We start from the raw sequence: 55,212 nt of genomic DNA on the forward strand, positions 1-55,212 counted from the left end.
TGCCCGCAGCAGCTTGACGCTCCAGGGCAGGCCGTCGCGGCAGGGCGTGCACCAGCCACACGACTCGCGGGCGAAGAACTCCTCCATGTTGCGCAGCAGGGAGACCATGCTGATGGAGTCATCCACCGCCATGGCGAGGCCAGTCCCCATCCGGGTGCCGACCTTGCCGATACCGGCGGTATACATCTGGGCATCGAGGTGTTCCGGCAGCAGGAAGCCGGTTCCCGCGCCGCCCGGTTGCCAGGCTTTCAGGCGATAGCCGCTCTTCATCCCGCCGGCGTAATTTTCAAACAGCTCGCGGGCGGTGATGCCAAAGGGCAGCTCCCAGACGCCCGGGTTGTTCACCTTGCCGGAGAAGCCCATCAGCTTGGTGCCGTGATCTTCCGAGCCCGGCAGCGCCAGAGCGTGATACCAGGCGACCCCGTTGCCGATGATGGCGGGGACGTTGCAGAGGGTTTCGACGTTGTTGACGCAGGTGGGTTTGCCCCAGACGCCGGAAACGGCGGGGAAGGGGGGCTTGGCGCGCGGGTTGGCGCGGCGCCCTTCCAGCGAATTGATCAGCGCCGTCTCTTCACCACAGATGTAGCGACCGGCGCCGGTGTGGACGAACAGCTCGAAGTCAAAACCGGAGCCCAGAATGTTCTTGCCCAGTAGGCCGGCGGCCTTGGCCTCTTCCACCGCACGGCGCAGGTGGATGGCAGCATCCACATACTCGCCGCGCAGGAAGATATAGCCGCGATAGGCCTTGAGCGCCCGGGCACTGATGATCATCCCCTCGATCAGCAGATGGGGCAGTTGCTCCATCAGCAGGCGATCTTTCCAGGTGTTGGGTTCCATCTCGTCGGCGTTGCAGAGCAGGTAACGGATGTTCATGCTCTCGTCTTTGGGCATCAGCCCCCACTTCACGCCAGTGGGGAAGCCCGCGCCGCCACGCCCCTTGAGACCGGCATCCTTGACGGTGCTGACGATCTCGTCCGGGCTCATCTGGCCGAGCGCCTTGCGGGCTGCGTCATAGCCCTGTTTGGCCTGATACTCCTCCAGCCACACCGGCTGGCCGTCATCACGTAGCCGCCAGGTGAGCGGGTGGGTCTCGGCGGTGCGTGCCGTGCGGTTGGCGGTGCCAAGAGAGGCGAGGATCTTGTTCTGCGGCAGGCTCATGGGTAAGCCTCCAGGGTTTTCAGCAAGGTCACCGGATCGAGGCCGCCATAGGTATCGTCATCGATCATGATGGCTGGCCCCTTGTCGCAGTTGCCAAGGCAGCAGACCGGCAGCAGGGTGAAGCGGCCATCCGGGGTGGTTTGACCGGGGCCGAGCTTCATCACCTCCTTGAGACCGGCCAGCAGATCTTCATGGCCATTGATGTAGCAGACCATGCTGTCGCAGACGCGGATGATGTGACGCCCTACTGGCTGGCGGAAGATCTGGCTGTAGAAGGTGGCGACCCCCTCCACGTCGCTGGCGGGAATGCCGAGCTCGGCCGCGATGGCGTGAATGGCGCCGTCGGGTACCCAGCCTCTGGCCTGCTGCACGATCTTGAGCGCTTCGATGCTGGCGGCGCGGGGATCTTCGTAGTGGTGTTTCTCGTGTTCGATGGCATCGCGTTCAGCCTGGCTCAGAACGAAGTCGTCCTGTTTGCTGCTGCATGCCCCTTGCCCCTGTGGGGTCTGATTATTGTGACACTGACATTGCTGGCTCATGACTTGACCTTTGGTGGCTTGTCCTTTTACTGCTCGTCCGGCGATCCCGATTCCCGGCCATGGCCGGGAGGGCGGATCACTTAACGGTCCACATCCGACATAACAAAATCGATACTGCCCAGATAGACGATGAGGTCCGACACCATGCTGCCCTTGATCACCGAGGGGATCTGCTGCAGGTGAGCAAAGCTCGGGGTGCGGATCCGGGTCCGGTAGCTCATGGTGGAGCCATCGCTGGTCAGGTAGTAACTGTTGACGCCCTTGGTCGCCTCAATCATCTGGAACGATTCGGCAGCGGGCATCACCGGGCCCCACGACACTTGCAGGAAGTGGTTGATCAGGGTCTCGATGTGCTGCAGGGTGCGCTCTTTGGGCGGCGGGGTGGTGAGGGGGTGATCCGCCTTGAAGGGGCCCTCCGGCATGTTCTTCATGCACTGCTCGATGATCGACATGCTCTGGCGGATCTCCTCGATCCGCACGGTGGCTCTGTCGTAGGCATCGCCATTGCTGCCGACCGGCACTTCAAAGTCGAACTGATCGTAACCGGAGTAGGGGCGCCACTTGCGCACGTCGAAGTTGAGGCCGGTGGCGCGCAATCCGGCCCCCGTGGTGCCCCAGGACAACGCCTGCTCGGTGGTGTAGGCAGAGACGCCTATGGTGCGACCGCGAAGAATGCTGTTGCGCATCGCCGCTTTTTCGTAATCTATCAGCCGCTTGGGCAGCCAGCTTAGCAGGTTGTCCTGCACCAGCCGCTGCCATCCCTTCGGCAGGTCGTGGGCCACACCGCCGATACGGAACCAGGCCGGGTGCATGCGGGCACCGGTGATCGCTTCGATGATGGTGTAGATCTTCTGCCGGTCGGTGAAGGTGAAGAAAACCGGGGTCATGGCCCCCACGTCCTGGATATAGGTCCCGAGGAACAAGAGGTGGCTCTGGATGCGGAACAGTTCCGCCATCATCACCCGGATCATGTCGACCCGCTGCGGCACCTTGATGCCGGCCAGCTTCTCGACCGCCAGCACATAGGGGAGGTTGTTCATCACCCCGCCCAGATACTCGACCCGGTCGGTATAGGGGATGTAACTGTGCCAGGATTGGCGCTCGCCCATCTTCTCGGCACCACGATGGTGGTAGCCGATGTCGGGCACGCAGTTGCGGATCTCCTCGCCATCGAGCTGCAACACCAAGCGGAAGGCGCCGTGGGCAGAGGGGTGGTTGGGGCCGAGGTTGAGGAACATGTAGTCCTCGTTCTCGTTGCCGCGGGCCAGGCCCCACTCTTCCGGTTTGAACAGCAGGTTCTCCTGCTCCATGTCCTGTTTGGCGGCATCGAGCATGAAGGGATCGAATTCGGTAGCGCGCGCCGGGTAATCCTTGCGCAGCGGGTGACCCTGCCAGCTCTTGGGCATCATGATGCGGGTCAGATGGGGGTGGCCATCGAAGGTGATGCCCATCAGATCCCATACTTCCCGCTCGTACCAGTTGGCATTGGGGAAGTGGTTGGTGATGGTGGGCAGATGCAGGTCACTTTCGGCCAACGCCACTTTCAACATCACATCGGCGTTACGGTCGATGGAGATGAGGTGATAGAAGACGGTGAAATCGCTCTGGGGCAGACCGTCGCGATGGCTGCGCAGCCGCTCATCGGTGGCGCTGAGATCAAACAGCATCACGAACGGGGAGGGCACTTTGCGCAAAAAGCCCATCACATCCTGCAGCAGTTCACGGGGGAGCCAGACCACCGGCACGCCGGTGCGTGTGGTCTGCACGGTGAAGTGCTCGGCCCCGAAGTGGGCAAACAGTTCGCCAATGACTTTGGCATCCTTGTGGTCGCTGGGCTGCCACTGGGCCATGGCGTAATTGCTGGGAAAATCACGAGTCAGTTTCATGGTCAGATCTCATCCGGCGTGCGCAGGTTGGTCACATTGATCCGTTCGCCGCGCTTGCGCTCTTTTTCGGCCTGCATCTGGGGACGGTAGATCCCCTGATCGCCCACTACCCAGGAGAGGGGGCGGCGCTCTTTGCCGATGGAGTCCTGCAGCAGCATCAGGGCTTGCAAAAAGGCTTCGGGACGGGGCGGGCAACCCGGAATGTAGACGTCGACCGGCAGGAACTTGTCCACCCCCTGCACCACGGAATAGATGTCATACATGCCGCCTGAGTTGGCACAGGCCCCCATGGAGATCACCCACTTGGGTTCGAGCAACTGTTCATACAGGCGCTGGATGACTGGCGCCATCTTGATGAAGGGGGTCCCTGCAATCACCATGAAATCGGCCTGACGGGGCGAAGCGCGGATAACTTCGGCGCCGAAGCGGGCCACATCGTGGGGGGAGGTGAAGGCGGTACACATCTCCACGTAGCAGCAGGAGATGCCGAAGTTGTAAGGCCAGAGGGAGTTTTTGCGGCCCCAGTTGACAGTGTCTTGCAGCACCTCTTCGAGACGGCCCATCATGATGCCGCGCGTCGCTTCTTGCGCCAGTGGGTCATCGACGGTCTGGCGCTGCTCCTGGGGGTAGCGCTCAACGGGTGCATCCGGGTCAATCCGGGTCAGGGTGTACTTCATGGTGCAACCTCAAGGAAAGGGTCTGTGGTTCAATCACTGTTTTTGTTGTTCAGCTGCGGTTTGCGCGGTGACCAGTCCAGTGCGCCGATGCGCCAGAGGTAGATCAGGCCGATAAGCAGCAGTCCGATGAAAATGGTGGCTTCAATAAAGCCGACCCAGCCACTCTCCCGCACGGAGACAGACCAGGCAAACAGGTAGAGCGCCTCGACGTCGAAGATGACGAAGAACATGGCGACCAGATAGAACTTGGCGGAAAAACGCAGGCGGGCACTGCCGACCGAGTCGACACCAGATTCAAATGGCTTGTTCTTGGTGCGGCCGTAGGCACGACCGCCCAGCAGGGCGGCGAGGCCTATCATTACCAGACAGATGGTGATGGCACCGATGACATAAATGGCAAAAGCCCAATGTTGAGCAGAAATATCAGCAAACATAGAGGTTTTTCCTAACCAAATTAATCAAGTGACTTAACAATAATGTTACGCATTATGACACTTTCGCACTGATTTACATGTCATTTTTACGGGTTAATTATTAATCGGTTAATCGGTAATTAAATTTTGTTAAGAAGCGCACTTTTTTGTTGGTTATGGTGGGCGAGAAAAGCCTGGAAAGCGCAGAGAGTTGCTCCTCGCCATCACCTGAAAGGGGTATGTCGCGTGCGGAGCAGGATCAGATCGGTATCGCGGGCAGGGGGCACAGGCGGGAGAAGAGCGTGATGGCGGGTGAGGTAGGGGGGGCGGCAAGAGCAATAAAAAGAGAGGCTTTCAAGCCTCTCCTGTCATCGCGTTCCGGTTTCGAGCGTGGGGCGGTCAGGGTTTATTGGCGACCAGCAAGACCTGATCCGGGTAGGCGCCAATGGAGCGAAGACCGATATCTCCCGAGGTGATATCCAGATACGCCCGCTGACCAGTGGCGGAAGTTACCGTGCTGCTCATCAGATAGACATAGCCCTCATTGACCTCTTTACCGCCCCCCGCCATGGCGCGCGGGAAAATGGCTTCATTGAGAGAGGGCTTGTAGCAGGCATGCTCGACCAGGGTCGCCAGCTCCTTGATGTCAGGCAGGCGCCACTGGCTGATACCGCCGAAGTGATAGAGAGCATGGCTGCTGTCACTGCGGATCCGCTCCGCCACTTGCAGCCCCTGCTGCCAGTAGTAAACGGTCGGTTCCCCCAGGCAACTGCTGCCACTCCATGTCTGCCCCAGTTTGCAGCGCATCCAGGTGAGGCCGGTGTGTTGATCCGTGACGGTGCCGTTGCCATGGTCAAGAAAACGGGCAGAGGGGGCGGTGCGATCCATGGTGTCATCGCAAATGGCAGCACCGTGGGCTAGGGGGGCCAGCAGTGCCAGCATGGCGAACGAAAAGCGATAAAGGCTCATGATATTCCTCGGATTATTGGGGAGTGGCGACCAGTCGTACCTGCATCAGCTCGATATAGTCATCTTGCTGCACCAGCGCGGGATAGGTGGTGCCTGCATCTTCCCCCAGGAGTAGGGCTGTGCGTTTGCTGATGGGACCACCGGAGAAGCGCTGAGCTGTGTTGCTGGTGGCGCTCCAGTAGTAGCCATGGTAGGTGTCATCTTCCGAGGGGGCGATATCCGGGAAGTAACGGGTATCCACGATGATGCGCTGACCCAGCGGATCCTTGGCCAGGCTACCGTAGTGCATCAGTGACATCAGTTCACCCATGGTGGGCAGCCGCCACTGGCTGATGCCGCAGCGCTGCTCGCCATTGAGCCACTGCTGATACGCGCGGGTGGTCAGCATGGTGGTCAGCGCCTGTGCCCGGGCGAGGGCCGCCAGATCTCCTTCGGCGGTGAGCTGTTCGATCCTCTTATGAATATGCTGGTAGGCCGCTTGCTGCTCGCCTGCGGTCGCCTTGAACTGCTCATCCTCATAGGCAAAGGGTCTGCTTTTCCAGTCAGGACTCAAGGGATCATCCGATTTGACCTCCCACACCAGACCGGTATTGAGATCCTTGACGCACTGCCAGCTCGGCGCGTTGTCGGGGAGAACCTGACCACGATCATCGAGTTTGCGATAGGCAAGCTGGGTACGAGTGCGATTCCAGCTGGCATCTTGTCCCGGATAGTCGTCGGGCTCCTGTTCCAGCAGCGGGTCGTTGCCATCGCTGAAGGTGGTGACGCCGGTGACGGTCAGCAGGTTGCGTGGCTGCTGCTGCACCAGCAGGGTCAGCAGCTCGCTTTGGGTCTCTTCGGCAAACTGGCCGTTGCGCTGCCACTCCTGAGCCAATTGCGCCAGCATCAGGCTGATGGCGCGATAGCTGGTGGTGAGCAACTGGGTCTCCTTGGCGGTGGCAAGGCGTGTGCGGGCCTGTTGCTGCAAGCTGATCGCCACCTGTTGCAGTGCTTGATCAAACTGGCCGAGATCTGCGAGGGCCGCGCGGTCGCTGCCCGGTTGCAGCGGCGCGAGATCGGCCAGCAGCTGGGTCAGTGCGCGATCGGCGGCCACCCCTTCGGCAATGCGGCTCTGCAACAGGGTGCTGAGCAGGGTTGGTTGCAGCCGTTGTGGATCCCCTTTGGCTGCCGGATGTGCCAGCAGCAGGCCTCCGCTCCTCGGTACGAACAGCAGGGGCGAGTTGACGATGTTGGCCGAACGGCTGACCAGGGCCACCGCTCCTTCGCCGCTGACGGCAGGGTCGGCAGGATCACATTGCCAGTTCTGATCCAGATCGGCGCACAGGGTACCGGCGGTTGGCAGGGCGACATCGACCCGGTAGTCCGGGATCGCCAGTGGTGCGTTATCTTCCCCGCCGCCACAGGCGCTGAGCAGGGCTGAGAGGGTTGCAATAACCAGTACGGATGGTTTCACTTCACATTCCTTGATTCGGTCACAGGTTCACGGGGGCGGTAACCCCCGTGGTACAGGATTCAACGGCGCGGGGTGCTCCGGCGCCAGAGGCGGGGCCAGAGGGCCAGCAACAGCAGCAGGGGGGAAGCCGTGCCACCACCTCCTTCATCCTGCTCAAGGGGAATGATGCCGGTGTTGGGCAGGGCTTCATCCTTGTCGCAGCGGGCGCCGACTTGCTGGGCTACCCGCCAGTTGCGCAACTGACCGGTGTCACCGGCGCTGGTGTCGTTGATCTCCAGCAGCCAGCGGCCAGCGAGCGGCTCGCCGTGCAGCTTATCCAGCGATTCGAACGGTACCAGTTCACGGGGGAACTCCCCCTTGAGCCGGGTATGGCTGGCGTAGCCCTTGTTCCACAGGCTGATCCGGGTGCCGTAAGGGGAGGTGAGCCAGATCTCCAGCTGCTCCAGCTTGCTGTGCTCCAGATCGAGGGCGACCACGAATCCGCTGTCGATGCGGGCCTTGCTCTCGGGCAGGGTGAGAGTGAAGCGGGACAGGCCGTGCCGTTCATCGCTCACCGCATCCTTGATCTGGCCACCCTGGCCGATGGCCCGCTGCCAGAGCGGTTCACCGATCGGCAGTTGCAGGTCAAGGCGGGTCTGGCGCTCGGTGGGGCTGGGCAGGGTGAGCTGGAACTGCAGCGGCAAGGTGACTGCCTCGCCACAGGTCAGGTTGCTCGCCGCTTCCAGCGGCAGGGTCCAGCGGGCGGTGCCATCGGCGTTGAGCTCTCCTTGCCAGTGACCATCACCCATGAGCCCCTTGGTCGGGAGCAGGCTGGCGTCAGCCACGGTCAGGGGGCGGCCGCTCTGGTTGGTCAATTCGATGGCGAGGCTCTTTTTCTCCCCGGGCAGCAGGTAGCTGTCATCGGCAAGGCGGGCCGCGATGGGGGTGGGCAGCAGGGCGTGGTGGCGGAAGGCCTGCTCCAGCAGCTTGCCATAGCTGCGATCAGGATAGAGGCGGTTGGCGGTATCCACGGCGACCCGCGCCAGCTGGGGCATCCGCACCTGCGGGCCGAGGCCGAAGTGGGATTCAATCAGCAGGGTATCGAACTCGTCACGGGCTACCTCGCCATACTGTTCAACAGCCTGGCGCAGCGCGGTGAAGAGCGGAGTGCCCCACAGCTGGTCGCCGTTGCTGCCGTTGATGGTGAGGTGAGCCGGATAGAGGAAGCCCGGATGATAGCGCGCCCGCAGATCGTCGAGCTGACGGGGCGTCCGGCCGCTGATCCTGGCATCCCAGTTGAAGACCATGAAAGGCTCGAACTGGCGAGCCTCTGGACTACGCTGGCGCCAGCTGGCGGCCAGATAGTCGCTAAAGCCCTCGCCGATGGCGCCCCAGTCACCCTCGTCTCCCATGTCGGGCAGGATATGGTGCTGCACCGCATGGCCAAACTCGTGCCAGATCACCATGGGATCTTCCGCATCGGGCACCCCGATCCGGCCAATTTCCAACCGGCGCAGGAAGGGGTCATAGAGGGAGTTGTCCTGCTCCCCGGCATCGGTATCGATGGCCAGGGGGCCGCCCATCAGCGTCGGGTAGCCAAGGGATTCCACATGGCGCTGGGCCAGATCCAGATGGTAGTAGCCATTGATATCGAGGAAGGCGGGCTGCTGGTGATCCAGCTGGAAGCCATCGGCATCAGGGCTGCTAAAGGGGGCAGTTTCCGGCGCCGTGCCATCCACGACCCGGGCGCGTGGGCCGCTTAGCAGGTAGGTGTCATCCACCTTTTGTACCGTGAGCGGGACGGTGCGATAGGCCCCGTTGTCCAGCACCAAATCATGGCGCCAGAGCAGATTGTCATCTTGCAGCTGGGTGCGTGGGTCGAGGGCAAAGATGCGGGCTTGCACAGTGGCCGCATCCCCTGCCAGCGGGGCCGGTTCGACTCGGGTGCTGGCCTCTTGCAGCGTGCGTCCCAGCAGGGCGCTGCCATCGCAGGTGACAAACAGCTGCCAGTGGCTGCTCTTGCTGTTGCCCGGCTGACTTTCCACCGCCAGCAGACGCCAGGCCGGAGTCAGTGTGTCGCCATCCTGCCAGTACCAGGGCTGGGCCTCGTCACTGCCGGTGAATTGCCACACAGCGCCATCCAGCGTGGCGGTATAGGCATCCACCCCGGCGCGGCTTGCCTCATCACATGGCGTCGCCTGTGCCTGCATCAGCCGGGTATTGTGATAAAGGCGCCACGGGCGACCCTGCTCATCGAGACTGACGGCGGCCATCAGGCCGGCGATCGGTGCGCCATTGAGTTGCTGGCGATAATGCAGATAGTGGCCCAGCTTGCCTTGGCGCTGATAGGCCGGGGCATCACTCAGGGTGACGCCGAGTTGTTGTTCTAGCCAGAAGCGGGGATCGGCCGGGGCGTCCTGTTCGACAAAACGCAGTTCGGCGGCCTGAGTGGAAAAGCCAGCCAGCCCCAGCAAGAGGGCGGGCAACAGGGGTTTCATAGTGGTACTCCCAATCAGCGGCAGGGTCATTGGTTGATCCCCGCCAGATGCAACAAGAAGGCAAATTCACGAGCCCGATCGCCACCACCGGCGCGGTGGCCTCCCTTCAGTTCGGTCAGCAGCAGGTAGGGGCCGGAGCCCGTGCTGTGCTCCCGCAGGCGGGCCAGCCACTTGACCGGCTCCCAGTAGGGCACCTGGCTGTCGTGCAGGGCGGTAGTGACCAGCAGGGGCGGGTAGGGGGCGCGGTGCAGGTTGTCGTAGGGGCTGATGCGGCGCATCGCCTGATACTCTGCGGGCCTAGCCGGGTTGCCCCACTCCTGGTACTCCTGACGGGTCAAGGGGAGGGCGGGATCGCTCATGGTGCCGAGCATATCGACGAAGGGAACCTGCAACACGGCGCCGCTAAAGAGTGTCGGTTGCTGGTTGAGGGCCGCAGCAACCAGCGTGCCCCCCGCGCTGCCCCCCATGGCAAACAGGGGCAGAGGGGCTGAGTCGGGCGACCAGTGGCGCAGGGTGCTACCTGCGGCTATAAAGTCGCTGATGCCGTTCTGCTTGTGGATGCCCCGTCCATCGCGGGTCCACTGCTCCCCCAGCATGCCGCCGCCGCGCACATGGGCGATGGCGTAGACAAAGCCGCGATCCAGCAGGCTTAACAGCTCTTTCTGGTAGTAGGGGCGCATCGGTGTGCCATAGGCACCATAGCCGTAGAGCAGCACGGCGCGGGGGGCCAGATCCTTGCGCCACACCAGCGAGACGGGCACCCAGGTGCCATCGGCAGAAGTGATCCAGCGACGCTCGCTTTGATAGGGCAATGCCTTGTCGTCACCGGTGTGCTGGTCGTTGATCCACTGACCGCTGGTCAAATCCAGCCAGCGCTGGCCGGGGGGCTGGCTCAAACCCTGACTGCGCACCAGAATGCGGTCGCTGGCTGGGTCATGTTCTCCTTGCAGCCAGCCGGTACCGGCGCCACTGGCCAGCGGCAGGCGCTGGCGTTCATGGCCGTTGCGATCGAGCAAGGCGAGCCAATCCTCCCCCTGCTGGCGAAACTGCACCACCAGATGGCGATCAAACAGTCGCCACTTCTCGGGATCGCCGAGATCCTCCCCTTTGGCGGGCCACAGGCGTTGCCACTCACCGAGCGGTGTGTTGGCTGAGTAGAGGGCAAACGCCCCCTCCCGGTTGCTCTTGATCACCCAGCCGGATTGACTGTCCAGATAGTATTCCACTCCGCGCTGGCGGGGTTTGACCAGCTGCGGCTTGCCCGAGTCGAGCAGGTATTGCTCCGAGCTGTCGTGGTTGTTGCCCTGCAACACCAGATGCTGGCCATCCGTGGTGCGATAGAGGCTGAGCAGCCAGGCGGGATCCTGCTCCTCATAGAGAGTCTGCTCCTGGCCATCCTGCCAGCCGCGCAGCTGCCAGGGGCGCAGGGTGTAGCGCTCGTTGGCGATGGTGTAGAGGGTGCGACCATCTTGTGACCAAGCGAGATCAGCGCTGCGCTGCGCCAAACTGGCCAGCGCCTTGCCGCTCTGGAGATCGAGCAGGGTGACCTGATAGTCGAGATCGCCGCGCCTGTCTTCGGCGATGGCCAGCGTGCGGTTATCCGGGCTCAGGGCCCAGCCGCCCGCTTCGTAATAGCCCTCACCCGCTCTGGCGGGAAGCCGTTGTTGCACCTTGCCCCCGTGGCGTTGCCAGAGTGAGCCATCCGGGCGCAGCAGCCATGCCTGATCGCCGCGGACAAGCCAGTTCTCTGGCACAGATTCCCCCACCGGATGACGGGCAAACTCGGCGCGCAAGGTTGCTTCCAGCGGCTGCTGCGCGGCGAGCTGCAGCTCGCTCCAGCGATTTTGCTGCTTGAGCAGGGCGAGAATGGCCGGGTTGCTACGGCTCTCGTCCCGCAACCAGAAGTAGGGATCCTGGCGTACGGGATTGCCTGAAATCAGGTGCGATTGGGACGGGATCGGCGGTGGCAGGGCCTCTTGCGCCCACGCCAACGGGGCGGCCAACAGGGCCGCCATGATTACATGATGCTTCATCACATCCCCACGAAACGGTAGCTGAGGCTGGCTGACAGGTAGCGGCCGCTCTGGCTGTAGAGGGAGGTATCGCTGCCAGCCGGAAGTCCGGCCACATCCTGATAGCGGACGTAGCGGGTATCGAGCAGGTTGCCGATGGTGGCATTGACCTTGAGCGCCTCGGTGATCTGCCAGTCGCCGGTGAGGTCCAGGCTGAACCAGCCTGCGCTGCTCTGGCAGGCACCCTTGTAGCCAGTCTGCGCACTGGCGCACTGGGGCACCCTGGTCATGGCCGCTGCATAGTTGCCACTGAGCTCAACCCCCCAGTCGAGCTGTTGCCAGCGCAGGGTGGTGTTGCCTTCCAGCGGTGTCTGGGTACGCAACGGCTCGCCGCGGTGATCCTTGCCATCCATCCAGGCCAGATTGGTCGAAAGCTCCCACTCGTCGCTCAGCCAGAGGCTGGCGGCCAGCTCGGCGCCCCAGGTTTCTGCTTTGGCGACGTTGCGATACTGGCGCAGGAAGACACCGTCATCGAGGCGGAAACCGGTTTGGCGCCAGTCGATGAAGTTGTAGTAGCGGTTGTAGAAAACGGCTGGTTTGACGCTCCAGTTGTCACTTTGGCCATTCACTCCCCACTCCAGACTGTGGCTGGTCTCCTCCTTGAGGTTGGGGTTGGCAATGATCTCGAACGGCGGCATGGCAAAGTAGTGGGGAATGTTGCCGTAAACCTGATCGTAAGCGGGGGCGCGGAAGCCGTTGGCATAGCTGAGCCAGCTGCGCCATGTCTCGTTGAAGCGGTAACTGGCCGCCAGACTGGGGGAGATGTGGTCGCTGTGGTTCTCGGCCAGATTACTGTCCGGTGCGCGCAGGCGCTGGCGGTCAAAGCGCAGGGTCGGGGTAAACTGCCAGCTGCCCAGATCGATCACATCGCTCAGCCAGATGCCATCGCGGCGGGTCTCGGCCTTGCTGAAGGGGGCTTTCTGTCCCTGAGTGGTGATGCCATCTTCCAGGGTCAGATTGCTGACCGGCCGCTCGTGGTTGGCCTGCTCCAGCTCCACACCGTAGCTGAAGGTGTGATCCAGCGAGCCGGTGCTCAGCTTGCTCTGCAGCTCCAGCTCACTGCCAAGGCGCAGCTCCTCGAATGTGGAGAGGGTGCGCTGGCTGCGATATCTGGGATAGCCGCTCAGGGCATCGTTGCGCAGCAGCTGGCGCTGGTTGGCTTCGTTGCGTGACTGGTTGCCAAACAGGCTCCAGTTGAGGGTATCGACCATGCCCAGATCGCTGGCTTCCCAGCTGAACTTGCCGCCCTGGGTGCGCTGATCGCCATCTTCCTGAAAACCGACCACGTCCCAGCTGCCATCGGGTTGGGGCACCGCTTTGGGCCCCATCTGGCGTTTGGCGTGATCCTCGTAGTAGTCCAGCTCCAGCCGCAGAGCGTGATGGGCATTTAGGGGGAGGCGGCTGCTGGTGGAGGCACTCATGCCATCCAGATCCGCCGGAATGCGGTTCTCTTCAAAGTTGGCGGTTTCGTTGCCACGCCAGCCGGAGAGGCGCAACAGATGTTCGCTCTCCAGTGCCCGCATCGCGCCGGTCATGCTGAGCTTCTTCTTGTTGCTGTCGCCACCGTAGAGGGTCTTGGCCGCCAGATAGCTATCTTGCTGTTGCAGATAATCTTCCGGCTGCTTGGTATTCATCACCACGGTACCGCCGATGGCATCGGAGCCATGCAGGGAGGAGCCGGCCCCCTTGGCCACCTCAATCTGTTTGATGTCATCGAGATCGAAGTTGAAGCGACCCACCTTGTCATTGATGTTGTCGGCGCCAAAGCCGTCACTGACGCGCACCCCATCCTTGATCAGCAGGATACGGTTGCCACCGATGCCGCGCACGCTGATGTTTTGCGGTCGCCCGGCAGAGCCGGTGACCGAGACACCGGGGATCTTGCGAAACACATGAGTCAGCTCGCTGGCGACCTGACGGTCCAGCTCTTCCTGGGTGATGACGGTGATGGAGCCGGAGACATCGGAGAGTTTCTGTTGTACCCGTTGCCCGGTGACAATGATGGTGTCGTCGCTGCGAGCCTTCTCCACAGGGGGAAGATCGGCCGCGCCAGCGGAGGCACAAAGGAGTGCCGGCCATGCCTGAAGCAGTTTGTTCATAATGATAATTGTTTTTATTTAAGCCTGAGGGGCGGCATTATTGCAGAGGCCTGACCACTTGACAATAAATGGCAATCATTATCATTAAGATCTTATGGTGTTGATATTATTGAGTTATTTGTTTTTAAAAAAGAGGCTCCCGCGCGAAGCGGGAGCGGGGGGATCAGGGCTTGAGCAGTTGCAGCGACTCTTCTGCGGCCTTTCCTTGGGAGAGGGTGATATCGACCCGGCGGTTCGCCTGGCGATGTTCGGGGGTGTCATTGGCAAAGCGGGGTTGGGTGTCGGCAACACCCTGAGCGATGACTCGTCTGGCATCCAGCTGGGGGTTGGTCAGCATGGTCTGCACGATGGAAGAGGCGCGCAGCACCGAGAGCTCCCAGTTGTTGCGATAGAGCTCCACCGGCGCCTGGGAGTTGTCGGTATGACCGGTGACCACTACCTGCCCCGGGATATTGGCCAGAATGCCGGAGATCTTATGGACCAATGGAACGAACTGAGGCTGCAGGAACGCCGAATCGGCGGGAAACAGCGCCTTCTCGCCGATGCGGATCACCAACTGACTGCCGAGTTGCTCGACCTCCAGATCCTTCGATTCGATCTGAGCCTTGAGTTGCTGCTCCAGCTTCTGCTTGGTCACCTGCACCCACTCCTGCTCCTGGGTCTTGTGGGGCCAGGCTTCGGTGGCGCTCGGTTTTTCAGAGGCACCTATGGTCTCGTTGAAGGGGTCCGATGCCGCCATGGGGGCATCTTTCTCCAGCACAGTCTCCTCTTTCGGGCTGCTCGGCGTAGTTTTTGATTCTGGCTCGAGAATCCCTGTGCCCCCCTGCATCAAAGGTGAGCCGGCAGGCGGGGAGATGAGGCCGATTTTACCCAGCGACTCGATAAAGCCCTGGATAAGCACCCGGGTTTCGGACTGCTTGGCCATGGCAAAGGAGTAGAGCACCACAAACAGGGCGAACAGCAGGGTCATGAAGTCGGCATAGGAGACCAGCCAGCGTTCGTGGTTCTCCGGCGCTTCAGCCTTTTTCTTTTTGGCCACCGTGACCTCCCAGATAAGGTTCGAGGGTAACTTGCAGGCGCGCCTGGGATTCGCCATCCACGATGCAGAGAATGCCGGTCAGGGTCATCTCCTTGTAGTGGCGGATCTGGTGGGCAAACCCTTTGTAGCGGTTGCCGAACGGCAAGAAGATCAGGTTGGCTGCGGATACCCCGTAGATAGTGGCGATAAAGGCCACCGCGATGGCGCCGCCCAGCTTGTCGGGGGCATCCAGCAGACCCATGGCGTGGATCAGGCCAAATACCGCCCCGACGATCCCCATGGTCGGGCAGTAGCCGCCCATGGCTTCATAGAATTTGACCGTCTGTTCGAGATCTTCCTGCTCGAACTCGATCTCGTTCTCCAGCACCTCGTGTATCTTGGTTTTCTCGTAACCATCAACCATCATCTGCACCCCTTTCTTCAGGAAAGGATCCTTGATCTCCTCGATCATCCCTTCCAGCGCCAGCATACCGCTGCGGCGGGCGTTGCCTGCCAGGGTCTCCAGCAACTGTGCCTGTTCCAGCAGGTCGAGTTTGAGGGGGGAGAGCAGCCATTTGAAACGCTTCATGGTGCTGCCGACGACGGAGAAGGGGAACTGGGTCAGCGCAGCACCTATGGTGCCGCCTATGACAATAAGAAATGCGGGCAAATCGAGCAGTGCACTGGGATGACCACCCTCGATCATGTTGCCGCCAAGGATGGCGATCAACGCCAGTACCAAGCCAATCAAGCTCATTTTTTACACATCCCTGCATGTTGATAATCGCTAGTGTAGCTACTTAAGTATCAGTTTTTCAAAATGATATCCAATCGCTGAGCAATTAATGGGCACTGGGTAACGTCCATAAAAGAAGGAGTGTTGCGGCCATAAGATGGCATTGCAATCATCTTGTTGCTCCTGTTGTGACAGGAAGGAACGCTTGTCGGGTGGGGCAATCACAAAAGCAAGGTAGGGGGCGGTAGCTGGCAATACGAAAAGCTCTGATATTCCATCAGTGCTTTGCAAACTGGGGGATGAGTGCGTGGATGATCTGCCACTGCGTGGCTCTGGCTCACTTGTCGGCATAGGTGTTTGCCGGAAAGCAAAAAACCGACCCTGAGGTCGGTTTTTTTAGATTTGGCGGTGAGGGAGGGATTCGAACCCTCGATACGTTGCCGTATACACACTTTCCAGGCGTGCTCCTTCAGCCACTCGGACACCTCACCAAATTTTCGTTCGCTGCGCTGTTGCGCTGGAACGGGGCGTAATTTAGGGGAAAGGGCTGTGTGGGTCAACCTCTTTTCCCCTTATTTTTCATAATCTTTTCCGAATGCTTAACCCTTGTGCAGAATGCCGGTTTTTTAAACCGGATCAGGGCTTGTCGAGGATGATCAGACTGTCCGGCAACTCGTTTTGATCCCGGGTGGCCGGGAAGGCGTCGGTCAGAATGGCGCTAACGCGCTCTACGCACTCCAGAAAACCCTGTTCGATCTCCTTGTTGCGCACTCGTGCCACGAAGTCGTCGATGATCTCCTGCCACTGGCCGTTGTCGATATGCTGGGCGATGCCGTCATCCACCAGTATTTCAACATAGTGCTCGGCGGCCGAGACGAAGATCAGCACCCCGAGCCGGTCGCGGGTGCGGTGCAGCCCCTGTTCGACAAATTGCAGGCGAGCCATCAGGGCCGCCCGGTGCTGGCGAACCTTCTTCGGGATGAGCCGCATCTTGATGGGGGTCCAGTGGAACAGCAGGCTCAGCAGCAGCCAGACCGACCACTGCACCAGCAGGATTTCGTACCAGCCGAGCCAGAAGCCGAGCTGGAACACCAGCAGGGGGGTGAGCATCGCCAGCAGCGCCGCCCAGAGGGTGGGAATGTAGCGATAGCCATCGCTGGCCGGGGCCAGCACGGTGACCAGTTCAGCATCAGTCTCTAGCTCCGCTTCGCGCACCTTGGCCTGAAGCGTGTGGAAGAACTGTTTAGAAATCATGATTTGTCTCTTTACTCCTGTTACCAGCCACCGGAGGCTCCGCCGCCGCCAAAACTGCCGCCGCCACCGCTGAATCCGCCGCCAGAGCGACCACCAAAGGAGCCGGCACCCAATCCACCAGCCATGTAGGTCGACCGACGTCGTCCTCCTGGCCCACCGCCACCACCGCCGCGCAGGTTGTGGAGCACGATCATCGCAATCACCACCAGAATAAACAGCCAGGGGCCGCCACCGTTGTCACTCTTTGGCTGCTCGACCGGCTGATATTCCCCGGCGAGTGCCTTCATGATGCTCTGGCTGCCCGCCATGATCCCGGCCACCATATCGCCGCGCTTGAAGGCGGGCAGGATGCGGCCATGGATGATGTTGGCGGCGATGGCGTCGGGCAGGGCGCCTTCCAGCCCGTATCCCACCTCGATCCGCACCTTGCGCTCATCCTGGGCGATCAGCAACAGCACGCCATTGTTCTTGCCTTTCTGGCCGATCCCCCAGTGGCGACCGAGTTGGTATCCGTACTCCTCGATGGTCTCCCCATCGAGGCTATCGACGGAGACCACCACCAGCTGGATGCCGCTGCGCTTTTCAAAGGCCGCCAGCTGCTGGGTCAGTTGATGGGCCTGTTTGCGGGACATCAGACTGGCTTCATCCACCACCCGTCCGCTCAGCGTCGGGAAGTCTGGTGCCGCTTGCAGGGCACTGGCCCAGAGCAGCAGACAGGGAAGAAACCAGCGCAGCATCATCTTCATTGGAAGCTGACCTTGGGCGCCTCATCGGCACCGGGTTTGGCACTGAAACTGGGTTTGGCCTCCAGATCCGAGTAGAGCAGCTTGGACCAGATAACGCCGGGGAAGGTGCGGATCTCGGTATTGAACTGGCGCACCGCCTCGATATAGTCGCGGCGAGCCACCGAGATGCGGTTCTCGGTCCCTTCCAGCTGGGCTTGCAGGGTCAGGAACTGCTGATCCGCTTTCAGCTCGGGGTAGCGCTCTACCACCACCATCAGGCGGGAGAGGGCGCTGGAGAGCTGGTTCTGCGCCGCTTCAAACTCCTTGAGCTGGGCAGGATCGCTCACCTGTACGCTGCCGACCCGGGCTCGGGCATCGGTGACCGCCTTGAGGGTCTCCTGCTCATGGCTGGCGTAGCCCTTGACGGTGGCGACCAGATTGGGGATGAGATCGGCGCGGCGCTGATACTGGTTCTCAACCTGCCCCCAGCTCGCCTTGACCTGCTCATCCAGGGTCGGAATGTTGTTCATGCCGCAGCCGGTCAGGCCGAGCAGCAGGGTCAGGGTCAACAGGCTCTGCGTGGTTCTGCGCCAGAGTGATGTGGCCATCTTGTTGTTCTCCTTTGGTATTTCGAGTCGATAGTGCGCCATGGATGGTGTACGACCAAGCGTGCACCACCATACCAGATTGGGGTCAGTTGCCACAACGCGCAGGTAGCTCAGGTCGCTTGTTGATGCCGGAGACCTTGGGCAACTGGGGCTTGTCTTTGAGCCAGGAGGCCAGCTCTTCCCCACAGCCATTGCCGGGCGGAATGGGGGCCTGTGGTTCGCAATCGGGGCTGCCTACCGGGCAGCGCAGCCGTACGTGGAAGTGGCTGAAGTGGCCCACCCAGGGGCGTAGCTTGGCGACCCAAGGCTCGCTACCAGCCTGCTGGCAGACCGCGGATTTGATCACCGGATTGACAAAGATGCGGGCCACCTCGGGCTTGCTGGCCGCCAGCCGCAGCAGGGTGAGCTGCTGTGGGCCAAAGCGGCCCGGCAACATCTTGTAGCTGGGTTCGTCGATCAGTGCCCACTCCTTGGGGGCATCCTGCTCCCATTTGCTGATGGGGCGGTTGGCCATGCGAAACCAGATATCGGCATCAAGGCCAGTCTGGTGGCTGCGATGGCCGGAGGTAAAGGGGCCGCCACGGGCCATCGCCAGATCGGCGATATAGAGATCCGGCAGCCCGGCCATGCGGGTCTGGTTGGCCAGCGCTTGCAGATAGTGGATGAGGTCGGGGTGGCCGTAGTAGCGCAGCCGTTTGGTGCGGATCACCTGATAACCCGGCCCTTCGAGGGGTAGGGATACGCCGTTTTTCAGGCAACCGGCGGCATAACCACCGATGGCTTCCGCTTGCAATACAGTCGCCAGCAACAGGGACGTCAGCATGTGCGTGCTCCTTGTCTTGCTTCGAGTCGGCTCAGCAATACGAACAGACTCAAACATATAAATAAATAGGCCGCGGCCACCAGCAGCCAGATCTCGTAGACCAGTCCGCTGGAGTTGGCCATCTCGGTGCCGACGAAGGTGAGCTCCTGCACCGAGATAAGGGAAACGATGGCGGTATCCTTTACCAGCGCAATGAGCTGGCCGGTGAGGGGGGGGAGCATCAGCAGCATGGCCTGCGGCAGGACCACATGGCGCAGCCGCACCCAGGGAGAGAGCCCGAGGCTCTGCGCCGCCTCCCACTGGCCACGGGGAATGGCGGCCAGCCCGGCGCGGACGATCTCGGCGACGAAGGCTGCGCTTATCATGCCAACGCAGAGGGTGCCTGAGATAAGGTTCTCCCAACGGGCTGGTGGGCCAAACAGCGCCTCTTGCCACGGGGAGAGTGATACGGTGCCGAGCCAGCGGGAGAGGCCGCTCGCAGGCAGCAGCTGGTTGGCGATAAAGAAATAGAAGATGAAGATAAAGACCAGCGGCGGCAGATTGCGGATCAGCTGGATAAACAGGGTCGCAGGCATCACCAGCCAGGGGCGGCGGCTGAAGGCGGCTACCCCCAAGGCAGTGCCGAGCAGCAGCGCCAGCACCATGCCGAGCAGGGCGATGCGCAAGGTGGTGAGCAGACCACTGAAAAAGTAGGGCACCTCGCCGTGAGGGCCGGGGGTGAACAGCAGGTCGAAGGCCTCATGCCAGCGCCACTGATAGGCCACCCCGATGTGCAAGCGGCTGGCCAGCCAGAGGCCAGCCAGCAGCAGGATCAGGGCGATCGCCCCATCCAGCCAGTTGATGTTCCGACATGCCCCACGGACGATGCGCCGGATGGTCTCTTTTAGAGCAATCAGCATCAGGGGTTGGCGACCTGCGCTTCCCAGGCCAGCGACTTGAACCAGTAGTCATGGCGCGCCTTGAGCCAGCCATCGGCCTGACGGGCGGCGATCCACTCGTTGAACTGCTCAGCCAGGGCATCATCCCCCTTGCGCAGGGCAAAGCCTTCATCGCCTTGTGCCAACGGTTCGGCAAACGGCATAAAGAGGGCATCCGGGTGGCGCAGCGCCTCTTGCTCGGGTTTCGGGGAAGAGGAGAGGGCGCCGTGGGCGCGGCCGTTCAGCACCTCCTGAAATACCTGTGACTCGTCATCAAACTGGCGCAGGGTGGCCTTGGGGAAGTGTTCTTTTGCCACCTGTACCGGTGAGGCGCCACGACGTACCGCCAGGATCACCCCGCGCTGGTTGAAGTCCGCCACGGTTTTCTTCTCTTTGGCCATGGTGCTGGAGGCGGCCAGCTGCACCCCCGAATGGGAGTAGGCCTGGGTGAAGCGCACGCTCTTCTCCCGCTCGGGGGTGATGGTGAGGCCGCCGATGATGACGTCATATTTTTTCGCCAACAGGGAGGGTATGATGCCATCCCAGGCGGTAGGCACGAATTCTACCTGCCAGCCGTTATCTGTGGCGAGGCGACGGGCCACGTCAATCTCGAAACCGATCAGGGCCCCTTGCTTGTCGCGCATCGCCCAGGGGGCGAAGGTGGACATGCCGACCCGCAGGGTACCGCTCTGCTCGATCTGCGCCTGGGTGTCGGATGGGGCAGTTTCTGCCAGTGCCGGAGTGAGCAGGCTTGCCAGCAGCAGGGCTGCGCCCGACAGGGTGGTCTTGAATGACAGATTCATGGTTAGCGTCCTTGTTGATCCGGATTCAGGTGACGGGCCAGCGCCCGCGAACAGGCTGACAGCGTCAGGGTTAACAGCAAATAGAGGGCAGCTACGGTAAACCACACCTCAAAGGTCAGAAACGTATCGGCAACCAGAGTACGCCCTTCGTTGGTCAGATCGAAGATGGCGATCACACTCACCAGCGCCGAATGTTTGATAAGGGAGACCAGCTCGTTGGTGAGCGGCGGCAAGGTGATGCGCACCAGCTGGGGCAGGATCACCTTGCGCAGGGTGATGGCCCGTGACAAGCCAAGCGACTGGGCTGCCTCCCACTGTCCTTTGGGAATGGCCTGTACACCTGCACGCAGCACTTCGGCGGTGAAGGCCCCCTGATAGAGGGAAAGGCTCAACACGGCGCAGGCAAGGGGGGCCAATCCCAGCATGGGGCCCAGCAAGAAATAGAGAATATAGAGCTGCACCAGCTGGGGCGTGGTGCGCACCAGCGCCAGATAGGTGATGGCGAGCCAGGGGCCGAGTCTGGAGGGAAGCAGCCGCAGGCTAACCACGCACACACCGACCGCCATCGTGCCCAACAGACTGAGCAGCGCCACCTGCAAAGTGACCAGCAGGCCGTTTAGCAAGGGGCCGGCATAAAAGGTTCCCTCATCCCATTCGCCGAGAAAGGGCAACACCCGCTGCCACTGCCACTCATAGCCCATCTGGCGAGCGCCGCTATAGAGCGCCCAGCCGAGCAACACAGAGAGCATCACTGTGCCCGACAGCCAGCCAAGCAGGCGGGGGCGTTTGAGCCTAGCCATGATAGCTGAGCACCTGTTCGAGGAAGGCCCGGGTGCGCGGGTGCCGGGGGGCGTTGAACAGCTGGGTGGGCGGTGCCGACTCGATGATCTTGCCCTCGTCCATAAAGAGCACCCGATCCGCCACCTGACGGGCAAAGCCCATCTCGTGGGTGACGCAGATCAGGGTCATCCCCTCGTCAGCCAGCTCGCGGATCACATCGAGCACTTCGCGGATCATCTCGGGGTCGAGGGCGGAGGTGGGCTCGTCAAACAGCATCAGCTCGGGTTGCATGCAGAGGGAGCGGGCGATGGCGACCCGCTGCTGCTGGCCGCCGGAGAGCTGGTGTGGGTACTTGTCGGCCTGCGCCTGAATGCGTACCCGCTCGAGCAGCCCGAGCGCCCGGGCTTTGGCCTCCTGAGGTCGCAACCCCAGGGTATGCACCGGCGCCACCATCAGGTTTTCCAGCACCGTCATATGGGGGAAGAGGTTGAACTGCTGAAACACCATGCCAACCCGACCTTGCAGGCGGCGCAGGTAGGAAGGGGTCACCGGCTCGCCAAACAGGAACAGCTGGCCGTCGTCGATCCCCTCCAGCCCGTTGATGGTGCGGATCAGGGTCGATTTTCCCGAGCCTGATGGGCCACAGATAACCCACTTATCTCCCCGTTCAATGGTGAGATCGATGTGATGAAGAGCCTGAAAGTCGCCATAGAATTTGTCGACGCCACAAAAGCGCACACAGGGTTGCGAGCTGGTCAAGAAGCGGGTTCCACTGAGAATCATTTACGCCATGGTATTGATTTTATAGGGGGATGACAAAGAAAACCCCCTTGTCAGCATCCTGATGGCTATTCACAATGGCGCCATTTCGTGATGACAGGAGCTTTTCATGCGTATTACATCCTTGCTTGCCGGTTCGCAGGTGCAGCTGTTGATGCCGCCAGCGGTTCGCTATCGCTGCGTCATTTTTCTGCTGTTGCTGGTGAGTTGGGGCGTGGTGGTGGCCTCCTTGTGGGATGGCTGGGGCGCCATGGCGCTGCTCAACTGGGTAGGCGTGGTCTTTGGTGGCATCACCGGGATCATGGTGTCGCTGCCCCGCAGCTGGCAGCCCTGGCGCCTGGCGGAGCTGGGGTGGGATGAACAGCATATCTATCTGCTCAATGGGAATAAGGATGAAGCGCTGGCGCTGCCCCGCAGCCAGCTGGTGGCGCTTGAACGGGAGCGGCGAGTGGGCCACGACGGCCAGTGGCTCGACTTCAGCCTCGATCTGCAACTGAGTGAAGAGGAGCTGGCGGCGGCTATGGCCTTGCTGGATCTCAAGGCGGGTGAGCTGCATCTGGTGAGCCCGTCTGTCTATCGCTTCGGCTTTAAACGGGCCTGGCACGGTCGCCGGATGCTGGCGCAACGGTTGTCAGATCTGCAATCGGTCTGAGTCGACTATTTTCTCGACAATTCCCGGCAAAGCTCGGATACTGCCAGTGACTCGAATTGATCTTGTCTGCACTGTTACCCCAAGAGATCAATCACTTGACGACAGTGTGGAGAAGGCCACGGCATGAAGCCATGGCAGGTCCGGCATAGGGGTTGTGCCCTTACCGTTATGCTGGGAATTGCATAGAGAAGGCACCTTGAATCGAGAGTGGATGGCATGAAGATTTACGTAGGAAATCTGTCGTACCGGATGACGGCCGACGAACTGAAAACCCTGTTCAGCCAGTTTGGACAGGTCGACAAGGTTGATATCATCATCGACCGCGATACCGGCCAGTCAAAGGGGTTTGGTTTTATTGAAATGCCGGTCAATGGTGATGCCGAGAAGGCCATCGCTGGTCTGCATGGCACAGAAGTCGGTGGCCGTACCATCACCGTCAACCAGGCTAAACCGAAGACAGATGCTCCCCGTGGTCGCCCGCAACAGCGCCACCGCTAAGGTGCCTCGGCAATAAAAAAACGGCATGGGTTTCCCCCATGCCGTTTTTGTTTCTGGACGTTTTGCTGTTATCAGGGGACGTCGTAACCGAGCGCTGCCTTGCGGATGCGGAACCACTGCTGGCGATTGAGGGCGATGGATTCGGCGGCCACGGCGGCGGCAATCCGCTCCCGTTTGCCGGAGCCAATCAATGGCAGCGGCTGGCTTGGCAGCATCATTACCCAGGCGTAGACCACCTGCTCGATAGTCTGGGCGCCCACTTCCTGACGGATCTGCTCCAGTTCGGCACGCAGCGGGGCATAGGCGTCATCGCTGAACAGTCGGCCGCCGCCGAGACATGACCAGGCCATCGGCTTGATGCCAAGCTGCTGGCACTGATCCAGGGTACCATCGAGGGTCCCTTCCTGATGAAGCGGCGAGATCTCCAGCTGGTTGGTGACCAGCGGGAAGGGGAGGCGCGATTGCAGTAGCTCGAACTGACGGGCGGTGAAGTTGGATACCCCGGCGTGCTTGATCTTGCCCGCCTGTTTCAGGGTGATAAAGGCGTCGGCCACTTCATCTGCGTTCATCAGGGGATCCGGGCGGTGGATCAGCAGCAGGTCCAGATGGTCGGTGCCGAGCTTGCGCAGCGAGGCCTCGGCGCTGGCGATGATATGGTCCTTACCTGTGTTGTAATGGTTGAGAGCATGCTCCGGCTTGGCGGTGAGGGCGATGCCGCACTTGGTGACGATCTCCATCCGGCTGCGCAGGGAAGGCTCGAGGCGCAGGGCGTGACCAAAGGCCTCTTCGCACTGGTAGCCACCATAGATATCGGCGTGATCGATGGTGGTGACCCCCAGATCCAGATGATATTTCATCAGGTCGAGCAGAGCGGCCGGAGAGAGCTGCCACTCCATCAGGCGCCAGTAACCCATGATGAGGCGAGAGAAGGTGGGGCCTTGCGGATGAAGGGCGACACGGGATACAGACATGGTTGACTCCTTGAAAAACACGATGCGAAAACGATGTGCAACATAGATGACTGCGGGCATCTTGGCCTCATGTGGCTGGCAAAGCAATAATGGGCAGTGGCATGATTCGAACTTTGGTTCTGATCGCAGAGTAGGAGAGAGAGTTGGATGGAAGGATTTGCCGAGCGCTTGCAGAGCCTGATCGGGGAGATGAGCGTGAGCGCGTTTGCCCGCAAGGTGGGGCTCAGTGAAGCGCTGATCCGCAAATATTTGAAGGGAGCCGAGCCTGGCCTGGCGCGGGCCAACCAGATTGCCATGGGGGCCAACTGCTCGCTGGAGTGGCTGGCAACCGGCTGCGGTTATCTCTACCGTCAGGCGGAAGTGGTCGACAGTGAGGCGCTGGCAGCGGCGCAGCTACTGCTGGGCGAGCAGCGACCCGGGGTGGGGCTGCCCGATGAGGAGGCACTGGTCACCCTGCTCGCCTATTATCAGTTTTTGCGCACCCACAAGAAAGCGGACGGTTTTCTCGACTTGGCGCTGGCGCGGGAGTTTGGTCGCCATCTGGGGGAAGCGTGATGAGGGGCATATTACCCTTTGGTCGTGTCACGGCCGGTTGATTATTCTGATACGCTCTAAGCAAGATAACTCTCCATGGAATGGGCGATGAGCTACTTGATCCTCGGAAGTGGTGCGCTGGGCTCGGCGCTGGCAAGAGAGCTGATGGCAAGGGGGGAGTCCTTCCTTCTTGCCGGGCGCACCTATCCAAAAGGGATCGAGATGGGGGCTTTCTTCCCGCTGCAAGAGGTGGACGCCATCTCGTTCGACGCCCTGTTTACCCTCTACGACACCGATCCGCTTCCCACTGTGGTGATAAACACCATCGGCCTGTTGCACGATGTCAGCTTTATGCCAGAGCGGCGGGTCGAAGAGGTGCACCCCAAGTGGCTGTGCGACAGCCTGCTTGCCAATGCCTGGCCAACGCTGGCGCTGGCTGCCCGTTTCAGTCGGTTGATGGGCAGTGACCATCCGCTGTGGCTCTGTGCCATCTCCGATCTGGCGGGCTCCATCACCTCCAACCAGGAGGGGGGACGTTACAGCTACCGGATGAGCAAGGCGGCCCTCGACATGGGGGTGAAAACGCTGGCCCTCGAGTGGGCGCAACGTTTCCCGCAAGCGGGGGTGGTGGCGGTGGCGCCCGGTTTGATGGACTCCTCGATGAACACCCCCTTTCTGAGCGAGTTGCCTGCGGAGCAATTGCAGGAGCCTGCCGAGGTGGCGGTGAAACTGCTCAATCTCATCAAGGGGTTATCGTTGACCCAATCGGGTCAGCTACTGGATCTCAACGGTCAGCCGCTGCCTTGGTAAATCCCGCCTGCGGGTTCTATGGACGTCTATTGGCTTCACATTCTGCTCATGCGCCCCTTGCCAAGCGAGGGGCGCATAGCTAACGTCACTCTCCTGTTTCAGGAGGGATCTCATGCGCTATATCGATTTACGAAGTGACACCGTCACCCAGCCTACTGACGCCATGCGTCAAGCCATGCTCCACGCCGAAGTCGGTGACGATGTCTATGGTGAAGATCCGGGCGTCAACGCGCTGGAGGCCTTTGGGGCCAGATTGCTGGGCAAACAGGCGGCGCTGTTTGTGCCGTCCGGCACCATGTCCAATCTGTTGGCGGTGATGAGCCACTGTCAGCGCGGTGAGGGGGCCATCCTCGGCAACGCCGCTCACATCTATCGCTATGAAGCGCAGGGGAGTGCCGTGCTGGGCTCCGTAGCCCTGCAACCCTTGCCGATGCAGCGCGATGGCACGCTGGCATTCGATGATATCAAGGCTGCGCTGGCCCCTGATGATGCCCACTTCGTCCAGACTCGCCTGCTCTGCCTTGAGAACACCCACAATGGCAAGGTGCTACCGCTCTCCTATCTGCAGGAGATGGGGGCATTCGTTGCCGAACGCGGCTTGAAGCTCCATCTCGATGGAGCCCGGCTTTTTAATGCCGCCGTGGCCAGTGAGATCCCGGTAGAGGTGATCGCCGCGCCATTTGACAGCATCTCGATTTGTCTCTCCAAGGGGTTGGGCGCACCGGTGGGCTCGCTGCTGGTGGGCAGACACGACTTCATCGCCCGTGCGCGCCGACTACGCAAGATGCTGGGGGGCGGCATGCGTCAGGCGGGGATTCTGGCGCAAGCCGGTCTGTTTGCCCTTGAGCAGCATGTGACCCGCCTGGCCGATGATCACCGCCGTGCCAAACGGCTGGCCGAAGGGTTGGCTGCACTGCCGGGCATCGAGCTCGACCTCTCGCTGGTGCAGAGCAACATGGTGTTCCTGCGGCTGCGTGAGGGGGAGTCTGCCCCTCTGCTGGCCTTTATGAAGGAGCGGGGGATCCTCTTCTCCGGTTACGGCGAGCTGCGGTTGGTGACCCATCTGCAGATCAACGATGACGATATTGAAGAGGTGATCGACGCCTTCACCGAGTATCTCGGAGCGCGTTGAGACGGCTGGTGAGGTAGAGGTTATACCAAGACCTGTTCATACCTAAATAACAGAGGGCGCCGTGGCGCCCTCTGTTATTTGCTGCAAGCTCAAGCCTGCCGCTGGCCGCTCATCAGCATGGCCTCATCGGTGGCGTCGTAGATCATCACCGCGATATGGGTCACCTGACCGCCGAAATCGGCCAGTGGCACCAGGGTCAGGTTCTGGAACATATGGGGAGCCGAGCCGGTAATGGGGCGATAGTTGGAGAAACGCAGCAGATAGGGCTTCTGCTCCCAGGTGCTGAAGGCGCGGTTGTTGAGCTTGAAGACCATGTTGGCCTTGCGCTCGAACCAGGCTCTGTCCACATCGGGGAAGAGCTCGAACAGTACGCCATCGCGCACGTCACTGGCCAGTCGGCCGCTGTGGCTCTCCATAAAGCCGTTCCACACCTGTACCTTGTACTCCTTGTCGAGCACCACCAAGCCTACGTCCAGGTTCTGGACTATGTTCATCAACCAATGAAATTCACGGATTTCCATAGTCACTCCTAGAGCATGTGCATGATTTTGTTGTTCATGGTGGCGATGGAATCTTCGGTAAACAGCAGCAGCAGATCACACTGCACCGCGTAATCCTGGATCCGGTAGTTGATCTCGATGGCGAGCGTGCGGCGCCAGCGACTCTTGTTGGTGTTGATCAGCTCGTTGATGGGTCTGTGCTGGCCGAGCACCACCGGGTGCCCCTGACTGAAGGGGGTGTCGAGCTGGTTGGCGTAGCCGCGCAGGAAGGCGCCGATCAGCACGTTGGCGGTATCCATCAGCAGCTCCAGTTCGGCGGTGCGGTCCAGCGTCCCCTGATGGTTCATCAGCTTGGCCAAATCTTTGAAGCTGGAGTCATGGAACAGGATCAGCGCTTCACCGGCGATCCCAGCTCCGATAAACCCCTGACAGACGGCGGAGAGGGTATCCGAATCCGCAGCCGCCGAGAGGGCCATGTGCAGCTCGGAGACCTCCAGCACGTTGACGTTGGGGATAGGCAGTACCACGAAGGCGTTGAGCAGACGAGCCAGCAAGTCGGCGGCCTGACCCATGGAGACGTTGGCCAGCTCCTGATAGACATCGCGGATTTCGGGGGTGATCTTGACGCCTGCATCGGCTACAACGCCGTTTGGCTGCAGCTCGGGGGCGCTTGCTTGACCGCTCGGGGCGGCACTCCAGAAATCATGCTTTTTGAGCAGGGCGAGCAGGGTTTCTGGGGCGGCGGGTTTCTTGATGAAATCGAGCGCCCCCAGCCCCATGACCCGTTGATAGGCCTCTGGCTGGATATCCCCGGAGACCACGATCACCTTGTTGCGCAGACCCTCCCGTTGGAGGGTCTCCAGCACGCCGTAACCGTCCATTTCCGGCATGGTCAGATCGAGGAAGATGAGATCGCCATGACCCATCAGCACCTGTTCGATCCCTTCGAGACCATTGGCTGCGTAGTGCAAATCGACTTTCCAGTCGGCCGGGAGCGCCCGCGCCAGCTGTTTGCGGGCGAACCCGGAGTCATCACATATCAATACATTCATGGCGTTAGGCAGGCTCTGTTGGCAAGGGATGCTATAAGTGTGGCCCGCTAACGGTCAGATGCAATGGGTGAGGCTATCACCTTGTGAAAATTGGTTGTCCCACTGCCGATTGCGATAGCGTGCTGAGTATTTTTCAACAAATTCAACGAACATCTTAACACGCAACGGAGCGAACTGGTGCTGGCAACACAACATGTAGAAGGGGCGATTGCCGGTTTGCCAGTCGGTCAGTACCGGCACCAGCTGCTCGTCATGGAGGAAGCTGCTCAGATAGTGCAGCGGGGCGTTGACGATCCCCAGATGACGTCGGGCTGCGCGTACCGCGGCCTGGGTCTGGTTGACGGTCAGTTTGGCGCTGCGTTTGATGCAGACGCTCTGGCCATCCTTGTCGGTCAGCTGCCAGTGCTGGTGAGGCCAGCAGTAGATGAGATCGTGCTCTTCCAGCTGGTTGGGATGGGAGGGGGTGCCCTTTTTGGTCAAATAGAGTGGTGAGGCAAACAGGCCGTACTCGATATGGCCGAGACAGATCGCATTTGGCAGCGACTGGGGCAGCTCACCGTTGAAGAACACCAGATCTCGATCATTGTCGAACAGGTGCTGGTGATCATTGGTCTGGGTGATATCGAACTGTACCTCGGGATAGTGCAGCCCGAATTCGGCCAGCATATCGATGAGGATGGTGTTGGAGAGTGCGATGGGCGCAGCTATCCGGATAAGCCCGGTGATGTCGGCCTCTTGACCCTGGATCTCGCTGGTGGCCTGCTCGATTTGTGCGAGTGGCGTGCAGAGACGTTCGTAGTATCTGAGGCCATCATCGGTAAGGCGGAGCTTGCGGGTAGAGCGATGTAGCAGGGAGCAACCCAGTTGCTCTTCCAGCTGGGAAATGCGTCGACTGATGGTGCCTGTTGGCATGCCCAGTGCGGCTGCAGCGTGGGAGAATCCACCCTCTTGCACCACCTTGACGAACAGGTAGAACTCTTCGATGTGCTTCATAAACGCTGTTCTGGGTGTAACAAGGGGGCAACCATAAAAAGAGCGTTCCGGGTTGGCAAGGGTAATTCAGCGTTTAATTGATCTGGATTCGATTTCTGTTGATACCAGTTATCCACCCGCCCGTCATCTCAGTTTCCCCGAGCTGGTGATTATGTCGGCGCGATGCCAAATGGCACTGCGGCAGTGATGTTTGCCATATTCCCTGATTTGTTCCGCTATAACCGCAGGCGAAGGCCGATATTGCAACCTGATGGAAGGACGCAGGGTTGCTCTGCGTGCTCAGCTGGGGCAGTTTTCCATCCCCAGTCAATGTGATGCAGATCATATATTCGGGTTTTGCTCATTGCCTGTTGAAAAATGAATTTGGGGTATATCAATTCCGCCTTAATGAACTATTTTTGTCCGATTTGGCGTTTTTTTGGCTGTTTATCCATCTGCTTGGTTAATTAATGGAAGCTTTGTGACAGAGAGTGATGACTATTTCCACCATTGATTTAAATGTTAATAACAAGTTTATCGCAGCAAATATGCAATTGCTCTTTCAAGGTCTCGAGTGGATAGCTCTTAGTGCTTGTTTTTACTGGGGAAAAAAGTTAAAAATCGACTATATGATTTGCCTGGATTAACAGGGTCCTTGGCTGAGTCCTTTGTAGTATTGCCGTACAGGCTGCCCTGTTGTTGATATCTGAAATAGTTTTGTCCGCTCTTGGCTATGTGAAAAGGGATAATGGCCGAGAGGTATTTGCACCTTGCATTCTGCAGCTAGCGGTTTGCCAGATCTGTTTTCCGGTTAACCAGTGACCATCCAGCATGAATGACCTTGACCAGATGAATACGCTTGACGAACGGTTACTGAAGACGATGGATGTTCTGCATACCCCGATCTGGGTTTATGACATCGAGCATCACCATATTTTCTGGGCAAACAGCGCCGCGCTCTCCGTGTGGGAGGCGACGTCTCTCGACGAACTCTGCTCCCGCGACTTCTCTGCCGATATGGCAACCGCCATCGATCTGCTGCTGCAGCGCTATCTGGGTGATTTTCAGCAGGGGCGCAGTTACAACGAGTGGTGGACCCTCTCCCCAAAGGGGGTCAAGAAGCAGATCTATCTGCGCCTCTCCGGTATTCAGCTGGCTGGCCGGCTGATGATGATGACCGAAGCGGTGCTCGACTCCGATACCCTCTATCAGGAGTCCTCGCTGGCAACCGGCGATACCCTTGCCTGCCTGTTCGATAGCCATGGTGTGTTCGAGAGTGGCAACTATCACTTCGAGATGTGTTTCGGCCACCAGATCGCCAAGCTCTCCCAGGTTTTCTCCGGCAATGATGACAGCTTCTACCAGAAGCTCTCCCGTCTCGATGAAGTGGTGACCGAGGGGGAGTGCCGTACCCTCAAGGGGATGCGCTGGTTCCAGTATCAGTTCCGCTATATCCAGCAGGGGGCCCGCATTCTGCTCACCATGCGGGATATTACCGATCGCAAACTCGAAGAGCTGGAGCATCGCCACCTCGCCTGGCACGACTCCCTGACCGGCCTGCTCAATCGCTATGGCTTGATGAAATCCCTTGAGGCCTATTGCGGGCTGGGAGAGCGTTTCGCGCTGGTGTTCATGGATCTGGACAACTTCAAGCTGGTCAACGACAACTACGGCCACAAGGCGGGAGATCGCCTGCTGGAGCGGGTCGCCGGTCGCCTAAAACAGATTTGCCCGCGGGATGTGGAGCTGGCTCGCCTCGGTGGCGATGAGTTCACAGCACTGGTGCCGCTGGGCAATCAGGGGGATCGGGCGCAAGAGGTGGCCGACCAGATGCTCTCCCAGATGACCAAGCCGCTGCAACTGAGCGGGCTGCCGGAGGTGACCATTGGCGGCAGTATCGGTATCGCCATCTATCCCGATGATGCGGATGACGGGGACAACCTTATCACCCGTGCCGATATGGCCATGTATCAGGCAAAGCAGATGGGGCGGCTGCGCTGGCAGCGTTTCACCCCCAGCATGCAGCAGACCTTGCAGCGCAAGCTCAATCTCAAACAGTTTCTGGCCAAGGCCATCGGCCGTCAGGAGCTGAGCCTCTGTTACCAGCCGCAGGTCGATGCCGCCAAACGGCGTCTGATCGGTTACGAGGCGCTGCTGCGCTGGTACAACCCGGTGCTCGGCCATGTCTCGCCGGTGGAATTTATCCCGCTGGCCGAAGAGATGGGGCTGATCCGCGAGATCGGCAGCTGGGTGCTCTCCACCGCGCTGGCACAGGTCGCCAGTTGGCAGAAGCGCTTTCATCAGCGGGTGCCGGTCTCCGTCAACCTCTCCGGTTTCCAGCTCTCGTCGGCGCTGCCCGGGCAAGTTCGCCAGCAGCTGGAGCTGCACGGGGTGGATGCCTCCCTGTTGACGCTGGAGCTGACCGAAACTGTGCTGATGCTCGATATGAAGGGGTGCCTCGGCATTCTCGACGATTTGAGCGAACAGGGGATCAAGATTGCCATCGATGATTTCGGTACCGGCTACTCCTCTCTGGCCTATCTTAACCGGTTGCCGATCAACAACATCAAGCTGGATCGCTCCTTCGTGGTCGGCCTTAACTTGCCGGTGATCCGGGCGACTGCAGCCATGGCCACCAATTTGGGATTGGGGATCATGGCGGAAGGGGTGGAGGAGCCTCACGAGCTGGCCGCACTGCAGACCCAGGGGTGCCATGTGTTCCAGGGATATCTGTTCAGCAAGCCGCTGACTGTGGCGCAAGTCGAGGCGAGCGGTTTCGTGGTGGAGTGCCAGGTTGGGCGTTATCCACTGCTAGATGCCGTGATGGCAGAGTAACAAGTGTGCGTTAGGCCACAACTTGGGATTTTATTCCGCATTATTTAATCAAAATTAATCATTCTTTTGCGATCGGTCATGAGACGGATTGGCTGGAATTGCTAGCATGCGACCTCGTTTCTAGGGAAAGGAGTATCGCAATAATGAGTCATGCTGCTGTCAATGACCGTCCGGCCAGCCCTCCCAAAGGTTGGCTGAACCGTTTCCTCAATGGCGTTGAGAAAGCCGGGAACAAATTACCCGACCCCGCCATGCTGTTCCTCTACGCCTTGCTGATCGTCTGGGTCGGCTCCTGGGTGTTGTCACAATTCCAGTTTGATCTGGTCAATCCCCGTACCGGGGAGGCGGTAGTGGTCAACAACCTGCTGACCGGTGCCGGTCTGGCCGAGTTTCTCTCCACCATGGTGACCACTTTCACCGGCTTTGCCCCGCTGGGCATCGTGCTGGTGGCCATGCTGGGGGTCGGGGTGGCCGAGCAGTCCGGTTTTATCAATACCGGTCTGAAAAAGTTGCTGAAAGTGACGCCTGCCCGTTTTCTCACTCCCATGCTGATCCTGGTGGCGATCGTCAGCCACACCGCTGCAGATGCGGGTTATGTGCTGGTGATCCCCATCGGTGGCATCATCTTCCACGCTGCCGGACGCCATCCGCTGGCGGGGATCGCAGCTGCCTTTGCCGGTGTCTCCGGCGGTTTTGCCGCCAACTTCCTGCCCTCCGGCGGGGATGCGCTGCTGCAGGGTTTTACCCAGTCCGCCGCTCAGTTGCTCGATCCTGACTACATGGTCAACACCCTATGCAACATCATCTTTACCGGTGCCTCTTCGTTGCTGATCATCTGCGTCGGCTGGTTCATCACCGAAAAGGTGGTGGAGCCGCGCCTCAAGCACGTGGCGCTCAACGAGGATCTGGAGAGTGCCGACGAGATGGGGCGCTACAGCGCGCAAGAGAGCCGGGCCTTCAACTGGGCCGGGTTTGCCATGCTGGCGGCTATCGTGCTGCTGGCACTGGCGCTCTCCCCGAGCGATTCACCGCTGCGTGCTGCCGATGGCTCCCTGACCACCTTCGCCGCGCCGGTGATGAAGTCCATTGTGCCGCTCATCTTCCTGCTCTTTATCCTGCCCGGGATTGTCTACGGCTTTGTCGCAGGCAGCTTCAAGAGTGGCAAGGATGTGATCGATGCTATGTCGGCCACCATGAACAAGATGGGCTCCTACATGGTGATGGCCTTCTTCTGCGCGCTCTTTATCAAGGCGTTTGGCGATTCCAACCTGGGGACCCTGCTGGCCCTCTCCGGTGCCGAAGTACTCCATGCGCTGGCGCTGCCCGGTGAAGTGACCATCGTCGGGATGATCCTGCTCACCGCCAGCGTCAATCTGGTGGTGGGGTCGGCTTCGGCCAAGTGGGCGCTGATCAGCCCGATCCTGGTGCCCATGCTGATGGCGGTGGGGATCTCCCCCGAGCTGACCCAGGCGGCCTATCGGGTCGGGGATTCCGCCTCCAACATCATCACCCCGCTGATGGTCTTCTTCCCGCTGGTGGTGGTCTATTGCCAGCAGTATGTGAAGAGCACCGGGATTGGCACTCTGGTCTCCATGATGCTGCCCTACTCACTGGCCTTCTTGGTGAGCTGGACCATCTTCCTGCTGCTTTACTGGGCGCTCGGCTTTCCGCTCGGGTTGCAAGCCCCTTACGTCTATCCGGCCCCTTAAGCTGGGTGTGCGAGGGAGCCTTGGGCTCCCTCGTTTTTTTCGCTATGGTGTTACCTCACTCTGGAGGTGCCATGAATCAGACCATCGATCTTATCCTTTCCCATCGCTCCATTCGTCAGTTCACTGCCGAGCCGATCGCCCCGCAGCAGCTGGATGCCATTCTCGCCGCCGCCCAGTCCGCCTCAACCTCGAGCTTTTTGCAGGTGACCAGTATTGTGCGAGTCTGCGAGCCTGAGGCGCGTCAGCAGCTGGCCATGCTGGCGGGCAATCAACCCTATGTGGTGCAGGCGGCCGAGTTTCTGGTGTTCTGCGCCGATTACCACCGCCACACCCAGATCGTGCCCGAGGCCCAGACCGGCTATGCGGAGCAGTTGCTGATCGGAGCCATCGACGGCGCCCTGATGGCGCAAAACGCCTTGCTGGCGGCGCAGTCGCTGGGGCTGGGCGGGGTCTATATCGGCGGCATTCGCAACCAGCCGGCCGAGGTGAGCGAACTGCTCGGCTTGCCCCATCAGGTGATCCCGCTGTTTGGCCTCTGCCTTGGTCATCCTGCCCAGCAGCCGGAACAGAAACCCCGTCTGCCCAGGGGATTGGTGGTGCATCAGGAGCGCTACCAGCACGAGCTGGATCGCGACCTGCTGGCCCAGTACGATCAGCAGATCGCGGACTACTATCAGGCTCGCAGCAGCAACAACAAACAGCAGACCTGGAGCGGCCAGATCCGCGCCATTCTGGGCAAGGAGTCCCGTCCTTTTATGCTGGGATTCCTGCAATCGCGGGGCTTTAACCTCAAGTAATGGCGCTGATGGGCGATACTATGGGGAGGTGACCGTCATGGTCATCATCCCCTGATCCTGCAATCTTTCCCTGAGACCGGGGGCACAGCTTGGTGACAAATCGTGGGCAAGGGGGGATCTGCAGTCTACCTTAAGTGGGTAAGCTGTTGTAGGATCACGCAATTGGATAGGAACAGGGGTTTGGACATCCTATGATTTTAACTTTGGTATTGCTGTCTATTGGCGCACTCCTGTTTTTGGTTATCGCCTATAACGTGGTGCAGCAATATAAGCAGAAGGCAGAGGCGGACAAGCGTCACGCCGTTGCCAGACACAAGACGGTGGCTGACGAGACCGAAGAGGTGTTGCTGAACGTCAATCTGGTGCCTTTCTCCAAGAACATGGTGTTGCTGTTGCAGCACCGGATCCTCGATGCCTATCGCGCTATCGCCCAGGTGATGCCGAACAATCAGATCAAGCAGCGCATCGTTGATGTGCAGACCCAGATCAAGAATGTACAGGAGAACTACAGCGTGCAGGATGAGGGGCAGTTCAAGACCCCGGAGTCCGATCGTCAGGCGATCCAGATGCTACAGCTGGTCAAGAAGATGCGGGCCGTGCTGCGGGTCGAGCACAACAAGGGCAAGATTGACCCTCAGGGGTTTGCCCAAGAAGAGCGCCGCCTTGAGCTGATGCAGCTCAAGATCAACATCTCCAATCTGGTCAAGCGGGCGATGGATGCCCGCATTCAGGGCCAATATGGTACATGCCGCCAGCTCTATACCAAGGGTCTGTCGGCCATGGCGAGCGTGGGCGACAAGGATCCCTATCTGCTGGCCCGTGAAGAAGATATGCGTCAGGGGCTCAAGGAGCTTGAAGAGCTGCAGCAGCAAAACAGCGCGCAGGATCTGCAAAACATCAAGGACAAGGAAGCCGACGAGCTCGATGTCCTGTTTCAACCCAAGAAGAAATGGTAAGCATGTCCCACCCACTCGATTCCACACTGGGGCCAATGGCCCCATTTGTTTCTCAGCTGTTGGCTGAACTGGCCGCCACTGGCGTCACCATTTCCCGGCCAACGGTCGATCACCTCTGTTATCGGGCGGCTACCCTGCAGGAGTACCGCGCGCTATGTGCTGTGCTGGCTGAGGCGGGCACCTTGCTGGTGGAAGGTATGATTGGTGGTCGCCCGATTGCGACTTATCATTTGCATCAGCCGCTGCTAGCTGGTGAGGTACAGGTACCCTGTATCGAGCTGGCTGCACCGAAACCGGGTCGCGTCCATCAGGCGGGGCTGGAACATATCGAGCTAGTGGTCACTTCACTGCAAGATCTGGTAGCGAGCTATCCCGAGCTGCCATTCAAAACCGGCAACATGCAGGATACCCGCAACCCCGATATTGGCCTGATGTTGCCCTCCGGACAGATCAAGTTTCATCTGCGCTCGCTGGCGGAGGTGATCGCCGAAGAGGTGGCGAGCGGTGCTGTGGTCGCGGTGCCTGCGGATTATTTCGATCAGGAGTGATCCTGCGTTCAATGCGGTGCGAGCCTGACAGGCTCTTGAATAACGCAGCAAAAGGGGTCACCGGTGTGACCCCTTTTGCTATCTGGCGGTGCTTGGTTGCGAGAGCGCTATCTGCTCATGGGTGACCCTGTTTGCGCTGAGCCCGTTACCCGTGTCGGTGGGGTTGTTGGGCGGGCAGTGGCGATTGGCTTCGCTGCTTGAGACGGCCGAGCCAGAGGCTCAAGCCCGACGTCAGGATGAGGACCAGTTCAATCCCCATGACCAGACCGCCCAGCTCACCCTGCTCCCAGAAAGGGTGCAGGTAAAGCCCACCCAGACTGGCTCCCAGATAGTAGGCCACCAGATAGAGGGAGGAGGCGAGGGCGCGGTTGTGTTCGACATGATGACCGACCCAGGCACTGGCGCAGGCGTGTGCCAGGAAAAAGCCGAAGCTGGAGATCAGCAAGCCACTCAGGATCCCGAGTAGGCTAGCTTGCAGCAGCCACAGACTCCCGAGGGCCATCAGGGCGATCCCGACCAGCAGCATGCGTTGTGCCCCCCAGCGGTTGGCAAAGCGGCCGCTCAGTGAGGAGGCCACCGTCCCCGAGAGATAGGTGAGAAACAGCATGCCGAGCCACTGTGTGGGTAAGGAGAAAGGAGGCTTTGCCAGCAGGAAGGTGAGATAACTGAACTGGTTCAGAAACACCATAAAGTTGAGCCCACCGATAAGGTAAGCCCCTACCAGCAAGGGATTGGTCAAGTGTTGCTGCAAGGCGCGGGCAAATTGACCGCGAACGGGGGCGCTCGCCACAAAGCGGGTTTGGTGGGGCAGCAGCCAGAAGACCAGCGGCAGCAGTGACAGGCTGATCGCTCCGATCCCCAGAAAGGTATGTTGCCAGTCGCCAAACCAGCCAGCCAACAGACCGCCGACCACCCGACCGGCAATGCCACCGAGGGAGTTGGCGGCAATATAGACCCCCACCGCCGAGAGTAGCGCCCGTTTGCTGAACTCTTCCCCCATATAGGCAATCGCGGTCGCGGGCAGTCCTGCCAGCAGCGCGCCCTGCAGGATGCGTAGCAGCAGCAGGGTGCCAAACTGCTCAACCAGCGGGATTAACAGTGAGAGCAGGATCGCCAGGGTGAGGGTACCCAGCATGACCTGCCGACGGCCATGGCGATCCGCCAGTCTGGCGCAGATCAGCAGGGAGGCGGCGAGGCCAGCAGTGCATCCTGCCAGGGTCCAGCTGGCCGAGAGGGAGTTGACCGAGAAGACCTCGGCGATCAGCGGTAACAGGGGATGGGTCTGGTAGAGGTTCAGAAACACCAGAAAAGAGCCCAGGCTGAGGGCCAGGGTTGCACGTATCCACTCGCGACTTCCAACTTCAATCATTGCGTATTGTCCTGACTACTTTTGGTCAGGGTAGAGTCCTTGCGCTTATAAATATAATATATTTAAGTTATCCATCTCATAAGATGAATTGATACATGGATCTGAAACAGCTCACCTATCTGCTGGCGGTCAGGGATGCCGGCTCATTTACCAAGGCAGCCAACAGTCTGCATGTGGCACAACCGGCCATCAGCATGGCCATCGCCAAGCTGGAGCAGCAGCTCGAATTGCGGCTGTTCGACCGTCAGGACAGGGCGGTACGGCTGACGCCGGAGGGGGAGGTGCTCTGTCGCCATGCCGAGCGTCTGTTGCTGCAGATGCATCAGGCCGAGGCCGAGATGGCCGAGCTCAAGGGGTTGGAGCGGGGGGAGGTGCGGATCGGGATCCCCTATATGATGGGCTCCTACTATTTCCCCCCCCGTCTGATGGCCTTCAAGCATCGCTATCCCGGCCTCAAGATCCGGGTCGAAGAGGCCGGCACCCGTGAGCTGCTCAGCCGGATGGTGGATGGCTCCCTCGATCTGGCCATTCTCATCACCAGTGATCTCCCCCCCGCCATCGAGGGAGCACATCTGCTGAGCGAAGAGATGTTGATGGTGGTGGGCGACGATCACCCCTTGCGCGGCGAACCGGCCGTCACCCTCTCGCAGTTTTTCGCTCAGGAGTTGGCGCTGTTTCGCCGTGGTTTCTACCACCGAGAGCATATGGAGGCGCTGGCCCAGAGCCTGGGCGTCGAACCCGATATCGCCTTCGAGAGCAATCTTATCCCTCTGCTCAAGGCGGTGGTGCGGCAAGGTTTTGCGGTGACCACCTTCTTGCGGATGGTGCTGGAAGAGGAGCCGGATCTGAGTGGCGTGCCCTTCGCCCCGCCCATCTACCTCGACCTCTGTGTGGCGTGGCGGCGTGGCGATCCGCTCTCCATGGCCAACCGTGCCTTGCGTGATTTCCTACTCAAGGAGCGCCCGGCCTGATGGCGGCGGGTCATTGCTGAAAGTTTGTTACTATTAACGGTGGGTTCGCTTGAGGGCTACACCATGAAACTGCAGCAATTGCGCTATATCGTCGAGGTGGCGAACCACAGGCTGAATCTGTCGGCCACCGCCGAGAGCCTCTTTACCTCCCAGCCCGGGATCAGCAAACAGGTGCGGATGCTGGAGGATGAGCTGGGGATCCAGATCTTCGAGCGCAGCGGCAAACACTTGACCCAAATCACTCCCATCGGTCGGGATGTGATCAAAGTGGCCGCGGAGGTGCTGGACAAGGTCGCCACCATCAAGGTAATGGCCAGGCAGCATGTGCATCCGGAGCAGGGAACCCTCACCATTGCCGCCACTCATCTGCAAGCTCGCTATATTCTGCCCACCATCCTCAAGGGATTCATGGCCCGCTTCCCCAAAGTTGCCGTAACTGTGATGCAAGGGAGTGCGGCGCAGTGCCGCGTAGCTGTGCATGATGGCACTGCCGATCTGCTGCTGGCGGATGAACCGGAGGAGGGGAGCGATCTGCTCATGCTCCCCTCTTTTCAGTGGCAACGGGGCTTGGTGCTGCCCAAGGATCATCCGTTGGCCAAAGCAACATCGCTGACCCCGGTCGAGCTGGTGGAGTTTACATTGGTGACCGATGGAAGGGCGCTCTCTGCTGCACATGGCACTGATTGTGCTCATGCCGAGAGCCGGATCGCCTGCAGTGCGAGCGACAGCGATGTGCTCAAGACCTATGTCAGACAAGGGATGGGTATAGGGGTGATGGCAACCTTTGCCTGGGAGCCCCAGCGCGATGGGGATCTGGTGCTCAAAACGGCGCCCTGGCTACCAGGCGGTGTGGCCACTATCGGGTTACGCAGAGGGGCATTTTTATGCGGCTATCTCTACGATCTGATTGAACGTCTCGCGCCGCAATGGACCCGCGAGCGGGTCGAACAATACTGTGCTGCCCGCACTGGCGAAGAGCTTGAAGCTCTGCTGGCCAATCTGACCGTGCCACTTAGATAGCTTGGGTTGATGTGTGGTCATCCCAAGAAAAACGCCTCCGAATAGGAGGCGTTTGACTATCTGGTATTCGTCAATGCAGGCTCACTTCTTCAGCATATGATCCAGCTTGTTGGCCTTGGTCGACAGATAGAACTCGTTGTGGGGATTACGCCCTTCCTGCAACGGTACCCGTTCGGCCACCGGAATACCGAAGGATTCCATCGCTTTCATCTTGCGCGGGTTGTTGGTCATCAGTTTGAGAGACTTGACCTCAAGCTGCTTGAGCATATCGGCGCAGATGGTGTAGTCGCGCATATCGGCGGCGAAACCAAGGGCCACGTTGGCTTCCACGGTATCGGCCCCCTGATCCTGCAGGTGATAGGCGCGGATCTTGTTGAGCAAGCCGATGCCACGGCCCTCTTGACGCACATACAACAACACGCCACGACCGGCTTTGGCGATATTCTCCATGGCCGCCTGCAACTGGAAACCGCAGTCACAACGCAGGCTGAACAGGGCGTCGCCGGTCAGGCACTCTGAGTGGATCCGGCCCAGCACGGGCTCTTCACCGGTAATGTCGCCCATTACCAGTGCGGCGTGATCTTTGCCTGTGCCGGTTTCCTGAAAACCTACCAGCGTGAAGGTGCCCCAGGGGGTTGGCAATTTGGATTGGGCCACGAGGGTAACGCTGCTCATAGGTTGCTCCTTACTACTAACGGCTCAAAAAAGGGGGCCAGTTTAGCGCGCCTTGTCAGGAACGACCATAAGAACAAGTCCCTGCATTGCTTAATGAAATCTCCAAATGAGATACAAGCACAGCTGTCCGTCGGGGTTTTGGCCCTTTGTGCGGATTGATGACTGCCAGGCTCACCACATTCGGGTATAATCGGCGCCCATTAACCCACCCCTTCGGGATGGGAGCAACACAGTGCAGGAGAGAAGTTATGCCTCAGATGGCCCCCGTAATGACAATTGATGGCCCCAGTGGTGCAGGTAAAGGCACCTTGTGTCAGCTGCTTGCTGAGAAGCTGGGTTGGCACTTGCTGGACTCGGGCGCCATCTATCGGGTGTTGTCCCTGGCCGCCCTGCATCACGATGTAGAGCTGGACAGTGAAGCCTCACTGGTGCCGCTGGCTGCCAATCTGGATGTGCAATTTCAGGTAGAAGGCGATCTGGTCAAGGTGATCCTGGAAGGGGAAGATGTCTCCCGCACCATCCGCACCGAAGAAGTGGGTAATGCTGCCAGTAAAATCGCCGCCTTCCCCCGGGTGCGCGAAGCCTTGCTGCGCCGTCAGCGGGCATTTCGTCAGGCCCCGGGTCTGATTGCCGATGGTCGTGACATGGGCACAGTTGTTTTCCCCGAGGCCGAGGTGAAGATTTTCCTCGACGCCAGTGCCGAAGAACGGGCCCAGCGTCGCTATAAGCAGTTGCAAGATAAGGGCTTTGATGTTAACTTTGAGCGTCTTTTAACCGAGATTCGGGAACGTGACGATCGCGACAGAAATCGCGCTACTGCACCCCTGAAACCGGCAGAAGATGCTCTGGTGGTAGACTCTACCGCCATGACCATAGATGAAGTGCTGGCAACAGTACTCGCCTATGCAGAGCAACAACTTGGTGATGCCAGCGCAAGCTGACATCCGGTCGTCTGCACCAAGGATGGCGCAGATTATTTAAAACAGCCCCGCTTGTGCCGGATTGCAAGTGGATGTTTCATTTGTGACATAAACAATGATCGAATCTTTTGCTCAACTCTTTGAAGAGTCCCTGAACGCCGTTGAAACCCGTCAAGGTTCCATCGTCAAGGGTACTGTCGTTGCTATCGAGAACGGTTTCGTACTGGTTGACGCCGGTCTGAAATCCGAGTCCGCTATCCCGGCTGAAGAATTCAAGAACGCCATGGGCGAGCTGGAAATCAACGTCGGCGACACCGTTGACGTGGCTCTGGACTCTATCGAAGATGGTTTCGGCGAAACCAAGCTGTCCCGCGAAAAAGCCAAGCGCCACGAAGCCTGGCTGCAGCTTGAGAAGGCTTACGAAGAGCAAGCTACCGTTATCGGTATCATCAACGGCAAGGTCAAGGGTGGTTTCACCGTTGAACTGAACGGCATCCGTGCCTTCCTGCCGGGTTCTCTGGTTGACGTGCGTCCGATCCGTGACACCGCTCACCTGGAAAACAAAGAACTCGAGTTCAAAGTCATCAAGCTGGACCAGAAGCGCAACAACGTTGTTGTTTCCCGTCGTGCCGTGATCGAGACCGAGAACACCTCCGAGCGTGAAAGCCTGCTGGCTAACCTGCAAGAAGGTCAAGAAGTTAAGGGTATCGTCAAGAACCTGACCGACTACGGTGCATTCGTAGATCTGGGCGGTGTTGACGGCCTGCTGCACATCACCGACATGGCGTGGAAGCGCGTTAAGCATCCTTCCGAAATCGTCAACGTTGGCGACGAGATCGCTGTCAAGGTTCTGAAGTTCGACCGCGAGCGTACCCGTGTATCTCTGGGTCTGAAGCAGCTGGGCGAAGATCCCTGGGTTGCTATCGCCAAGCGTTACCCGGAGACCACCCGTCTGTCTGGCCGCGTGACCAACCTGACCGACTACGGCTGCTTCGTTGAAATCGAAGAAGGCGTTGAAGGCCTGGTACACGTATCCGAGATGGATTGGACCAACAAGAACATCCACCCGTCCAAAGTTGTTAACGTTGGCGACGTGGTTGACGTGATGGTTCTGGACATCGACGAAGAGCGTCGTCGTATCTCCCTGGGTCTGAAGCAGTGCAAATCCAACCCGTGGCAGCTGTTTGCCGAAACTCACGCCAAAGGCGACCGTGTTTCCGGCAAGATCAAGTCCATCACTGACTTCGGTATCTTCATCGGTCTGGATGGCGGCATCGACGGCCTGGTTCACCTGTCTGACATCTCCTGGAACAACCAGGGCGAAGAAGCCGTGCGTGAATTCAAGAAAGGCGACGAGATCGAAGCCGTTGTTCTGCAAGTGGATCCGGAGCGTGAGCGCATCTCCCTGGGTGTCAAGCAGATCGAAGAAGACCCGTTCAACAAGTACCTGGCTGACAACAAGAAAGGTGCTATCGTGAAGGGTAAGGTTACCGAGGTTGATGCCAAAGGTGCCGTTATCGAACTGGCTGATGGCGTAGAAGGCTACCTGCGTGCCTCCGACGCTGCTCGTGACCGTGTAGAAGACGCCACTCTGGTGCTGTCTGTTGGTGACGAAGTTGAAGCTAAATTCATGGGCGTTGATCGTAAGAACCGCACCGTAAGCCTGTCTGTCCGTGCTAAGGACGAGGCTGATGAGCGTGTTGCTATCGATAACCTGAACCAACAAGAAGAAGTTGTGTTCAGCAATGCTATGATGGAAGCGTTCAAAGCCGCCAAGGGTGAGTAATCCTTGATGCAAGAAAAGGGCGGCATTGCGCCGCCCTTTTTTATCCTGGCAAAATGAATATTGCATGTGATCGGGGAAGGAGATTTAACGTTATGACCAAATCAGATCTCATCGAACAACTGGCAGCCAGCCGCATGCATATGCCGGCCAAGGATGTCGAAGCCGCCATCAAGGAGATCCTTGAGCAGATGGCGTCGACCTTGCAAAACGGCGACCGGATTGAAATCCGCGGATTTGGCAGTTTTTCACTGCACTATCGTGCGCCCCGTGTGGGCCGCAACCCCAAGACTGGGGACAAGGTTGAACTGACCGGGAAATATGTCCCGCACTTCAAACCTGGCAAAGAGTTGCGCGAGCGCGTCAACATCATTGAATAATGCAGAAATGGGCATACCTCGGGTATGCCTTTTTTCTTTTTGGCACCGATTCCTGTGCCAATCGTCTTGTTTCTTAAACTCTTTTCCCATTCACTCTAGAGTCTGCCTGCGATTTTAAGGATAATCAGCCTCTCATTAGATACTGACAGGGAGCTCTTATGAAGCGTATTTTGGCCCTCATTCCGCTGGTGCTGGTGTTTGTTCTGACCCTGGCGCTGGGCTCACAAAATGGCCAGCTGGTTCAGTTCAATTACCTGATCGCTCAGGGTGAGTTTTCGCTTGCCATGCTGTTGGGCTTCTTCTTCGCTGGCGGTTTTTTGCTGGGCTGGCTGGTATTCGGCCTGCTGTTTCTGCGCCTGAAAATGCAAAACCGCACCCTCAACCGCACCATGCGTCGTCAATCCCGCGAGTTGGAGCTGGCCCGGTCACCGGGTAAGGAATAATGTTCCTCAATGCTTGAACTGCTTTTCCTGCTGTTGCCCATCGCCGCCGGTTATGGTTGGTACATGGGCCGCAGGAGTGTTCGCCAGGACACCCAAAAACAGAGTAACCAGTTTTCCCGCCAGTATGTGGCGGGCCTCAACTATTTGCTGTCCGATGAATCCGACAAGGCGGTGGATCTCTTTATCCAACTGCTTGAGGTGGACAGTGAAACCATCGAAACACACCTCTCCCTCGGCAACCTGTTTCGCCAGCGTGGGGAGGTCGATCGTGCCATCAAGATCCACCAGAACCTGGTAACCCGCCAATTGACCCGGGAGCAGCGCCAGCTTGCTCTGCAGGAGCTGGCTCGCGACTTTCTTGCTGCCGGTCTGCTCGACCGGGCGGAAGCGCTCTGGAACGAGTTGTGTGACGACAGCGATTTTGAAGAGACGGCGCTGGCACAGTTGTTGATTATCCATCAGCAGTTGCGGGATTGGGACAAGGCCATCGATGTGGCGGTTCGTCTGCAAAAATTCCAGGGCAAGAAGCTGGCCGACCCCATCTCCCATTTCTATTGCGAACAGGCCGAAATCGCGCTGCGTGAGGGCAATAAAGGGGAGGGGCTGGCCAAGCTCAAACGGGCGCTCAATATCAATCCGGCATGTGCCCGGGCCAGTTTGCGCCTCGCTGAGTTCGCCATGGCTGAGGGGGAGTATGAGCAGGCCAGCAAGGAGCTGCTGCGGGTGTTCGAGCAGGATATCGACTTTGCCTCCGAGGCAATGCCCAAATTGCTCGAGTGCTATCAGCAATTGGGGCGCACGCCTGCGTTGATCCCGCTGCTTGAGAAGGCAGTGGAAGATCACGCCGGTGTCAGCGTGACCCTGGCCCTTGCCAAGCTGGTTGAAGAGCGTGATGGCCTGAGCCAGGCCCGTTCGCTGGTGTTGCGTCAGCTGCGTCGTCATCCGTCGATGAAAGGTTTTTACCAGCTGGTGGGTTTTCAGCTGGCCAGTGCGGAAGAGGGGCCTGCCAAGGAGAGCCTCGAACTGCTGCAACAGCTGGTCGGCGAGCAGATCAAAATCAAGTCAACCCACAAGTGTCGGCAGTGCGGCTTTGCCACTCACTCGTTGTTCTGGCAGTGCCCGTCTTGTCGCCAGTGGGGTTCCATCAAGCCGATCCGCGGTCTGGACGGTGAATAACAAGCAATAGGATGTGAGATGCAAGATCCCAAAGTACTGGTAGCGCTGGATTATCAGCACGAGGCAGATGCCTTAGCGTTCGTTGAACGTATCTCTCCGGCCCAGTGCCGTCTCAAGGTAGGCAAGGAGATGTTTACCCTGTTTGGCCCGCAGTTTGTACGTCAGCTGGTGGCCAAGGGATTCGATGTCTTTCTGGATCTGAAGTTTCACGATATTCCCAATACTGTTGCCAAAGCCGTGGCAGCCAGTGCCGAGCTCGGTGTCTGGATGGTCAACGTGCATGCCAGTGGTGGTGAGCGGATGATGCGTGCCGCCAAAGAGGCGCTACTGCCTTATGGCGACAAGGCCCCCCTGCTTATCGGCGTGACCGTGCTGACCAGCATGGAGCAGTCCGACATGATCCCTCTTGGTCTGGATGTAAGCCCGGCCGAGCAGGTGATCCGGCTGGCTACCTTGACCAAAACATCCGGTCTGGATGGGGTTGTCTGCTCTGCCAACGAGGCCCATGAGTTGAAAGCCTTGCTGGGTGATGAGTTCAAGCTGGTGACCCCGGGTATTCGCCCGACCGGTTCAGCGGCCGGGGATCAGCGCCGGGTGATGACACCGAAAGCGGCGGTCGAGGCGGGGTCCGATTATCTGGTTATCGGTCGCCCCATTACGCAGGCTGCCGATCCGGCCGCCATGCTGGCCAGCATCAATGCCGAGCTGGTTGGTGCGTAACAGGCTCAGTCAGTGATACACGGTGCAGGCCGAGCAACAGGCCTGCACCGGCCCCGATAAGATGAGAGCCGATGTGTACCTTGGCATTGATCAGGGTGGATATCGGGCTCTCTCCTGCGTTGTAGAAGTCCATCGCCAGCTTGAGCCCCATCCCTGCCAACAGTAGCCAGCCCGATGTGCGGCGTCCGTGGCGGATATCCTGCATTGCCCCCCAGACAAACAGACCATGCAGCGAGCCGGATAGCCCCATGTACCACTGGGTCTGCGGGCACCACCACCAGATCCCCAAGCCCACTGCCAACCAGAGCAGCAACATCAGCAGCGGCAGGCGAGCCCCACCCAGATAGTCGCGAAACAGGCTATAGAGGATGGCGAGGCCGCCCAGATTGAGCAGCAGGTGCCACAGATTGGTATGAGCCAGATTGCCTGTTATGATCCGCCACCCTTCGCCCCCGGCGATCAAGGGCCGATCGAAGGAGAGCTGAAGATTGGGAACGGTAAAGAAGAGTAGCAAGCTGGTGAGAGAGAGCGTGATAACCCAGAGCAATCCAGATTTGTCTGACAACATGAAACAGTCCAACGACAAGAACAGTCGATACTGTACACGTTGCACCCGAGCCCTCAAAGCCTGCCTGTGCGATTATATTGTGCCGGTTGACAATCACACGTCCCTCTACATCTTGCAGCACCCCAACGAGGTGGCACATCCCAAGGGGACTGCGGCGCTGCTGGCGGCCTCTTTGCAACAGTGCGAGATCCATGTGGGGGAGGACTTTTCCCGCGATGAGTGGCTCAATGTGCTGCTGGCTGACCAATCCCGTCGTTATTATTTGCTCTGGCCGGATGAGGATGCCATTTCGCTGACCGATCTTCGCCAACAGTGGGAGAGTGAATCCTCTGGCTCCGCATCAGTCGCCTTTATCTTGCTTGACGGCACCTGGCGCAAAGCCTATCGCATGTTGCAGAGCAACCCGGCACTGGCCTGCTTGCCCCGCATCGGTATTGGTGCCATTGCCGGTCAATATGCCATTCGCAAGAAGCCCTTTCCCGATGCCCTCTCTACCATAGAGGCGGGCTATCACCTCTTGTCCCGGTGGGAGGGGAGGCCGGAGCACTATGCGCCCTTGCTGACCCTGTTCAATCGGTTGAATACCCAGTGGCAGGACTTTGCCGAAGGCCGCCGCGCGTGACAATTCAAGGAGTTATCAAGATGAAAAAAGCAGTCGTGGTTTTCAGCGGCGGTCAGGACAGCACTACTTGTCTGGTGCAGGCATTGGCCCGGTATGATGAAGTGCACGCCATCACCTTCGACTATGGCCAGCGCCATCGGGAAGAGATCGACACCGCGCGCCGTCTGGGCAGTGCACTGGGGATCGCTGCCCACAAGGTGATGGATGTGACGCTGCTCAATGAGCTGGCGGTCTCTGCCCTGACCCGTGACGACATTCCTGTCAGCTGCGAGCTGCAGGATAACGGGCTGCCCAACACCTTCGTGCCAGGCCGCAATATCCTGTTCCTGACCCTGGCTTCCATCTATGCCTATCAGGTGGGCGCCGAAGCGGTGATCACCGGTGTCTGCGAGACTGACTTCTCCGGCTATCCCGATTGCCGTGACGAGTTCGTCAAGGCCCTCAATCAGGCGGTGTCGCTGGGGTTGGATCGCGGCATCCGTTTTGAAACTCCCTTGATGTGGCTCGACAAGGCCGAGACTTGGGCACTGGCGGATCACTATGGTCACCTCGACACGGTGCGCCAGCAGACCCTGACCTGCTACAACGGCATTGCCGGTGACGGTTGCGGCACGTGTCCTGCGTGTGAACTGCGCCGTCGCGGCTTGAACAACTATCTGGCCGACAAGGCGGGCATCATGGCCAGACTGTTTGAGAAAACCGGGCTGGGCGAGAAAAGCGCAGAGTGAGCCTGCGTCTTGCCGTGGCTTGGGGTATAATCCGCGACTTTTGCAACAAGCCGTGATCGAGATGCACTACCCAATCAACGAGATTTTCCAGACCATCCAGGGGGAGGGCATCTTTACCGGCCTGCCCGCCATCTTTGTTCGCCTGCAGGGTTGCCCGGTGGGCTGCCCCTGGTGCGATACCCGTCATACCTGGGTTGTTGATCCGGCTCGTGAAGTGGGCAAGGCGGCGGTGCTGGATCGCTCCAACGAATCCGATTGTTGGAGCCAACTTAGCACCGCGCAGATTATCAAGAGCTTTACCGACCTAGGTTATCAGGCGCGCCATGTGGTGATCACCGGTGGCGAGCCCTGCCTCTACGATCTGCACGAACTCTCGTCAGCCCTGCTGGCGGCGGGTTATCAGGTGCAGATTGAAACCAGTGGCACCAGCGAGATCAAGACCCATGAGCAGACCTGGGTGACCGTCTCCCCCAAAATTGGCATGAAAGGGGGGCTGCCTGTGCTGGTCTCGGCGCTGGAGCGGGCCAACGAGATCAAGCATCCGGTGGCCACCGAGCACCATATTGAAGAGCTGGATGCGCTGCTCGCTACTGCTACTCTGCGCCCTGATGTGGTCATTGCCTTGCAGCCGATCAGCCAGAAGCCAAGGGCCACCCAATTGGCGATGGATACCTGTATTGCGCGTAACTGGCGACTCTCAATCCAGACTCATAAATATCTGGATATCGATTAATATGGATTGGCTATCCGACGAACAGGTACTGCTGACCCTGACCAACAAGATGCCTTACGGTAAATATCAGGGGCGGCGTATCATCGATATTCCCGAGCCCTATCTGGTGTGGATGGCGCGCAGCGGTTTTCCGGCGGGTAAATTGGGCCAGACGCTGGCGCTGGCTTACGAAATCAAACTCAATGGACTTGAGTCCATGATTATTCCCATTATTAACAGGATGTCGGTATGAGAATATATACGAGGCAGGGCGATAAGGGCATGACCCGGCTGGCCGATGGTATCCAGTTGCCCAAGGATCATTTGCGGGTCGAGACCTACGGTTATATCGATGAGCTCAACTCCCATATTGGCTTGCTGATTTGTGATGTGCCGTCGCAAGAGATCGGTTTATTGGCTGATTTACAGCTGTTGCAACAGGAGTTGTTTGATCTGGGGGGGGAGTTGGCATTCTCCAACGACGCCCAGAATGAATCAATTTGGCAAGTTAATGCCGCCTGGACCACTCGCCTTGAACAGCAGATAGATCGTTATAGTGAGCCATTGCCGCCGCTGCGCCAATTTATATTGCCCGGTGGTTCCCGTGCCGCGGCGCAAGCACATGTGGTGCGTACTCTGGTGCGTCATTGCGAGCGCTTGCTGCTGACATTGAGCCGGGAAGAGCGGGTCAACCCCGAGGTGCTGCCCTATCTGAACCGGATGAGTGACTGGTTCTTTACCGTGGCCCGCTATCTTATCTGCGTGGCAGGGGATCGTGAAGTGCTGTGGGTCAAGGCTGCAGATCGCCCGCAATCGGCTATCTGATATGTCACATTTAAGCGGCAATAAAAAACCTCGCCTTGGCGAGGTTTTCTATTAGCAACGAGATTGAGATCAGATAGCAAAGTCTTCCAGTGATTTGCCTGCTGCCACTGCGCTGGCAATAGCCGAAGGCATACGGCCCTGGCCGGTCCAGGTTTTCTCTACGCCATTATCCTGATAGCGATATTTGGCTGGACGTGGCGCCCGCTTGGCTTTTTCTGATTTGCCGGGGTTGGTAGCGACAGCGCTTACCAATTCTGCCGGGTCAATACCGGCGGCTTTCAGCATTTCGCTATATTCGTTAATTTTCCGCAGATGCTCTTCACGGGCCTGACGCTCGGCAGCTTCATCCTGCTGACGCTCAGCAACGATCGCAGAGAGTTTTTCCAGTGCCTCTTCCAGTTGTTCCAGAGAAAGTTCGCGGCAGGTCGCACGCAGACTGCGGATATTAAGCAGTACCTTTAAAAATTCATTCATAGGAGTTACCACGTCGAGTCAGAGAAAAATATTATGTTCTAGCTGATTCTTGCTTGGCGATTTAAATAAGTCAAGCCGGGTTAAATATAATATCCGTGAGGAACATCAATACAGATATTTAATATGGCCTGCAATAGGCTTGGAGATTGGATGCCAATGAAACCGCAGTAGGTGAAAATAGCGTCAAAACTGGTGTTATTGCATCATTTGACTACCATTTTTCGACCTAGATATGTTTATCGTGACTATTTAATCAAAAAACTTGCTATAAGCTGCCATCTCGATAAAATGTGCGGCGAATACCTTTAAGTAGAGGCGCGCTGCCTATGAGTATTTGTGCGGAGGGTGATGCCTGTGATGCACAAGGAAAGGAGTCAGCGCCGAAGTGGCCAGGCCATCATACCGGGCTGCTGGTTCTGCATCTAATAGGTGCAGGACTGCCATAGTCATCCACTATGGAGCGCTACCTGAAGGGGCTGAGGAGTATGACCTCCCCATAGGTTTTGTTTCTTTAGATCCTCTCGGTAGATCTCCACCTGTAATCTTTAGGTGCAAAGAGATCATGGACATTAGTCATTTCGCCGACTCCGGTTGGTCCGTTCTTCCCCCCCTGTTGGCTGTCGCGCTTGCGATCATGACCCGCCGCGTGCTGCTGTCTCTTGGTGTGGGCATCGTCACCGGCAGTTTGCTGCTCAATCAGTTTTCACCCCTCGAATCCCTGCATTACATGTTGAATACCGTGCTCAAGATCTTCTGGGTCGATGGCGCGCTCAATCGTGACAACGTCAACATGATCCTGTTTATGCTGCTGCTGGGTGGCCTCATCAGCCTGATGAGCGTCTCCGGGGCGACCCGTGCCTTTGCCGAGTGGGCCGAGCGTCGTGCCAAGACCCGCAAGGGCGCCAAAGCCCTGACTGGCATGATGGTGTTTGCCTTCTTTATCGATGACTTCTTCCACAGCCTGTCGGTGGGGGCCATCTGCCGTCCGGTGACCGACCGCTTCCAGATCTCCCGTGCCAAACTGGCCTATCTGCTGGACTCCACCGCGGCGCCGGTCTGCGTGCTGATGCCCATCTCCTCCTGGGGGGCTTATATCATCGCCCTGGTTGGCGGCATCATGGCGGCCCACGGTCTGACTGAACAGAGCCCCATCGCGGCATTTGTCGAGATGATCCCGATGAACCTCTACGCCGTCTTCACCCTGATCATGGTGCTGGTGGTGATTGCATTCCAACTCGATATCGGCCCGATGCGTCAACACGAAGCGTGGGCGCTGGAAGGCAAGCTGTGGGATGAATCCAAGGGCCGCCCCATCGGTCTGGATATGGAGAGCCCGGAAGAGAGCAACGGCGGCATGATCGACATGGTACTGCCGATCCTGACCCTGACTGCGGCCACCATCTATTTCATGATCGATTCCGGTGCTGCGGTGCTGAGCGAGAAGGGGCTGCCGTTCAGCGTGCTCGGCTCGTTCGAAAACACCAACGTCGGCTCTTCGCTGGTCTACGGTGCCCTGTGCAGTCTGGTGGTCTCCATCGGTCTGGCGATGCGCCTGAAGCTGGGAGCCAAGAACTGGATCAAGGCCGCGCCGCAAGGTGTCATGGCCATGCTGCCGGCCATCAACATCCTGCTGTTCGCCTGGACCATCGGTGCCGTGGTGCGTGATGTGGAGACCGGCAAGTACCTGGCTTCGCTGGCTAACGGCAACCTGCCGATCGAAGTGCTGCCTGCTGTGGTCTTTATCCTCTCCTGTGCCATGGCGTTTGCCACCGGCACCAGCTGGGGTACCTTCGGCATCATGCTGCCGCTGGCCGGTGACATGGCCGCCGCCAGCGACATCAGCCTGATGCTGCCGATGCTGGCTGCGGTACTGGCTGGCTCGGTGTTCGGGGATCACAGCTCACCCATCTCCAGCACCAGCATCCTCTCTGCCACCGGTGCCGGCTGCCATCACATCGATCACGTGATGACCCAGCTGCCTTATGCACTGGCCATCGCCTTCGGCGCGGCCATCGGTTACCTGGCGATGGGCTTGATGCACTCCAGCCTGGCCGGTTTCAGTATCAGCGCCCTCTGGTTCGTGCTTTTTACCGGCTATCACCTGAAAAAGGCCAAAGCGCGGCCAGTGCTGGCCACCGCGTAACATTTATAGAGCAAGGGGCCCGCGGGCCCCTTGGTTTTGTCAGGGGCTTTGGTTAGCATGCGCCCCATAAATTCAGTTTCGGAACAGTATCATGGCTTCACTGCACTACAAATTTGCCACCATGAATTCAGGCAAATCCACCCAGCTCATTCAGGCGCACTTCAACTATCTGGAGCGGGGCATGCATCCTCTGGCGATGACACCAGCCATCGATGACCGTTTCGGGGTCGGGGTGATCAGTGCCCGGGTTGGCCTTGAGCTGAAGGTGGACGTGTTCAGCGACAGCTGTGATCTGTTTGAAATGGTGAAAGCGCGCCATGCAAAGAAACATATCGATGTCTTTATCGTGGACGAGGCCCAGTTCCTGACCCGTGAGCAGGTCTACCAGTTGGCCCGCATCGTCGATGAGCAGGATATTCCGGTGATGGCCTATGGCCTCAAGACCGATTTTCGCGGCGAGCTGTTCCCGGGCTCCTACCATCTGCTCTGTCTGGCCGACAAGTTTGAAGAGCTGAAGAGCATCTGCTGGTGTGGCAACAAGGCTCACATGAACTCCCGGGTCAACGAAGCGGGGCAGGTGATGCGTGATGGCGAACAGGTGGAGATCGGCGGCAACGATCGCTATGTATCGCTCTGTCGCAAACACTATCTGGAAGGTCGGGCCTACAAGTAATTCGGCTGCGATATTTGAATCGTCGAGCAGGGCGCCAATCTGGCGCCCTTTTTATTTTCCCCAACTTGTATCGCTGTGGTTCAGTCGATCTCGATATCCACCGGCGCAATGATGGGGTCGGCCACCGGCAAGCGTTGAAACAGCTGGCGAAAATGGTGCTGTACCCGGCCGATATCGACCAGTGACATGCCGGAGGCAAAACCGAACCAGACATAGAGGCCGGTGAGATCGCGAAACATCGGCGGCAAATAGCGGGGTGCGGCAATCAGCCCCTCCAGATAGTGCTGATAGAGCACCGGAATGTCATCCAGTGTCACCTTGCCGACAAACAGCATTGGCAGGATCTCGGGCACCCCTTCCAGCACGGCGCTGCGGATAAAGTTGACCGTCTCCACATAGCCACGCACGTAGGAGAGATCCTTGGTAAAGCAGGCGCCGCCGCCCACTATGCCGCCACGAAAGACCCGCTGGGTGATCTTATAGGCGTCGTGCTCGCTGGTGCCCTGCTGCACGAAGTGCTGAAACACCTCGATAAAATCGGCGCCGCGCTCGGCCATGTCGATGGCCATCACCCGATCGGAGATACGCTTGGCCCGATCCGGAAAGGAGCTGAAGGTGAGGGTCTCTATCAGGACGGCCAGCCCCTCCTGACAGGCGGTGATCCGCGGTGAACCGGCGCTCAGCCAGGTGGCATAAGGCTGCTGGCGACCGTTGAGGGTGGTGCCGACATGGACCCACCCCTCATGTACCTCCAGCACCTGCAAGTCCAGCTCGGAGAAACGGGCGTGGGAGTTGAGCTTGATGTAGTCGCCACCGGCCGCTGCATCGGAGACGATGCCATCGCTCAGCTTCACCTGCACAGTGCCGTCACTGAAGTAGCTCGACAGCTTGCCCTGCAGTTTGGCGACCGCGGCTTCTCCTTCGAACTCCTTGGGGTAGGGGCGCACCAGATGGCGGGCGCCGGGTAGGGAGAAGATATCGCACAGGCGGGCGCCCAGCTCCTTGAGAGTCTTGCGATCCCCGCGCAGGTGATCGCTGGCAGAGCCATAAAGCAGCTGGCTGTAACGCTGAAAATCGGGTTGGCCGCGCTGGCGCAGCATCTCGATCACCACCATGTACTGATCGACCGTCTCTTGCAGGATCCGGCCAAGATCGTCCTGTGGCCCCAACTTTCTGCGGATCCTGTCCCGCAGCTCCTTGAGCTCCAGATACTTGTTGCGCGGATCGAAGCCGAGGGGGAGGGCATCATAGAAGTGCCTGTCGATAGCGGGCAGCTCCCTGCCACCGCTTGCCAGAAAGCGATCCTGCAGATGGCGTGGCCATTTGATGGCATCCAGAATGCGGATGGGTTTTTGCAATGTCAGCAGCTCATCCGAGAGTGATTTCAGATGGAGGCGATACTTTTCTTGGATAGTCATGGGGCCCCCTGTGGGGCAAGCGTCATCGTGGATTTGGCTGAGTATATGCATAGCGCTTGCCAAAAAGAAGCGAGCCGCAGGGTTATCGGGTTGGCGTGCTTTTTGTTGATAGCAAATTGGTTTAGACTGCGCCCCTTGATCCCAATCTTGTCGTGGAAATGATGAATATCCCCAGCTCCGAAATGATAATGCGTTGGTTGCAACAGGCTCGTATCGAGCACTATGTCTGCGACCAGTGTCACGGTATCCACATTGTCTCTTTGCAGTCGGTCGATGGTATTCAGGAGAGCCGGATCTTCGTGGAAGAGGAAGGCCTGCTGTTCTCCTCCGAGCTGGAAGTGCGCCCCTCCGCAATGCTGCCGCTGGTCGCCGAACTGGGCCGACTCAATATGCAGTACCCCTCCCTCAAGGTGTTCCTCGATATCATCGATGACAACCTGCCGCGGCTGGTGGTCGGCCACACCGTCTTTACAAAAGCCGGACTCAGCGTCGAGCAGTTCCTGTTGTTCGTGCAAAGCACCATCGCCGCAACCCACGAACTGGTTGCCGAATGCGAACGTTCCGGCTTCCTCAACCTGCCGGAAATCCAGGTCGCACCGGAATCTGTGCATTAAGTGTTCGAACGGTTCGCCAGGTGAAAAAAGCCGTTGACGCGGGCGGGGCTTTCCCCTAAATTACGCCCCGTTCCAGCGCAACAGCGCAGCGAATACCGTGTTGGCTGAACACGTTAAACCACAGACAAAAATTTGGTGAGGTGTCCGAGTGGCTGAAGGAGCACGCCTGGAAAGTGTGTATACGGCAACGTATCGAGGGTTCGAATCCCTCCCTCACCGCCAAATTGCAAAGCCCTGATGGAAACATCAGGGCTTTTTGCTTTCTGGCGCAATCCCGAGCGGTTGTCAGCATTGGACTGCAAATCCTCATTGTTGATAGCCCAGCATCTGGTTGAGCCGATTGGCCAATAGCCGCAATGATCTTGTTGCCTAACCCAAGCCTGATCCTGTCAAACTTGCTGTCGAATTCAGTTAAAGGACCTCTCGCAAGAGAGGCCCTTTTCATTGCTCGCTGATTTGCCCTGCTCGGTACTTAAAAGGCATTCCGTGGTGATACCGATTAATGCTCCACAGTCAGCGGATCCGGGGGCAGGTTCAGATGCTTGGTGATGGCCTGATAGAGCTGGGGGTAGTTATCGTCAAAATGGTGTCCTCCCGGCAGGGTGACGCTGGTGACGTTGGGCTGGTTGAGACGGGGGCAGAGGCGGTCGCCGTCATCGTCATCGGCTCCTTGCAGGCAGAGCATCGGCAGATCGCGAATGGTCTTCACCTGAGGTTCGGTCGGGTAGCTGCGTGCCTTGTGGGTCAGCATGTCGCTGACGTGGATCTCGAAATCCGAGCTGGTGGAGGGGGAGAGCATCACGGCCCCGACCAGCCCCTGACGAT

At 59.1% G+C, this 55,212-nt stretch carries 56 protein-coding genes, 2 tRNA genes and 1 riboswitch (2 of these 59 only partly in view); of the genes, 27 read left to right on the forward strand and 31 right to left on the reverse strand.

The genetic code is table 11. The annotated features are described in order from the left end of the window. The 21 genes from nuoF to NOM06_RS05945 form a co-directional block, all read right to left on the reverse strand. Positions 1–1,158, reverse strand: the 5' portion of a protein-coding gene (gene nuoF / locus NOM06_RS05845; protein WP_255910381.1) for an NADH-quinone oxidoreductase subunit NuoF. 228 nt of this gene lie to the left of the window's left edge; only the first 1,158 of its 1,386 coding nucleotides appear in the window; its start codon is at positions 1,156–1,158; the stop codon falls past the left edge of the window. Beyond that, positions 1,155–1,697 (reverse strand): NADH-quinone oxidoreductase subunit NuoE, encoded by a 543-nt coding sequence (gene nuoE, locus NOM06_RS05850; RefSeq protein ID WP_201946086.1) that lies wholly within the window; start codon positions 1,695–1,697, stop codon positions 1,155–1,157. Before nuoE ends, nuoF begins: the two co-directional genes overlap by 4 nt. Before the next feature lie 80 nt (positions 1,698–1,777). Further along, the gene (gene nuoC, locus NOM06_RS05855; RefSeq protein WP_103251695.1) at positions 1,778–3,583 is read right to left on the reverse strand and encodes an NADH-quinone oxidoreductase subunit C/D; all 1,806 of its coding nucleotides are present in this window, start codon (positions 3,581–3,583) and stop codon (positions 1,778–1,780) included. 2 nt (positions 3,584–3,585) lie between these two features. Continuing rightward, positions 3,586–4,260, reverse strand: a complete 675-nt coding sequence (locus NOM06_RS05860) for an NADH-quinone oxidoreductase subunit B family protein (protein WP_005344917.1) — start codon at positions 4,258–4,260, stop codon at positions 3,586–3,588. A 29-nt stretch (positions 4,261–4,289) separates the two neighbouring features. Then, a complete protein-coding gene (locus NOM06_RS05865) occupies positions 4,290–4,694 on the reverse strand; it encodes an NADH-quinone oxidoreductase subunit A (protein WP_005344919.1) in 405 nt (134 codons plus the stop codon). A gap of 378 nt (positions 4,695–5,072) precedes the next feature. Continuing rightward, positions 5,073–5,642, reverse strand: coding sequence for a DUF1566 domain-containing protein (locus NOM06_RS05870; RefSeq protein WP_255910383.1), 570 nt, complete (start codon positions 5,640–5,642; stop codon positions 5,073–5,075). A 13-nt stretch (positions 5,643–5,655) separates the two neighbouring features. Then, the gene (locus tag NOM06_RS05875; protein ID WP_255910396.1) at positions 5,656–7,095 is read right to left on the reverse strand and encodes a DUF1566 domain-containing protein; all 1,440 of its coding nucleotides are present in this window, start codon (positions 7,093–7,095) and stop codon (positions 5,656–5,658) included. Positions 7,096–7,154: 59 nt separating this feature from the next. Beyond that, positions 7,155–9,602, reverse strand: coding sequence for a proprotein convertase P-domain-containing protein (locus NOM06_RS05880; protein WP_255910398.1), 2,448 nt, complete (start codon positions 9,600–9,602; stop codon positions 7,155–7,157). After that, entirely contained in the window at positions 9,599–11,605 is a 2,007-nt protein-coding gene (locus tag NOM06_RS05885) for a prolyl oligopeptidase family serine peptidase (RefSeq protein ID WP_255910400.1), read from the reverse strand. The genes NOM06_RS05880 and NOM06_RS05885 overlap by 4 nt, the downstream gene beginning before the upstream one ends. Further along, positions 11,605–13,743, reverse strand: a complete 2,139-nt coding sequence (locus tag NOM06_RS05890) for a TonB-dependent hemoglobin/transferrin/lactoferrin family receptor (protein ID WP_255910402.1) — start codon at positions 13,741–13,743, stop codon at positions 11,605–11,607. Before NOM06_RS05890 ends, NOM06_RS05885 begins: the two co-directional genes overlap by 1 nt. Before the next feature lie 163 nt (positions 13,744–13,906). Continuing rightward, positions 13,907–14,782: a flagellar motor protein MotB gene (locus NOM06_RS05895; protein ID WP_255910404.1), complete on the reverse strand. Its 876-nt coding sequence runs from the start codon at positions 14,780–14,782 to the stop codon at positions 13,907–13,909. Then, on the reverse strand, positions 14,760–15,518 hold the full coding sequence (locus tag NOM06_RS05900) for a flagellar motor protein (protein ID WP_255910407.1): 759 nt from the start codon (positions 15,516–15,518) through the stop codon (positions 14,760–14,762). Before NOM06_RS05900 ends, NOM06_RS05895 begins: the two co-directional genes overlap by 23 nt. 382 nt (positions 15,519–15,900) lie before the next feature. Continuing rightward, a tRNA-Ser gene (locus NOM06_RS05905) sits at positions 15,901–15,988 on the reverse strand. Positions 15,989–16,133: 145 nt separating this feature from the next. Further along, positions 16,134–16,751, reverse strand: coding sequence for a TPM domain-containing protein (locus NOM06_RS05910; protein WP_005337196.1), 618 nt, complete (start codon positions 16,749–16,751; stop codon positions 16,134–16,136). Positions 16,752–16,771: 20 nt separating this feature from the next. Next, complete coding sequence (locus tag NOM06_RS05915) at positions 16,772–17,497, reverse strand: YgcG family protein (protein ID WP_005351128.1); 726 nt, start codon at positions 17,495–17,497, stop codon at positions 16,772–16,774. Continuing rightward, positions 17,494–18,084 (reverse strand): LemA family protein, encoded by a 591-nt coding sequence (locus tag NOM06_RS05920; protein WP_075112844.1) that lies wholly within the window; start codon positions 18,082–18,084, stop codon positions 17,494–17,496. Before NOM06_RS05920 ends, NOM06_RS05915 begins: the two co-directional genes overlap by 4 nt. An 85-nt stretch (positions 18,085–18,169) precedes the next feature. Then, entirely contained in the window at positions 18,170–18,907 is a 738-nt protein-coding gene (mepA, locus tag NOM06_RS05925) for a penicillin-insensitive murein endopeptidase (protein WP_110303220.1), read from the reverse strand. Next, complete coding sequence (locus NOM06_RS05930) at positions 18,901–19,806, reverse strand: amino acid ABC transporter permease (RefSeq protein WP_255910409.1); 906 nt, start codon at positions 19,804–19,806, stop codon at positions 18,901–18,903. The genes mepA and NOM06_RS05930 overlap by 7 nt, the downstream gene beginning before the upstream one ends. Continuing rightward, positions 19,806–20,627 (reverse strand): transporter substrate-binding domain-containing protein, encoded by an 822-nt coding sequence (locus NOM06_RS05935; RefSeq protein ID WP_043823663.1) that lies wholly within the window; start codon positions 20,625–20,627, stop codon positions 19,806–19,808. The genes NOM06_RS05930 and NOM06_RS05935 overlap by 1 nt, the downstream gene beginning before the upstream one ends. Before the next feature lie 2 nt (positions 20,628–20,629). Beyond that, positions 20,630–21,427, reverse strand: a complete 798-nt coding sequence (locus NOM06_RS05940) for an amino acid ABC transporter permease (protein ID WP_255910411.1) — start codon at positions 21,425–21,427, stop codon at positions 20,630–20,632. Beyond that, on the reverse strand, positions 21,420–22,190 hold the full coding sequence (locus NOM06_RS05945) for an amino acid ABC transporter ATP-binding protein (RefSeq protein WP_255910413.1): 771 nt from the start codon (positions 22,188–22,190) through the stop codon (positions 21,420–21,422). The genes NOM06_RS05940 and NOM06_RS05945 overlap by 8 nt, the downstream gene beginning before the upstream one ends. Positions 22,191–22,296: 106 nt before the next feature. Between NOM06_RS05945 and NOM06_RS05950 the strand changes: the two genes are divergently transcribed. Further along, the gene (locus tag NOM06_RS05950; protein ID WP_255910415.1) at positions 22,297–22,839 is read left to right on the forward strand and encodes a hypothetical protein; all 543 of its coding nucleotides are present in this window, start codon (positions 22,297–22,299) and stop codon (positions 22,837–22,839) included. 216 nt (positions 22,840–23,055) lie between these two features. After that, positions 23,056–23,337 (forward strand): RNA-binding protein, encoded by a 282-nt coding sequence (locus NOM06_RS05955; RefSeq protein ID WP_005337180.1) that lies wholly within the window; start codon positions 23,056–23,058, stop codon positions 23,335–23,337. A gap of 71 nt (positions 23,338–23,408) precedes the next feature. Here NOM06_RS05955 and NOM06_RS05960 read toward each other — a convergent pair whose 3' ends face one another. Continuing rightward, the gene (locus NOM06_RS05960; protein WP_139411973.1) at positions 23,409–24,308 is read right to left on the reverse strand and encodes an aldo/keto reductase family oxidoreductase; all 900 of its coding nucleotides are present in this window, start codon (positions 24,306–24,308) and stop codon (positions 23,409–23,411) included. Between the two features lie 147 nt (positions 24,309–24,455). Here NOM06_RS05960 and NOM06_RS05965 point away from each other — a divergent pair, with 147 nt between their 5' ends. The 3 genes from NOM06_RS05965 to ltaE all read left to right on the forward strand — a co-directional run bounded on the left by NOM06_RS05965 (position 24,456) and on the right by ltaE (position 26,784). Next, positions 24,456–24,863, forward strand: a complete 408-nt coding sequence (locus NOM06_RS05965) for a helix-turn-helix transcriptional regulator (RefSeq protein WP_255910417.1) — start codon at positions 24,456–24,458, stop codon at positions 24,861–24,863. 87 nt (positions 24,864–24,950) lie between these two features. After that, a complete protein-coding gene (locus NOM06_RS05970) occupies positions 24,951–25,652 on the forward strand; it encodes a short-chain dehydrogenase (protein WP_255910419.1) in 702 nt (233 codons plus the stop codon). Positions 25,653–25,764: 112 nt separating this feature from the next. Continuing rightward, positions 25,765–26,784, forward strand: a complete 1,020-nt coding sequence (gene ltaE, locus NOM06_RS05975; protein ID WP_255910421.1) for a low-specificity L-threonine aldolase — start codon at positions 25,765–25,767, stop codon at positions 26,782–26,784. A gap of 89 nt (positions 26,785–26,873) precedes the next feature. Here ltaE and NOM06_RS05980 read toward each other — a convergent pair whose 3' ends face one another. The 3 genes from NOM06_RS05980 to NOM06_RS05990 are packed head-to-tail and all read right to left on the reverse strand — an operon-like array spanning position 26,874 to position 29,329. After that, on the reverse strand, positions 26,874–27,305 hold the full coding sequence (locus tag NOM06_RS05980) for a PAS domain-containing protein (RefSeq protein ID WP_005337175.1): 432 nt from the start codon (positions 27,303–27,305) through the stop codon (positions 26,874–26,876). A gap of 8 nt (positions 27,306–27,313) precedes the next feature. Continuing rightward, positions 27,314–28,336 carry a response regulator gene (locus NOM06_RS05985; RefSeq protein WP_069555744.1) on the reverse strand — a complete coding sequence of 341 codons (1,023 nt, stop codon included), beginning with the start codon at positions 28,334–28,336 and terminating at the stop codon, positions 27,314–27,316. Between the two features lie 54 nt (positions 28,337–28,390). Beyond that, the gene (locus tag NOM06_RS05990) at positions 28,391–29,329 is read right to left on the reverse strand and encodes a LysR family transcriptional regulator (RefSeq protein ID WP_005337171.1); all 939 of its coding nucleotides are present in this window, start codon (positions 29,327–29,329) and stop codon (positions 28,391–28,393) included. Positions 29,330–30,190: 861 nt separating this feature from the next. On the opposite strand from NOM06_RS05990, the gene NOM06_RS05995 reads away from it, so the two are divergent. The 5 genes from NOM06_RS05995 to NOM06_RS06015 all read left to right on the forward strand — a co-directional run bounded on the left by NOM06_RS05995 (position 30,191) and on the right by NOM06_RS06015 (position 36,153). Beyond that, positions 30,191–32,143, forward strand: coding sequence for a bifunctional diguanylate cyclase/phosphodiesterase (locus tag NOM06_RS05995; protein WP_013723827.1), 1,953 nt, complete (start codon positions 30,191–30,193; stop codon positions 32,141–32,143). A 143-nt stretch (positions 32,144–32,286) separates the two neighbouring features. Then, positions 32,287–33,852: an AbgT family transporter gene (locus NOM06_RS06000; RefSeq protein WP_005351146.1), complete on the forward strand. Its 1,566-nt coding sequence runs from the start codon at positions 32,287–32,289 to the stop codon at positions 33,850–33,852. 71 nt (positions 33,853–33,923) lie between these two features. After that, positions 33,924–34,649 (forward strand): oxygen-insensitive NADPH nitroreductase, encoded by a 726-nt coding sequence (gene nfsA / locus NOM06_RS06005; RefSeq protein ID WP_255910430.1) that lies wholly within the window; start codon positions 33,924–33,926, stop codon positions 34,647–34,649. A 191-nt stretch (positions 34,650–34,840) separates the two neighbouring features. Further along, positions 34,841–35,605: a hypothetical protein gene (locus NOM06_RS06010; protein WP_005337161.1), complete on the forward strand. Its 765-nt coding sequence runs from the start codon at positions 34,841–34,843 to the stop codon at positions 35,603–35,605. Next, on the forward strand, positions 35,599–36,153 hold the full coding sequence (locus NOM06_RS06015) for a VOC family protein (RefSeq protein WP_255910432.1): 555 nt from the start codon (positions 35,599–35,601) through the stop codon (positions 36,151–36,153). Before NOM06_RS06010 ends, NOM06_RS06015 begins: the two co-directional genes overlap by 7 nt. Positions 36,154–36,298: 145 nt before the next feature. Here the strand turns inward: NOM06_RS06015 and NOM06_RS06020 are convergent, their stop codons facing one another. Next, positions 36,299–37,522 carry an MFS transporter gene (locus NOM06_RS06020; RefSeq protein WP_255910444.1) on the reverse strand — a complete coding sequence of 408 codons (1,224 nt, stop codon included), beginning with the start codon at positions 37,520–37,522 and terminating at the stop codon, positions 36,299–36,301. Positions 37,523–37,617: 95 nt separating this feature from the next. Between NOM06_RS06020 and NOM06_RS06025 the strand changes: the two genes are divergently transcribed. Then, positions 37,618–38,493, forward strand: coding sequence for a LysR family transcriptional regulator (locus tag NOM06_RS06025; protein WP_139732002.1), 876 nt, complete (start codon positions 37,618–37,620; stop codon positions 38,491–38,493). Positions 38,494–38,556: 63 nt separating this feature from the next. Further along, positions 38,557–39,513 carry a LysR substrate-binding domain-containing protein gene (locus NOM06_RS06030; RefSeq protein WP_255910446.1) on the forward strand — a complete coding sequence of 319 codons (957 nt, stop codon included), beginning with the start codon at positions 38,557–38,559 and terminating at the stop codon, positions 39,511–39,513. 81 nt (positions 39,514–39,594) lie between these two features. On the opposite strand, the gene ribA is transcribed toward NOM06_RS06030, so the two are convergent. Continuing rightward, positions 39,595–40,188, reverse strand: a complete 594-nt coding sequence (gene ribA, locus NOM06_RS06035) for a GTP cyclohydrolase II (protein WP_103251772.1) — start codon at positions 40,186–40,188, stop codon at positions 39,595–39,597. 248 nt (positions 40,189–40,436) lie between these two features. On the opposite strand from ribA, the gene cmk reads away from it, so the two are divergent. The 6 genes from cmk (at position 40,437) to pyrF (ending at position 45,610) form a co-directional block, all read left to right on the forward strand. Further along, positions 40,437–41,129, forward strand: a complete 693-nt coding sequence (cmk, locus tag NOM06_RS06040) for a (d)CMP kinase (RefSeq protein ID WP_019444698.1) — start codon at positions 40,437–40,439, stop codon at positions 41,127–41,129. A 94-nt stretch (positions 41,130–41,223) separates the two neighbouring features. Then, positions 41,224–42,894 (forward strand): 30S ribosomal protein S1, encoded by a 1,671-nt coding sequence (rpsA, locus tag NOM06_RS06045; protein ID WP_005337148.1) that lies wholly within the window; start codon positions 41,224–41,226, stop codon positions 42,892–42,894. A gap of 92 nt (positions 42,895–42,986) precedes the next feature. Further along, positions 42,987–43,271 carry an integration host factor subunit beta gene (gene ihfB, locus NOM06_RS06050; protein ID WP_005299934.1) on the forward strand — a complete coding sequence of 95 codons (285 nt, stop codon included), beginning with the start codon at positions 42,987–42,989 and terminating at the stop codon, positions 43,269–43,271. 158 nt (positions 43,272–43,429) lie between these two features. Continuing rightward, a complete protein-coding gene (locus tag NOM06_RS06055; RefSeq protein ID WP_005337143.1) occupies positions 43,430–43,714 on the forward strand; it encodes a LapA family protein in 285 nt (94 codons plus the stop codon). Between the two features lie 9 nt (positions 43,715–43,723). Then, positions 43,724–44,890, forward strand: coding sequence for a lipopolysaccharide assembly protein LapB (lapB, locus tag NOM06_RS06060; RefSeq protein ID WP_255910448.1), 1,167 nt, complete (start codon positions 43,724–43,726; stop codon positions 44,888–44,890). Between the two features lie 18 nt (positions 44,891–44,908). Further along, positions 44,909–45,610 (forward strand): orotidine-5'-phosphate decarboxylase, encoded by a 702-nt coding sequence (gene pyrF, locus NOM06_RS06065; protein ID WP_255910451.1) that lies wholly within the window; start codon positions 44,909–44,911, stop codon positions 45,608–45,610. On the opposite strand, the gene rrtA is transcribed toward pyrF, so the two are convergent. Then, positions 45,585–46,178: a rhombosortase gene (gene rrtA / locus NOM06_RS06070; protein WP_255910465.1), complete on the reverse strand. Its 594-nt coding sequence runs from the start codon at positions 46,176–46,178 to the stop codon at positions 45,585–45,587. The two genes, pyrF and rrtA, sit on opposite strands and share 26 nt — an antisense overlap. Here rrtA and NOM06_RS06075 point away from each other — a divergent pair. The 5 genes from NOM06_RS06075 (at position 46,177) to NOM06_RS06095 (ending at position 49,065) form a co-directional block, all read left to right on the forward strand. After that, complete coding sequence (locus NOM06_RS06075; RefSeq protein ID WP_255910467.1) at positions 46,177–46,800, forward strand: tRNA-uridine aminocarboxypropyltransferase; 624 nt, start codon at positions 46,177–46,179, stop codon at positions 46,798–46,800. The two genes, rrtA and NOM06_RS06075, sit on opposite strands and share 2 nt — an antisense overlap. 20 nt (positions 46,801–46,820) lie before the next feature. Then, the gene (gene queC / locus NOM06_RS06080) at positions 46,821–47,528 is read left to right on the forward strand and encodes a 7-cyano-7-deazaguanine synthase QueC (RefSeq protein ID WP_005337128.1); all 708 of its coding nucleotides are present in this window, start codon (positions 46,821–46,823) and stop codon (positions 47,526–47,528) included. A 61-nt stretch (positions 47,529–47,589) separates the two neighbouring features. Then, positions 47,590–48,261, forward strand: a complete 672-nt coding sequence (queE, locus tag NOM06_RS06085; RefSeq protein WP_069527953.1) for a 7-carboxy-7-deazaguanine synthase QueE — start codon at positions 47,590–47,592, stop codon at positions 48,259–48,261. A 1-nt stretch (position 48,262) separates the two neighbouring features. Further along, a complete protein-coding gene (locus tag NOM06_RS06090; protein WP_005337126.1) occupies positions 48,263–48,493 on the forward strand; it encodes a DUF3820 family protein in 231 nt (76 codons plus the stop codon). Next, on the forward strand, positions 48,490–49,065 hold the full coding sequence (locus NOM06_RS06095; RefSeq protein ID WP_255910469.1) for a cob(I)yrinic acid a,c-diamide adenosyltransferase: 576 nt from the start codon (positions 48,490–48,492) through the stop codon (positions 49,063–49,065). Before NOM06_RS06090 ends, NOM06_RS06095 begins: the two co-directional genes overlap by 4 nt. A gap of 69 nt (positions 49,066–49,134) precedes the next feature. Here the strand turns inward: NOM06_RS06095 and NOM06_RS06100 are convergent, their stop codons facing one another. After that, positions 49,135–49,539, reverse strand: a complete 405-nt coding sequence (locus NOM06_RS06100) for an H-NS family nucleoid-associated regulatory protein (RefSeq protein ID WP_005337123.1) — start codon at positions 49,537–49,539, stop codon at positions 49,135–49,137. A gap of 302 nt (positions 49,540–49,841) precedes the next feature. Beyond that, positions 49,842–50,013: riboswitch (Lysine riboswitch) on the forward strand. 88 nt (positions 50,014–50,101) lie between these two features. Between NOM06_RS06100 and NOM06_RS06105 the strand changes: the two genes are divergently transcribed. Next, positions 50,102–51,682, forward strand: coding sequence for a Na+/H+ antiporter NhaC family protein (locus NOM06_RS06105; RefSeq protein ID WP_150389264.1), 1,581 nt, complete (start codon positions 50,102–50,104; stop codon positions 51,680–51,682). 91 nt (positions 51,683–51,773) lie between these two features. Next, entirely contained in the window at positions 51,774–52,355 is a 582-nt protein-coding gene (locus tag NOM06_RS06110) for a thymidine kinase (RefSeq protein WP_005351181.1), read from the forward strand. 80 nt (positions 52,356–52,435) lie between these two features. On the opposite strand, the gene NOM06_RS06115 is transcribed toward NOM06_RS06110, so the two are convergent. After that, positions 52,436–53,773, reverse strand: coding sequence for a flavohemoglobin expression-modulating QEGLA motif protein (locus NOM06_RS06115; RefSeq protein WP_255910471.1), 1,338 nt, complete (start codon positions 53,771–53,773; stop codon positions 52,436–52,438). 158 nt (positions 53,774–53,931) lie between these two features. Between NOM06_RS06115 and NOM06_RS06120 the strand changes: the two genes are divergently transcribed. Then, positions 53,932–54,387: a YbjN domain-containing protein gene (locus NOM06_RS06120; RefSeq protein WP_005337119.1), complete on the forward strand. Its 456-nt coding sequence runs from the start codon at positions 53,932–53,934 to the stop codon at positions 54,385–54,387. A gap of 134 nt (positions 54,388–54,521) precedes the next feature. Beyond that, positions 54,522–54,609, forward strand: a tRNA-Ser gene (locus NOM06_RS06125). 277 nt (positions 54,610–54,886) lie between these two features. On the opposite strand, the gene NOM06_RS06130 is transcribed toward NOM06_RS06125, so the two are convergent. Next, positions 54,887–55,212: the final stretch of an AcvB/VirJ family lysyl-phosphatidylglycerol hydrolase gene (locus NOM06_RS06130; RefSeq protein ID WP_124929272.1), read on the reverse strand. It continues 397 nt past the right edge of the window; only the last 326 of its 723 coding nucleotides appear in the window; the start codon falls outside the window, past its right edge; the stop codon is at positions 54,887–54,889.

The sequence above is a fragment of the Aeromonas sp. JL9 genome (genome assembly GCF_024436075.1).
Classification (GTDB): Bacteria; Pseudomonadota; Gammaproteobacteria; order Enterobacterales; family Aeromonadaceae; genus Aeromonas; species Aeromonas veronii.

Excerpts from the sequence above, each read along its gene's own strand:
- nuoE (WP_201946086.1), bottom strand. The coding sequence starts at position 1,697 with ATGAGCCAGCAATGTCAGTGTCACAATAATCAGACCCCACAGGGGCAA.
- nuoC (WP_103251695.1), bottom strand. The coding sequence starts at position 3,583 with ATGAAACTGACTCGTGATTTTCCCAGCAATTACGCCATGGCCCAGTGG.
- NOM06_RS05860 (WP_005344917.1), bottom strand. The coding sequence starts at position 4,260 with ATGAAGTACACCCTGACCCGGATTGACCCGGATGCACCCGTTGAGCGC.
- NOM06_RS05865 (WP_005344919.1), bottom strand. The coding sequence starts at position 4,694 with ATGTTTGCTGATATTTCTGCTCAACATTGGGCTTTTGCCATTTATGTC.
- NOM06_RS05870 (WP_255910383.1), bottom strand. The coding sequence starts at position 5,642 with ATGAGCCTTTATCGCTTTTCGTTCGCCATGCTGGCACTGCTGGCCCCC.
- NOM06_RS05880 (WP_255910398.1), bottom strand. The coding sequence starts at position 9,602 with ATGACCCTGCCGCTGATTGGGAGTACCACTATGAAACCCCTGTTGCCC.
- NOM06_RS05885 (WP_255910400.1), bottom strand. The coding sequence starts at position 11,605 with ATGAAGCATCATGTAATCATGGCGGCCCTGTTGGCCGCCCCGTTGGCG.
- NOM06_RS05890 (WP_255910402.1), bottom strand. The coding sequence starts at position 13,743 with ATGAACAAACTGCTTCAGGCATGGCCGGCACTCCTTTGTGCCTCCGCT.
- NOM06_RS05900 (WP_255910407.1), bottom strand. The coding sequence starts at position 15,518 with ATGAGCTTGATTGGCTTGGTACTGGCGTTGATCGCCATCCTTGGCGGC.
- NOM06_RS05910 (WP_005337196.1), bottom strand. The coding sequence starts at position 16,751 with ATGATTTCTAAACAGTTCTTCCACACGCTTCAGGCCAAGGTGCGCGAA.
- NOM06_RS05915 (WP_005351128.1), bottom strand. The coding sequence starts at position 17,497 with ATGAAGATGATGCTGCGCTGGTTTCTTCCCTGTCTGCTGCTCTGGGCC.
- NOM06_RS05920 (WP_075112844.1), bottom strand. The coding sequence starts at position 18,084 with ATGGCCACATCACTCTGGCGCAGAACCACGCAGAGCCTGTTGACCCTG.
- mepA (WP_110303220.1), bottom strand. The coding sequence starts at position 18,907 with ATGCTGACGTCCCTGTTGCTGGCGACTGTATTGCAAGCGGAAGCCATC.
- NOM06_RS05930 (WP_255910409.1), bottom strand. The coding sequence starts at position 19,806 with ATGCTGATTGCTCTAAAAGAGACCATCCGGCGCATCGTCCGTGGGGCA.
- NOM06_RS05935 (WP_043823663.1), bottom strand. The coding sequence starts at position 20,627 with ATGAATCTGTCATTCAAGACCACCCTGTCGGGCGCAGCCCTGCTGCTG.
- NOM06_RS05940 (WP_255910411.1), bottom strand. The coding sequence starts at position 21,427 with ATGGCTAGGCTCAAACGCCCCCGCCTGCTTGGCTGGCTGTCGGGCACA.
- NOM06_RS05945 (WP_255910413.1), bottom strand. The coding sequence starts at position 22,190 with ATGATTCTCAGTGGAACCCGCTTCTTGACCAGCTCGCAACCCTGTGTG.
- NOM06_RS05950 (WP_255910415.1), top strand. The coding sequence starts at position 22,297 with ATGCGTATTACATCCTTGCTTGCCGGTTCGCAGGTGCAGCTGTTGATG.
- NOM06_RS05955 (WP_005337180.1), top strand. The coding sequence starts at position 23,056 with ATGAAGATTTACGTAGGAAATCTGTCGTACCGGATGACGGCCGACGAA.
- NOM06_RS05960 (WP_139411973.1), bottom strand. The coding sequence starts at position 24,308 with ATGTCTGTATCCCGTGTCGCCCTTCATCCGCAAGGCCCCACCTTCTCT.
- NOM06_RS05965 (WP_255910417.1), top strand. The coding sequence starts at position 24,456 with ATGGAAGGATTTGCCGAGCGCTTGCAGAGCCTGATCGGGGAGATGAGC.
- NOM06_RS05970 (WP_255910419.1), top strand. The coding sequence starts at position 24,951 with ATGAGCTACTTGATCCTCGGAAGTGGTGCGCTGGGCTCGGCGCTGGCA.
- ltaE (WP_255910421.1), top strand. The coding sequence starts at position 25,765 with ATGCGCTATATCGATTTACGAAGTGACACCGTCACCCAGCCTACTGAC.
- NOM06_RS05980 (WP_005337175.1), bottom strand. The coding sequence starts at position 27,305 with ATGGAAATCCGTGAATTTCATTGGTTGATGAACATAGTCCAGAACCTG.
- NOM06_RS05985 (WP_069555744.1), bottom strand. The coding sequence starts at position 28,336 with ATGAATGTATTGATATGTGATGACTCCGGGTTCGCCCGCAAACAGCTG.
- NOM06_RS05990 (WP_005337171.1), bottom strand. The coding sequence starts at position 29,329 with ATGAAGCACATCGAAGAGTTCTACCTGTTCGTCAAGGTGGTGCAAGAG.
- NOM06_RS05995 (WP_013723827.1), top strand. The coding sequence starts at position 30,191 with ATGGATGTTCTGCATACCCCGATCTGGGTTTATGACATCGAGCATCAC.
- NOM06_RS06000 (WP_005351146.1), top strand. The coding sequence starts at position 32,287 with ATGAGTCATGCTGCTGTCAATGACCGTCCGGCCAGCCCTCCCAAAGGT.
- nfsA (WP_255910430.1), top strand. The coding sequence starts at position 33,924 with ATGAATCAGACCATCGATCTTATCCTTTCCCATCGCTCCATTCGTCAG.
- NOM06_RS06010 (WP_005337161.1), top strand. The coding sequence starts at position 34,841 with ATGATTTTAACTTTGGTATTGCTGTCTATTGGCGCACTCCTGTTTTTG.
- NOM06_RS06015 (WP_255910432.1), top strand. The coding sequence starts at position 35,599 with ATGGTAAGCATGTCCCACCCACTCGATTCCACACTGGGGCCAATGGCC.
- NOM06_RS06020 (WP_255910444.1), bottom strand. The coding sequence starts at position 37,522 with ATGATTGAAGTTGGAAGTCGCGAGTGGATACGTGCAACCCTGGCCCTC.
- NOM06_RS06025 (WP_139732002.1), top strand. The coding sequence starts at position 37,618 with ATGGATCTGAAACAGCTCACCTATCTGCTGGCGGTCAGGGATGCCGGC.
- NOM06_RS06030 (WP_255910446.1), top strand. The coding sequence starts at position 38,557 with ATGAAACTGCAGCAATTGCGCTATATCGTCGAGGTGGCGAACCACAGG.
- ribA (WP_103251772.1), bottom strand. The coding sequence starts at position 40,188 with ATGAGCAGCGTTACCCTCGTGGCCCAATCCAAATTGCCAACCCCCTGG.
- cmk (WP_019444698.1), top strand. The coding sequence starts at position 40,437 with ATGCCTCAGATGGCCCCCGTAATGACAATTGATGGCCCCAGTGGTGCA.
- rpsA (WP_005337148.1), top strand. The coding sequence starts at position 41,224 with ATGATCGAATCTTTTGCTCAACTCTTTGAAGAGTCCCTGAACGCCGTT.
- ihfB (WP_005299934.1), top strand. The coding sequence starts at position 42,987 with ATGACCAAATCAGATCTCATCGAACAACTGGCAGCCAGCCGCATGCAT.
- NOM06_RS06055 (WP_005337143.1), top strand. The coding sequence starts at position 43,430 with ATGAAGCGTATTTTGGCCCTCATTCCGCTGGTGCTGGTGTTTGTTCTG.
- lapB (WP_255910448.1), top strand. The coding sequence starts at position 43,724 with ATGCTTGAACTGCTTTTCCTGCTGTTGCCCATCGCCGCCGGTTATGGT.
- pyrF (WP_255910451.1), top strand. The coding sequence starts at position 44,909 with ATGCAAGATCCCAAAGTACTGGTAGCGCTGGATTATCAGCACGAGGCA.
- NOM06_RS06075 (WP_255910467.1), top strand. The coding sequence starts at position 46,177 with ATGAAACAGTCCAACGACAAGAACAGTCGATACTGTACACGTTGCACC.
- rrtA (WP_255910465.1), bottom strand. The coding sequence starts at position 46,178 with ATGTTGTCAGACAAATCTGGATTGCTCTGGGTTATCACGCTCTCTCTC.
- queC (WP_005337128.1), top strand. The coding sequence starts at position 46,821 with ATGAAAAAAGCAGTCGTGGTTTTCAGCGGCGGTCAGGACAGCACTACT.
- queE (WP_069527953.1), top strand. The coding sequence starts at position 47,590 with ATGCACTACCCAATCAACGAGATTTTCCAGACCATCCAGGGGGAGGGC.
- NOM06_RS06090 (WP_005337126.1), top strand. The coding sequence starts at position 48,263 with ATGGATTGGCTATCCGACGAACAGGTACTGCTGACCCTGACCAACAAG.
- NOM06_RS06095 (WP_255910469.1), top strand. The coding sequence starts at position 48,490 with ATGAGAATATATACGAGGCAGGGCGATAAGGGCATGACCCGGCTGGCC.
- NOM06_RS06100 (WP_005337123.1), bottom strand. The coding sequence starts at position 49,539 with ATGAATGAATTTTTAAAGGTACTGCTTAATATCCGCAGTCTGCGTGCG.
- NOM06_RS06105 (WP_150389264.1), top strand. The coding sequence starts at position 50,102 with ATGGACATTAGTCATTTCGCCGACTCCGGTTGGTCCGTTCTTCCCCCC.
- NOM06_RS06110 (WP_005351181.1), top strand. The coding sequence starts at position 51,774 with ATGGCTTCACTGCACTACAAATTTGCCACCATGAATTCAGGCAAATCC.
- NOM06_RS06115 (WP_255910471.1), bottom strand. The coding sequence starts at position 53,773 with ATGACTATCCAAGAAAAGTATCGCCTCCATCTGAAATCACTCTCGGAT.
- NOM06_RS06120 (WP_005337119.1), top strand. The coding sequence starts at position 53,932 with ATGATGAATATCCCCAGCTCCGAAATGATAATGCGTTGGTTGCAACAG.